Here is a 55980-nt window from a genome sequence, read left to right as displayed (position 1 = left end):
ATCGACACCAAGGCCGACCCGCGCGCCCCGCAGATCGTCAAGGTCCTGGAGCCCGAGGAGCTGGCCGAGCGCGCCGGCTACTCCCGCCCACACACCGTGCACTGCGGCCCGGAGGGCCTGTACGTCTCCGCGCTCGGCGGCGCCTCCGGCCAGGAGGGCCCCGGCGGCATCGCGCTGCTCGACCACACCTCGTTCGAGGTGCTGGGCCGCTGGGAGGTCGACCGCGGCCCGCAGTACCTCGCCTACGACTTCTGGTGGCACATCGCGCACGACGTCCTGGTGACGTCCGAGTGGGGCACTCCGTCGATGGTCGAGGACGGGGTCGTCGGAGAGCTGCTCCTGGGCCGCCAGTACGGGCACTCCCTGCACTTCTTCGACCTGCGCAAGCGCAGGCACATCCAGAGCATCGACCTGGGCGACCGGTACCAGATGGCACTGGAGCTGCGGCCCGCCCACGACCCCACGGCGCAGTACGGGTTCGTGGGCGTCGTGGTGGACGTGGAGGACCTGTCGGCCTCGGTGTGGCTCTGGTACAGGGAGGGCGGCGAGTTCGCGGTGAAGAAGGTCATCACCATCCCCGCCGAGCCCGCCGACCCGGCTTCGCTCCCGCCGGTCATCGCCCCCTTCGGCGCCGTCCCGCCGCTGGTCACCGACATCGCCCTGTCCGTGGACGACGCGTACCTGTACGTCTCGGCCTGGGGGACCGGCGAACTGAAGCGCTACGACGTCAGCGACCCCTTCAACCCGGTCGAGGCCGGTTCGGTGCGCATCGGCGGCATCGTCGGCCGCACCCCGCACCCGGCGGAGCCGGACCTGCCGCTGGCGGGCGGTCCGCAGATGATCGAGGTCAGCCGCGACGGTGAGCGCGTCTACGTCACCAACTCCCTGTACGGCTCCTGGGACGACCAGTTCTATCCGGACGGCGTGGGAGCCTGGGCGGCCAAGCTCGACTCCGGCGAGGAGTTCACCTTCGACGAGCGCTTCTTTCCGCACGGAGAGGACTTCCGGGGACTGCGCCCCCACCAGGTCCGGCTCCAGGGCGGCGACGCCTCCTCCGACTCGTACTGCTTCCCGTGACGCTGGCGTCGTTGCTGGTCCTGGGAGCCTTCCACGGACTCAATCCCGGCATGGGGTGGCTGTTCGCGGTCGCCCGGGGCCTGCAGGAACGTTCCCGCGCGCGCATGCTGGCGTCGTTGCCCGCCATCGCGGCAGGGCATGCCGCCTCGGTCGCGGCGGTGGCGGTGCTGGTCTCCCTGACCCGGTCGGTGGTCGCCACCCAGGCGATGGCGATCGCGGGAGGAGCACTGCTCGCCGGTTTCGGGCTGTGGAGGTTGTTGTCGCAGCGGCATTTCCGCTGGGTCGGGATGCGGCTGTCGTTGTGGCAGCTGGCCGTCTGGTCGTTCCTCATGTCCTCTGCGCACGGCGCAGGGCTGATGCTGTTGCCCGTGCTCACCTCGATGGAGGGCGGTGGAGGAGCGCATGACCACGGGCTGGGGGCAGGGGCGGGAGCAGGTGACGCCGTCAGCGCGGCGGTCTTCGTCACCGGGGTGCACACGCTGGCGATGTTCGCGGCGGCGGGCGCGGTGGCCCTGGTCGTCTACGAGGTGGTGGGACTGGCGGTGCTGCGGCGGGCCTGGTTCAACCTGGACCGGGTGTGGGCGGTGGCGCTGATCGGCGCGGGGGCGGCGACGCTCGTCACGGCCGCCTGACGGCGCGGCGGAAGGACGGGACGCGGGACGGCTCGGGGCGTTCCACCGACTCCAGGAGGGGCAGGACGCGGGGGGCCACGAGCTCCGACAGGGCGATGACGCTGGTCGTGCGCACCACGTCGGGGATGCGGTTGAGCGCCAGGAGGGCCTCTTGGAGCCCCTCGTGGGAGGGGGCGGCCAGCCGGCAGTGGAGGTCGTCCTGGCCGGTGGTCGCGTGCGCCTCCAGGACGGCGGGCAGGGCGCGCAGGTGCTCGGCGACCTCGGCCAGCGCGCCCTGCGAGATCTGCAGGGTCACGAACGCCATGACGGGATAGCCGGCCTTGGGCAGGTCGACCTGCGGGGCGTGGCCGCGGATGACGCCCGCCTCCTCCAGCCGTTCCAGCCGGGCCTGGACGGTCACCCGGGAGGTGCCGGTGATCCGGGACAGCTCGAGGAAGCCGGCGCGGGGATGGTCGGCCAGCGCGCGCAGGAGCCGGATGTCGAGCTGGTCGAGAGTGGTTGGCTGATCGGGCATTTTGTGACCACCTGAACCGGTTTTTGCTTTCCATTCTGCACAGCTGCCGTCAGAAAGCTTGTCATCGTGGGTAGACCAGGGTCAAGGTGGCCGCATCCGGCAGGGAGAGGAGGCAAGCCGCATGACCCAGCTGAGCCGGCCCGCCGACGAGGACGTCCTCGTCGGGGCCGTTCCCCACGACTTCTCCGAAGACCCTTTCCCGGTGAGGGGCCTGGACCACGTCAGGTTCCTCGTCGGCAACGCCTGGCAGACCGCCCACTACTACTCCACCGCGTTCGGCATGAGCTGCGTGGCCTACCGCGGCCCCGAGACGGGCTGCCGCGATTACGCGGAGTACGTCCTGACCTCGGGCAAGGCACGCTTCCGCATCACGGGAGAGGTGCGCGCGGGCACCGAGGTCGGTGCCTCGGTCGCGGCGCACGGCGACGGGGTCGGCGACCTCGCGCTGGAGGTCTCCGACGTGGACGCCGCCGTGGCGCACGCCCGCGACAGCGGCGCGCACATTCTGGAGGAGCCGTACGAGCTGTCCGACGAGTACGGCGTCGTCCGCATGGCCGCCCTGGCGACCTACGGCCAGACCCGCCACACCCTGGTCGACAGGTCCCGCTACTCGGGGCCCTTCCTTCCGGGCTTCGTCCCGTCGGGACCGCTCTTCCAGGGACTGGCCGACCGTACGAAGCACTACTTCCAGGCGATCGACCACTGCGTCGGCAACGTCGAGCTCGGCAAGATGGACGAGTGGGTGGACTTCTACCGCCGCGTCATGGGTTTCACCAACCTGAAGGAGTTCATCGGCGACGACATCGCCACCGAGTACTCGGCGCTGATGTCCAAGGTCGTGGCCAGCGGCGACCACCGGGTGAAGTTCCCCCTCAACGAGCCCGCGCCCGGCAGGCGCAAGTCGCAGATCGACGAGTACCTGGAGTTCTACGGCGGTCCCGGCGTCCAGCACATCGCCCTGGCCACCTCCGACATCGTGACGGCCGTCCGGGAGATGCGGGCGATGGGCGTGCGCTTCCTGGAGACGCCCGACGCCTACTACGACACCCTCGGCGACTGGGTCGGCACCACCCGGGTGCCCGTCTCCACCCTGCGGGAGCTGCGCATCCTGGCGGACCGGGACGAGGACGGCTACCTCCTGCAGATCTTCACCAAGCCCGTGCAGGACCGGCCGACGGTCTTCTTCGAGCTCATCGAGCGGCATGGTTCGCTCGGGTTCGGGAAGGGCAATTTCAAGGCGCTCTTCGAGGCGATCGAACGGGAGCAGGCGAGACGGGGGAACCTGTAGCCCCCGCGCGGACCCTGGAGACGAGGGAAGCGGCCCATGGCGTACTACCGGAGAGTCGGCGAGGTCCCGGACAAAAGACACACCCAGCACCGGGCTCCCGACGGGTCTCTGTACCACGAGGAGCTCATGGGGGAGGAGGGCTTCAGCTCCGACTCCGCCCTGCTCTACCACCGCGCCAGCCCCTCGGCCCTGTCAGACGCCCGCGTCTGGGAACCTCCCGCCGAGGACTACCGCCGCAACCATCCGCTGCTGCCCCGCCACCTCTGCCTCCACGCGCTCTTCCCCGACGGGAGGAGCGGCGTGGACGCGGTGACGGGGCGGCGCGTCCTGCTGGGCAACGCCGACGTGCGCATCTCCTACGTCGTGGCCGACGACCCCTCACCCCTCTACAAGGACGCGATCGGCGACCAGTGCGTCTACGTGGAGGAGGGAGAGGCGGTCGTCGAGACGGTGTTCGGCGCGCTGAGCGCCGGGCCGGGCGACTACGTGGTGCTGCCCCGGGGGACGATCCACCGCTGGGTGCCGTCCGGGCGGGTGCGGCTCTACTGCATCGAGTCGGCGAGCCACATCACCCCGCCGCACCGCTACCTGTCGCGCTACGGCCAGTTCCTCGAGCACGCCCCCTACTGCGAGCGCGACCTCCGCGCCCCCGCCGAGCCGCTGCTGCGGGAAGGGCGGGACGTCGAGGTCCATGTCAGGCACCGGGGCGGGGGGACGGTCCACGTCCAGGCCACGCACCCCTTCGACGTGGTCGGCTGGGACGGCTGCCTGTACCCGTACGCCTTCAGCGTCCACGACTTCGAGCCGATCACCGGGCGCGTCCACCAGCCGCCTCCCGTCCACCAGGTGTTCGCGGGCCGCAACTTCGTGGTCTGCAACTTCGTGCCGCGCAAGGTCGACTACCACCCGCTGGCCGTCCCAGTCCCTTATGCGCATTCCAACGTCGACAGCGACGAGGTCATGTTCTACTGCGGAGGAGATTACGAGGCCCGTCGGGGCTCGGGGATCGGGCGGGGCTCTGTCTCGCTGCACCCGGGAGGGCACACCCACGGCCCCCATCCGGGGGTGCGTGAACGTGCGCTGGGTCTCGAAGCCGTCACCGAACTCGCGGTGATGGTCGACACCTTCGCTCCGCTGGAGCTCGGCGAGGGCGCGTCGGCCTGCGAGGACCCCGACTACGCCTGGACGTGGAATGTTCGACGCTGAAACCCTGCCCTACGGGGTGTTCACCACCTTGGACCGGCCCGGGATCCGCCGTGTGGGGGTCGCGGTGGAGGACCGGATCCTCGACCTGTCGCAGGCCCGCGTGCCGCATCCCGCTCTGTTCGCCTACGGGACCCTCGACCCGTTCCTGGTGGCGGGGCCCGACGTGTGGCACGCGGTGCGGGAGTCGCTGCTGGCCGGGCCGGTCGGCCCGTACGTGCCGATGTCGGAGGCGACGCTGCACCTGCCCTTCACCGTCGCCGACTACGTGGACTTCTACGCCTCCGAGCACCACGCCACCAACGTGGGCCGCATCTTCCGTCCCGGAAGGCATCCGCTGACGCCCAACTGGATGCACATGCCGATCGCCTACCACGGGCGCGCCGGCACGGTCGTGGTCTCCGGGACGGAGATCCACCGCCCGTCGGGGCAGTTCCGGCCGGACGGCTCGGTCGCGCCGTTCTTCGGCCCGACCCGGCGGCTGGACTTCGAGGCGGAGCTCGGCTTCGTCGTGGGCGCGCCCAGCCCGATGGGCGTGCCGGTGCCCACAGGGGACTTCGCCGAGCACGTCTTCGGGGTCTGCGTGGTCAACGACTGGTCGGCCCGGGACCTGCAGTCCTGGGAGTACGTGCCGCTCGGGCCGTTCCTCGGCAAGTCGTTCGCCACTTCGGTCAGCCCTTGGGTGGTGCCGCTCGCCGCGCTGGACGGCTTCCGCGTCCCCGCCCCGTCCGGGAGGACGCCGCTGCTGCCCTACCTGCGCGAGGACGAGGACCGGGGCCTGGACCTGGTGCTGGAGGTGAGGCTGAACGGCGAGGTGGTCTCCCGCCCACCGTACGCCTCCATGCACTGGAGCCCGGCCCAGATGCTCGCCCACCTGACGGCCAACGGCGCCTGCCTGCGTCCCGGCGACCTGCTGGCCTCCGGGACGGTCAGCGGCCCCGGGCAGGGCGAGGCGGGCTCGCTCATCGAGCTGACCGGCGGGGGGGAGCAGGGCCTCGTGCTGCCCGACGGCTCGGTCCGCACCTGGCTGGAGGACGGCGACGAGGTGGAGGTGCGCGCGCTCGGTCCGGACGGGCGGTTCCTGGGCGCGGTGCGCGGGCGGATCGCCAGGTCGGCGGCGGTCACGGTCTGAGCGACTCCCGGCGCCGGCGCACCATCTGCTCCAGCGCCGCGACGCAGGCCAGGACGACGCCGACGTCGTCGATGAGGATCGGGTCGGGCAGCAGGTCCACCGGGCTGAGCGCGTAGATCCAGGCCCCGTAGTAGGCGGCCTTGGCCGTGCCGGGGGCGTCCGGCGAGCGCACGAACCCCCGCAGCCCGCGCATCCGCCTGAGCAACCGGACGACGGCGTACAGGCAGGCCAGCACCACGACGGCGGCGAGGGCCGCGATGATCCATGGCCAGTTTCCGTCCGGCACCTGCGCCTCCTCGACGTCTCCCGGGAGGTTTTACCCGTTCTTGGCGGGAATCACCCGGTACACATGCCAGCCTTCGGCGATCAGCTCGCCCTCGGTGTCGCGCACCTCGGCCTGGCAGAACACCGTGGACCTGCCGCGCTTGGTGATCCACCCCTCGGCGACGAGGTCGCGCTCGCGGGCCGCCCCCAGGTAGCGCAGCTGCATGTCGACGGTGAGCATGACGGGGACCCGGTCGTAGGGGCTGGCCACCGCCGGGACCACGACGGTGTCGATGAGCGTGGCGATGGCCCCGCCGTGCACCACCCCGGCCGGCTGGTTCAGCTCCGGCCGGTAGGGCAGGCGCATCCGGGCGTAGTCGGCCCGGACCTCCTCGATGGCCAGGCCCACGAACCCCGCGAAGAACTTCTGGTTCTGCTCGCCGTTGAAGAAGTCCTTCCAGAGCCGCTCCCGGCCGGCGGGGAGGGGCTCGTGCAGCTGAGCGCGCACCTTGTCACCTTCTCGAACGTCAAAAACCCTGAAACCTGAAAATTCGGACAGATCATCCTCGCACGTCGGCCAGCGCCAGCCGCAGGGCGGCCCCCGCGGCGTTGGGGCGGCCCAGCATCGCGGTGACCGTCGCCCCGTCCACCAGGACGAGCAGCTGGTCGGCGCGCAGGTCGGGGTCGGGCGCGCCCTCGCGGACGGCCAGCTCCCGCAGGAGGGCGTGGAGCCGGTCCTTGTGCCTGCGGACCGGCAGGGTGACCCGGCCCCCGAGTTCGCCGTAGGCGTTGAGGAAGGCGCAGCCGCGGAAGTCGTCGGTGGAGAACCACTGGACCAGCCAGGCGAAGAGCTCGATGACCCCGCCGTCGCCGACGAACGTGCGCAGCGAGGACAGCCAGCGCTCGTCGCGCCGGTCGAGGTAGGCGGCGACGAGCTCGTCCTTGGACGGGAAGCTCTGGTAGAGCCGCTTGAGCGACACCCCTGCGGCCGTGCGCAGCTCGTCCATGCCCACGGCCTGGATGCCGCGGGCGTAGAAGAGCCGCTCGGCGGCGTCCAGGATGAGTGTCTCGTGGTCGGTCTGGTGCATGTGCGGCGCCCTTGCCTAGAGAACGATCGTTCTCTAGGCTACCGGAGAACGACCGTTCTCCATAGTCGAGGGAGCATCACATGAAACCGCCGTTCACCCTGGAGTCGGCCCGGGCCAAGGTCCAGGCCGCCGAGGACGCCTGGAACACCCGCGACCCCGAGCGGGTCTCGCTCGCCTACGCCCCGGACACCGTCTGGCGCAACCGGTCGGAGTTCGTCACCGGCCGGGCCGAGGTGGTGGAGTTCCTCACCCGCAAGTGGGAGAGGGAGCTGGACTACGCCCTGCGCAAGGAGCTGTGGGCGTACGGGGAGGACCGGATCGCCGTGCGGTTCCAGTACGAGTGGCACGACGCCCAGGGCCGCTGGTGGCGCAGCTACGGCAACGAGCAGTGGGAGTTCGACGCCTCGGGGCTGATGCGGCGCAGGGAGGCCAGTATCAACGACGTGCCCATCGGCGAGGGCGACCGCCGGATCTTCGGGCCCCGCCCGGAGACCGAGCGGGGCCTGGACGTGCTGCCGGTCGGCTGAGTCAGGCCACCGAGTCGAGGTAGCGCAGGGCCTGGGCGTAGGAGGCGACCAGGCCGGTCTCGGTGTAGGGCAGGCCCAGCTTCGCGCAGTGCTCGCGGACCATGGGCTGCACCTCGCGCAGGGCCGGCCGGGGCAGGCCGGGGAAGAGGTGGTGCTCGACCTGGTAGTTGAGGCCGCCGAGGAACCAGTCGGTGAGCCGGCCGCCCCGGATGTTGCGGGAGGTGAGCACCTGGCGGCGCAGGTGGTCCCAGTCGTCGTCCGGGCCGGGCATCGGCATGCCCTTGTGGTTGGGCGCGAACGCGCAGCCCAGGTGCACGCCGAGCACCGCCTGGTGGACGGCGATGAAGACCAGCGCGACGGCCGGGGGCATCAGCAGGAAGGCGAGGGCGAGGTAGCCCACGAGGTGGGCGGCGAGCAGGCCGCCCTCGATCCAGCGGTCGCGCGGGTCGCGGTTCTTCAGGTCGCGGATGCTGGAGACCTTCAGGCTCAGGCCCTCCAGCGTCAGCATCGGGAAGAACAGCCACGCCTGGTTGCGGCTCAGCCAGTTCAGCGCCCCGTGCCGCTCGGCGGCCTGCTCGGGCGTCCACACCAGGGCGCCGGCGCCGACGTCGGGGTCGCGCTCGGCGTGGTTGGGGTGGGCGTGGTGCAGGTTGTGCTTGGCGTTCCACCAGCCGTGGCTCATGCCCAGCATGAGGTCGCCCAGCAGCAGGCCCAGCCTGCGGTTGGTCCGCGCGGAGGAGGCGATCTGCTTGTGGCCGGCGTCGTGTCCGAGGAACCCCGTCCGGGCGGCGAGCAGCGCGGCGGGGACCGCCAGCAGCACCGACCACCAGGAGCCGGTCAGCGCCACGCCGACCCAGACCGCCGCGGTGCCCAGCACGTTGCAGGCGATCGAGGCGGTGTAGTAGCCGGTTCTGCGGCGCATCAGCCCGCTCTCGCGGACCCGTCGGGCCAGCGGCGTGAAGTCGCTGCCCTTCGTGGATGCGTGGACGGGCGGAAGCTCGGTCGTCGTCATACCTCTCCTCACGGGGCGGGAGCTTCCGACGCTACGGACCGGGCGGTCGCGAGCGGACCGGTCGGGAGGACCAAACGCGGACTGGTCCTCAAGGGGGTCGACACCTCCCTCCCGGGTATCGATCGGGGGTGGTGACGGACCCTCGCTCAGCCGGTTTCGGCAGGATCGGTACCGGTTTCGACGTCGTTGACGGAGACGCGCAGCGCGTGCAGGGCGCCGATGACGGCCCGCGCGTCCTGCTGGCTGAGTTCCGGCAGGGCGAATCTGGCCCGGTGCAGCGTCTCGGTGGCCTCCTCGGCCAGGGCGCGGCCCCGGGGGGTGAGGGAGGCCAGGACGACCCTCCGGTCGTGCGGCGCGGGGGAGCGGGTGACCAGGCCGCGCGACTCGAGGCGGGTGATCACGTTGGTGACGCTGGCGGGGTGCACCAGCAGGCGCCGCCCCATCTTGCCCATGGGCAGCGAGCCGGTGCGGCTGAAGGCCAGCAGGCGCAGCGCCTCGTAGGCGGCGAAGGTCAGCCCGAGCGGTTTGAGGAGCTGCTCGATACGGCTGAGCAGCAGCTGCTGGGCGCGCATGACCGAGGTGACCGCGGCCATGTGGTCGGCCTGGTCGGGCCAGCGCGCGCTCCACTGGCGGTGCGCCTCGGCGAGGGGATCGAACGACACGGGTCCACCGTAAGGGAGGCGGCCGGTTGACGTCCCGGCCGCGTGCGAATTATTTTAGCTTCCAAATATTAGACTTCAAAGTTATTGGGGCGGGCACCCGGGAGGACGCATGGTGGAGTTTCACAGGCCGGAGCACCCGGTGCGGTTCGTGACGGCGGCCGCGCTGTTCGACGGGCACGACGCCTCGATCAACATCATGCGGCGCATCCTGCAGGCGCAGGGCGCCGAGGTGGTGCACCTCGGGCACGACCGCTCGGTGCGCGAGGTCGTGGCGGCGGCCGTGGAGGAGGACGTCCAGGGCGTGGCCGTCAGCTCCTACCAGGGCGGGCACGTGGAGTACTTCGAGTACCTGGGGCAGGCGCTGAAGGAGGCGGGGGCGGGCCACGTCAAGGTCTTCGGCGGCGGCGGCGGGGTGATCGTCCCGGCGGAGATCGAGCGGCTGGCCGCCGCGGGGGTGCGGATCTTCTCGCCCGAGGACGGGCAGCGCCTCGGCCTGCCCGGCATGATCAACGAACTCGTCCGCGAGTGCGACGTGGACCTGTCGGCGGCGCCCGCGCCCGCCGAGGCGGTGCTGGCGGGGGACCGGGCCGCGCTGGCCCGCACCCTCACCTGCCTCCAGCGGGGACGGCCGCAGGCCCCCGAGCTGGCGGCGGCGGGAGCGGCCCGCGCAGTGCCGGTCCTGGGCATCACCGGCACCGGCGGCTCGGGCAAGTCCTCGCTGACCGACGAGTTCCTGCGCCGGCTGCGCGTCGACCAGCAGGACAAGCTGCGCGTCGCGGTGCTGGCGGTGGACCCGACGCGGCGCCGCGGCGGCGGCGCGCTGCTGGGCGACCGCATCCGGATGAACTCCCTGGACCGCCCGCCTGCGGACGGGGACCGGGTCTTCTTCCGTTCGCTGGCGACCAGGGGCGGCCGGGAGCTGCCCGACCACATCGAGGAGATCATCACCGCCTGCAGGGCGACGCACGACCTGGTGATCCTGGAGACCCCGGGCATCGGCCAGGGCGACGCGGCGATCGTCCCCTACGTCGACGTCTCCCTGTACGTGATGACGCCGGAGTTCGGCGCTGCCTCCCAGCTCGAGAAGATCGACATGCTGGACTTCGCCGACGTCGTGGCGATCAACAAGTTCGAGCGCCGCGGCGCCGCCGACGCGATGCGCGACGTCGCCCGGCAGATGATCCGCAACCGCGAGGCGTTCGGCGCGCGCCCGGAGGACATGCCGGTCTTCGGCACCAGCGCCGCGACCTTCGACGACGACGGCGTCACCGCCCTCTACCAGCACCTCCTCGCCCTGCTGGCCGAAAAGGGGCTGACGGCGGAGCCGGGCGTGCTGCCCCGGGCGGAGGTCAAGGCCTCCACCCGCACCGCGCAGATCATCCCGCCCGCCCGCGTCCGCTACCTGTCGGAGATCTCCGAGACCGTCCGCGGCTACCACGCCGAGACCGAGCGGCAGGCCGAGGCCGTCCGCAAGGTCCAGCACCTGGACACCGCCCGCGCCGTGCTGGCCGACGCCGGCTCCCCGTCCGCCGGGGAACTGGAGATCCTGGCCCGGGCCGCGGAGGCCGAGGTCGCGCCCGAGGCGGCCTTCCTGCTGGCCGAGTGGCCCGCGCGCGCCGCCTCCTACACCGGCGACGAGTACGTCTTCCAGGTCCGCGGCCGCGAGGTGCGGGTGGCGCTGACCCGCGAGTCCCTGTCCGGCAACAAGATCCCCCGGGTGGCGCTGCCGCGCTTCTCCGACCACGGCGACCTCCTGCGCTTCCTGCGCTCGGAGAACCTGCCCGGCTTCTTCCCGTTCACCGCCGGGGTGTTCCCCTTCAAGCGCGACGGCGAGGACCCGGCCCGGATGTTCGCGGGCGAGGGCGACCCGTTCCGCACCAACCGGCGCTTCAAGCTCCTGTCGGCGGACTCCGAGGCCAAGCGGCTGTCGACGGCGTTCGACTCCGTCACCCTGTACGGGCGCGACCCCGACGACCGCCCCGACGTCTACGGCAAGGTCGGCACCTCCGGCGTCTCGGTGGCCACCCTGGCGGACATGAAGGCCCTCTACGACGGGTTCGACCTGGCGTCGCCCACCACGTCGGTGTCGATGACGATCAACGGACCGGCGCCGACGATCCTGGCGTTCTTCCTCAACACCGCGATCGATCAGGGCCTCGAGCGCTTCCGGGAGGAGCACGGGCGCGAACCGGACGCGCAGGAGGCCGAGGCCGTGCGCGCCCGCGTTCTCCAGACCGTCCGGGGCACCGTGCAGGCCGACATCCTCAAGGAGGACCAGGGCCAGAACACCTGCATCTTCTCCACCGAGTTCTCCCTGCGGATGATGGGCGACATCCAGGAGTGGTTCATCGCCAACGGCGTCCGCAACTTCTACTCGGTGTCCATCTCCGGCTACCACATCGCCGAAGCCGGGGCGAACCCCATCAGCCAGCTGGCCTTCACCCTGGCCAACGGGTTCACCTACGTCGAGGCCTACCTCGCCCGCGGCATGGACGTCGACGACTTCGCGCCCAACCTGTCGTTCTTCTTCTCCAACGGCATGGACCCCGAGTACAGCGTCCTGGGCCGGGTCGCCCGGCGCATCTGGGCCGTCGCCATGCGCGAGCGGTACGGCGCGGACGAGCGCTCCCAGAAGCTGAAGTACCACGTCCAGACCTCGGGCCGGAGCCTGCACGCCCAGGAGATGGACTTCAACGACATCCGCACCACCCTGCAGGCGCTGATCGCCCTGTACGACAACTGCAACAGCCTGCACACCAACGCCTACGACGAGGCCGTGACCACCCCGACCGCCGAATCGGTGCGCCGCGCCCTGGCCATCCAGCTGATCATCAACCGGGAGTGGGGCCTGGCCATGAACGAGAACCCCCTGCAGGGCTCGTTCGTCATCGACCGGCTCACCGACCTCGTCGAAGAGGCGGTCCTGACCGAGTTCGACCGCATCAGCGAGCGCGGCGGCGTGCTGGGGGCCATGGAGACCGGCTACCAGCGCGGCCGGATCCAGGACGAGTCCATGCTCTACGAGCAGCGCAAGCACGACGGAACCCTGCCCATCATCGGCGTCAACACCTTCCGCTCCCCGGACGCCCAGGCCTCGCCGCCCGTCATCGAGCTGGCGCGCGCCACCGAGGAGGAGAAGCGTTCGCAGCTCGAGCGGGTGCGCGGCTTCCAGGCGGAGAACAGGCAGGACGCCGAAGCGGCCCTCGCCCGCCTCAAGCAGGTCGTGCGCGAAGGCGGCAACGTCTTCGCCGAGCTCATGGACACCGCCCGCGTCTGCTCCCTCCAGCAGGTCACCGACGCGTTCTTCGAGGTGGGGGGCCAGTACCGGCGCAACGTCTGATCACGCGAAGTAGCGGACTGTGCGCGCTGCGCTGATTAGGCTCGGGCGGAAAGGAACCCGTCCGGGAGGTCGCCATGTCCGTCCTGCTCGCCATCGGAACCGTCAAGGGCCTGTTCCTGGCCCGGAGCGAAGACCGCCGCACCTGGGAGGTGGCGGAGCCCAGGCACCCCATGTCGGAGGCCTACAGCCTCTGCTTCTCCGGCGGCCGGCTGCTGGCCGGGCTGAGCGACCCCGTCTACGGCCCGGTCGTCTCGGCCACCGGCGACCTGGGCGCCACCTGGACGGAACTGGGCCGTCCCGTGTTCCCTGACGACACCGGCACCTCGCTGGAGCGGGTGTGGCAGCTGGCGGAGGGCCCCACCGGGCGCCTGTACGCCGGTACCCAGCCGTCCGCCCTGTTCACCTCCGACGACGGCGGCCGGACGTTCGCGCTCGTCCGGGCGCTGTGGGACCACCCGCACCGCCCGCGCTGGGAGGCGGGGTTCGGCGGGCAGGCCGTCCACACGGTCCTGCCGCACCCCCACGACCCGGACGAGGTGCTCGTGGCCATGTCCACGGGCGGGGTGTACCTCACCCGCGACGGCGGCGCGTCCTGGACGGCGTCCAACACCGGCGTGCAGGCCACGTTCCTGCCCGAGCGCCATCCGGAGTTCGGCCAGTGCGTGCACAAGGTCGCGCGCGACTGCCGCGACCCGCAGCGGCTCTACCTGCAGAACCACGAGGGCGTCTACCGCTCCGACGACGGGGGAGCGGCCTGGAAGTCCATCGCCGAGGGCCTGCCGGGGGACTTCGGGTTCGCCATGGTCGCCCACCCCCACCGCTCCGGGGTGATCTACACCTTCCCCGTCAACGGCGACGAGCGGGGCCGCTACCCGTACGACCGGCGCTGCCGGGTGTTCCGCTCCGAGGACGCGGGATCCTCCTGGGAGGCGCTCACCGAGGGCCTGCCGCGGGAGCCGTTCTACCAGGTGGTCCTGCGCGACGCGATGTGCGCCGACGACGCGGACCCGGCGGGCGTGTACTTCGGCACCAGGTCCGGCGAGGTGTTCGCCAGCGGAGACGAGGGGGGCACCTGGACGTCCGTCGCCGCGCACCTGCCCGCCGTCTGCTGCGTGCGGGCGGCGGTGGTCTGACCCGCCGCCCGCGTCCCGTCACCCCGCCGGCTCGGTGGCCGGCGGGGTGTCCGACGGCTTCGGGTCGGGCTTCTCCGGCTCGGGCCTGGGCGTCGGCTTGTCGCTGGGCGGCGCGACCAGGGTGAAGGTGACGGCGGACCCCCTGGCCACGGCGGCGCCTGCGGCGGGCGACTGGCCTCCCACGGTGCAGCCCGCGCAGTCGGCGCCGCTCGCCTGGGCGGCCAGGCCCCTGTCGCGCAGCACGGCCCGGGCGCGCTCCGCGCTCATCCCCGACAGGTCGGGCACCGTCACGGGCGCGGGCCTGGCGACGTCGACGGTCACCCGCGAGCCCGGGGAGACATGGACGCCGGCGGCTGGGTCGGTGCCCAGCACGGTGCCCTCGGCCAGATCGCTGGACACCGGGTGGCGGACCGGCTCGAGCCCGGCCGCGCTCAGCTGCCGCGCCGCCTCCTCCCAGCCCAGCCCGCGCACCGACGGCACCTGCACGCGGGGCGCCCGCGCCACGTGGACGGTCACCCTGCTGCCGGGGTCGACCGGCTGCCCGGCCGCCGGGGTGGAGGCGACGATCCTGCCCTCGGGCACGTCCGAGGTCTCGCGCGTCGCGCGCACCACCCCGAGGTCCGCCCGGCGCAGCGCGGCGGCGGCCTCCGCCGGGGTCAGCCCGGTGACGTCGGGCACCAGCACCTGGTCGGGCTCCAGGGAGACGACGAGGGACACCGTGGAGCCGGCGGTGACGGTCGAGCCCGCGCCCGGCGTGCTGGAGAGCACCAGCCCCGGCGGGTGCTCCCTGGTCTTCTGCGGGGTGCGGGAGACCTTCAGGTCCAGCTTCCGCAGGGCGGCGGCCGCCTCCTCCACCGGCCTGCCGGCGAGGTCCGGCAGCTTGACCTTGGCGGGCGGCGGCGCCTTGGCGATGGTGAGCAGCACCCGGCCGCCCTGGTCGAGCAGCTTCCCGGCCGGCGGGTCGGTGGTGAGCACCAGGCCCTGCTCCACCTTGTCGGTCTCCTTGACCGTCCAGGCCGAGACGAGCTTGAGCGTCTTGAGCGCGCTGACCGCCTCCTCGTAGGTGAGCCCCTGCAGCGGCGGGACGCCCACCTGCTCGCCGGGGGCGGCCTCGGCGACGGTGAGCGTCACCGTGGAGCCCCGCGGGACCCGCGAGCCGGAGCGGGGGGAGGCGGCGATGACGGTGCCGGGCGGCCGCCGGGAGCCGGCCCCCTCGACCCGGGCCACCAGCCCGGCCTCCCGGATGCGCTGCAGCGCGGTGATCTGGCCCAGGCCGACGACGCCGGGCACCGTGGCGGTACGGCCCGGCGCGGCGGCGGGGGCGGCCGGCGACGGCGGCTTGACCTCGTCGGTGCTGGTGTAGGTGGGGACGGGCTGGGGCCGCCGGTCGGCGGACTCCGAGCGGCTCACCGCGACCAGCGCCCCGCCCGCCAGCACCCCGCCGACCAGGATGACGCCGGCGGTCCTGCCGAGGACCGCGCGGGACGGCAGGGCGGGCAGGGGCGGCCGCCAGGGGCGGGAGGCCCTGAGCCGGGTCACCACGTGCGAGATCTGGCCGGGCCCGCCGATCTCGGGCACCGTGTGGTTCTGCTCCGGGGTGCTCAGCGCGGTGGCGACGGCGGAGGCCAGGAAGAACAGGGCGCGGCGCTCCCAGTCCTTGCCGTACGCGGCCTCGGCGACCACCTGGAGCTCCTCGACGAAGGCCACCGCGCTCTGCGGGCGCTCCACCGGGTCCTTGGCCAGCCCGCGCCGGATCAGCCAGCGCACCGGCCCGGGCGCGTCCTTGTCGGGGATGGACGCCTTCATGTGCTGCACGGCCAGCGCCTCGATGGAGGGGGCGCGGAAGGGCCGGCGGCCGGTCACGCACTCGAAGAACACGGCGGTGGCCGAGTAGATGTCCCCCGCGGGGGTGGCCGCGCCGTTCTCCCACAACTCCGGCGGCATGTACGAAGGGGTCCCGGCGGCCCGGGGCCTGCTGCCCGAGCGCACCGCGATGCCGAAGTCGACCAGCGTGGAGACGCCCGCCTTGGAGACCAGCACGTTCTCGGGCTTGTAGTCGCGGTGGACGACGCCCGCGGCGTGCGCGTCGGCCAGCCCGAGCAGCGTCCCCTTGAGGACGGCCAGCGCGGCCTCGGGGATGGTCGCTCCGCTGCGGTCCAGCAGCTGCCGCAACGACACCCCGTCGACCAGGTCCATGACGATGGCCGCCCCGTCGAGGGTCTCGACGTACTCGCGCAGCCTGACCACGTGGCGGGAGTCCAGGCCCGACAGCAGCCGGGCCTCGGCGCGGAACTCCGACCGGAACCGCTCGTCGGTCACCAGGGGCTCCGACAGGTACTTCACCGCGACCTGCTCCCGGTCCTCCCTGCGCTCGGCGAGGATCACCCGTCCGAAGGCGCCGGAGCCCAGTTCCCCGAGCTCGGTGTAACCCGGGATCTGCCAGCCCCGTGTGGTCGTCGACGACATGCCGCTTCCTCCTTTTAGCGACCTCTCAAAATAGGAGTCGGCGGCGGGCGGCGGGCCGAGCCTCGCGAAAGAGATACCGGATTCTGCGCCTTGTTTTCCGCGAGGGATGGATCAAGTAACTACGTACTCTGGCGAACTGTATGAGTCGTGATAGTTCCGCTTTGTCCGTGGTGCCTGACATGCTGGGATGTAGTGGCGGCGAGATGAAGTCCGGGAAGTACGGCGATTTTTCTGCCGCGTTCTGTGGTGTATCCAGAGAGATGTCTTATGTATAAGTCTTTGCTCTGAAAAAAGCTGAAGGGAATGGTCGTGGCGGAAACAGGATCCCCCCGGCGGCGGGACGCCCGTACCGGAGGCCGGGCGGTGATGGCACAATCTCTGACGTGGAAGGGATCGAGCACACCGAGATCACCGCGGGCCTGTGGCACCTGAGGCCGCCCCGCGAGAGCGAGGCCGCCGACCTGCTGGAGCTGTCGGCCGACCCGGGCGTGCGGCTGTACACCCCCAGGACCAACGGGGTGGACACCGAGGAGCGGGCCCGCGAGCAGCTGCGCCAATGGGCGGCCTGGGAGGAGCGGATCGTCTTCTCGATCCTGGAGCCCACCACCGAGCGGTACGCCGGCCACGTGATGGTCTTCCGCCTCGACCGGGAGAACTCCGCGGCCGAGATCGGCTACCGCGTCGCCTCCTGGGCGCGCGGCCGGGGCGCGGCCACCACCGCGGTCCGCTGCGTCACGGGCTGGGCCTTCGGCGCCCTGGGCCTGGAGCGGATCACGCTGGCGCACTCGGTGGGCAACGACGCCTCCTGCCGGGTCGCCGAGAAGAACGGCTACCTGCTGGAGGGCGTCCACCGCTCGTCGTTCCGCGGCGGCGACGGGCTGCTGCACGACACCCACCTGCACGCCCGGTTGGCCTCCGACTGAAAAGATCTATGATGCGGGGATGGACCAATCTCCGCTGGTACGGCTCGCGAGCGAGAAGTACGTGCTGGTGACGACCTACCGCAAGGACGGGCGGGCGGTGCCCACCCCCGTGTGGGTCGTCAGGGACGGCGACGCGCTGGGCGTCTGGACGGTGGCGGACTCCGGCAAGGTCAAGCGCGTCCGCAACCGCTCCGACGTCCTGGTCGCCCCCTGCGACGTGCGGGGCAACCCCACGGGCGAGGCGGTGCCGGGCACGGCCGAGCTGTGCAGCGAGGAGGACACCGCCGCCTACCGCACGCTGATCCGCAGCAAGTACGGCCTGCTGGGCACACTGACACTGTTCGGCAGCCGCCTCCGGCGCGGCGACGAGGGCACCGTGGGCATCAGGATCAGGCTCGCCTGAAACCAGGGCGGGCGGGACTTTTCGGGGGAAAGATGGATCTGCGCGGGGAGAAGGTGACACTGCGCCCGGCCACCGGGAGCGACGTCCCGGAGCTGGCCGCCATCCGGGCGAAGCCGGAGGTCAGGCGCTGGTGGGGCGGCGGCGCCGACCTCGAGTCCGAGGTGCGCGCCGGTCTGTCCGATCCGGACGTCGAGGTGTTCGCGATCCTGTACGAGGGGCGGGTCGCCGGGGCGATCCAGTGGTACCAGGAGAAGGACCCCGACTACCGCAGCGCGGGGCTCGACGTCTTCATCGACCCCGGCATCCGGGGCAGGGGCCTGGGCACCGACGCCGTGCGCACCATGGCCCGGCATCTGGTCGAGGACCACGGCCACCACCGCCTGATCATCGACCCGGCCGCCGACAACGCCGCCGCGATCGCCTCCTACGGCAAGGTCGGCTTCCGCCCGGTGGGCGTGATGCGCCAGTACGAGCGCGGCCCCGACGGCACCTGGCACGACTGCCTCCTCATGGACCTCCTGGCCGCCGAGCTCACCTGAGACCGGCCCGCGGGGAAGATCCGGCGACGGGGAATGACGGGCGGCCGTACGGGGTTCGAGCGTTCATGACCTTGAATCGCATCGGTACCTCGGATCTGCTCGTCTCCCCGCTGAACCTCGGCGGGAACGTCTTCGGCTGGACCGCCGACGAGCAGACGTCCTTCGCCGTCCTGGACGCCTACGCCGCGGCCGGCGGCAACTTCATCGACACCGCCGACTCGTACTCGGCGTGGGTGCCCGGGCACACCGGCGGCGAGTCCGAGGAGATCATCGGGCGCTGGACGGCCGCGCGGGGCAACCGGGACGACATCGTGGTGGCCACCAAGGTCGGCCAGCACCCCGAGTTCAAGGGGCTGAGCCCCGAGACGATCCGGCGCGCGGCGGACGCGTCGCTGCGCCGCCTGGGCACCGACCGCATCGACCTGTACTACACGCACGCCGACGACGAGAGCGTGCCGGTGGAGGACATCATCACCACCCTGGACGCGCTGGTGCGCTCGGGCAAGGTGCGCCACATCGCCGTCTCCAACATCTCGCCCGAGCGGCTGAAGGCGTCCCTGGAGTTCTCCGACCGGGAGGGCCTGTCCAAGTACGTGGCGATCCAGCCGCACTACAACCTGGTCTCCCGCGAGACCTACGAGGGCCCCCGCGCGGACCTGGCGGCCGAGCACGGCCTGTCGTGCATGCCCTACTTCGCTCTGGCGTCGGGCTTCCTCACCGGCAAGTACCGTCCGGGCGCCGCCGCCGACAGCGGCCGCCCGCCCGCCGTCGCCGGGCACCTGGAGACCGAGCGGGGCGTGAAGGTGCTCAAGGCGCTCGACGAGGTGGCCGCCGCGCACGGCGTGGAGCCCGCGACGGTGGCGCTGGCGTGGCTGGCCGGCCGGCCGACGGTCGCCGCCCCGCTGGCCAGCGCGCGCACCCCCGAGCAGCTGCCCCCGCTCCTGGCCTTCGCCGGCCTGGAGCTGACCGCCCGGGACCTGTCCCTGCTCGACGAGGCGTCCGCGGCCACCGGCTGATCCGCGGCGGTACGGCGGCGCGGCCCCCGCGGCAAATGTGATCATTGCGGAAGATCAATTGTAGGGATTTTCCTGGTCATTGTGCTCGATGATGGGTGCTGCCCCGGACCGACCGGTTCGGGGAAGGATCGACTTCGAGGAGCTGTGATGGTGTACAAGACCTGGGAGTGCTTGGTCTGCGGCCTCATCTACGACGAGGAGCAGGGCTGGCCGGACGAGGGCATCGCCCCGGGCACCCGCTGGGAGGACATCCCCGAGGACTGGAACTGCCCCGACTGCGGCGCGGCCAAGGAGGACTTCGACATGGTCGAGGTCACCAAGTCCTGACGTCCGGCCCCCGGCCCCCTCCGGACCGCCGCCGGATGCGCGCGCCGCGCCGGAGCGCCAGCGCGCTGGCCAGGACGCAGGCGGCCAGCAGCACCCCCAGCCGGATGCTCTGCCCCGCGCCGGGCTCCTCCGCGACGACGAGCGTGGTCGAGGCTCCGGGCTGCGGGGCGGCCGGACGTCCCGCCGGTCCGGCGCCGTCCGCCGGGAAGGCCTGCGGAGGCGTCCGGGCCGGCGTCTGGGCCGGCACCTGAGGGAGGCCGAGCAGGTCGGTGGGGGCGGGAGAGGCCGCCACGGGGGCCGCGGGCGGAGGCGGCGGTTCGGAGGCCGCGGGGGACGGCGAGGGCGTGCTCCCGGGCACCGCCGGCGCGAACGTGATCCGGGTGTGGTCCCCCGCGGGCCACATGCCGTCGGCCCAGGCGAAGGCGCCGAGGCCGAGGGTGAGCGGGGCCTCCCCCGAGGGCACCTCGACGGTGAAGGGCACCGTCGTCCCCGCGGAGTCCACCTCGCCGAGCCTGCAGTGGCCCGGCACGGCGGGCGCGCAGCCCCCGGAGACCCGGACCTCGCCGCGGGAGCCGGCCGCGAGGAACAGCACGACGTTCTCCGCGGTGGCGCCGGGGGCCGAGACCCAGGCCTGCGCCTCGACCGGCGCGCCCCGCCGCGGTTCGCCGGACAGGACCGTGACGTGCACCGCCAGCTCGGCGCCCGGGGCGCGGGGGACGGCCTGCGCCGAGGATGCGGTGCTCATCAGGACGACGCCGAGGACGAGCGTCGCGGCACCTGTGCGCATGGGGTCGCCTTCCGGGAAAGTGCCGTGATCTTACTCGATCGCCCGCCGCTCGGCAGGCGGTGCCGGCAGGGCGCAGGGGATTAATCGGATGATCTAAAGGCGGCATTTGCGGCACTATTGCGGGATGCGTCCCCACATCGATGATCTGCTCGACCCCGTCCGGCTGGCGGAGGCGGTGGCCGGGGGATACGTCAAGGAGCAGACCCACCCGGAGCTGCCGCTGCGGATTCTCAACTACACCGAGAAGACCCAGTACGAGCGCGCCTGGACCGAGGTCACCCGGCTCTGCCGCGGCCTGGTGGTGGACCGGGACGGCCGGATCGCCGCGCGTCCCTACCCCAAGTTCTTCAACTACGCCGAGTACCCCGAAGGCTCCTTCGACCTCGACGACCCCGCGGTCGTCTCCGACAAGGCGGACGGTTCGCTCGGCCTGCTCTACCCGACGCCGGACGGGCACGCGGTCGCCACGCGGGGCTCGTTCGCCAGCGACCAGGCGCTGCACGCCACGGCGGTCTGGCGGGAGCGGTACGAGGGCAGGATGAAGGTGCCCGAGGGCGTCACCTGCCTCTTCGAGATCATCTACCCCGCCAACCGCATCGTCTGCGACTACGGCGGCCTGGACGACCTGGTGCTGCTCGGCGGCGTGGAGATCGCCACCGGCCGGGTGGTCGAGGTGGACGGCTGGCCGGGCCCGGCCGTGGAGACGTTCGCCTACCGGACCCTGCGGGAGGCGCTGGCCGCCCCGCCCCGGCCCGGCGCCGAGGGGCTGATCGTGCGGCTCCCCGGCCGCGGCGACCTCATGGTCAAGCTCAAGCAGGAGGACTACCTCGCGCTGCACCGCCTGATCACCGGCCTGAACGCGCGCGTCGTGTGGGAGCGCCTGGGCGCGGGCGAGGACACCGCGGCCATCTGCGAGAAGCTGCCCGACGAGTTCCACGGCTGGGTGAACGCGCTCGCGCACGACCTCGCCGAGCGGCAACGGGAGCTGCTGGCGCGGATCGAGGCCGAGCACGCGGCGATCGTCGCGGCGCTGCCCGAAGGCTGGAGCCGCAAGGACTACGCGGCCGTGGCCTTGCGATCCCCGCTGCGCGGCTGGCTCTTCAAGGTCCTGGACGGCCAGGACCCGTCCGAGCGGATCTGGCAGACGCTCAAGCCCTCCGGCGACGACCGCCCCTTCTCCCACTCCGAGGACGTCTCCTGACATGCCCACCCTGCACATCACCCGGGGCCTGCCCGCCTCCGGAAAGACGACCTGGGCCCGCGGCTGGGCCGCCGAGGACCGGGAGCACCGCGTCCGGGTCAACCGCGACGAGCTGCGCCGGATGCTCGACGACGGCACGTACCTCAAGGGCGTGACCGAGCAGCGGGTCCTGGCCGTCCGGGACGAGGCGCTCACCCGCCTCCTCCGGAGCGGTTACGACGTCGTCTGCGACGACACGAACCTGCCGCAGTGGAACGCCCGGGCCCTGGCGAAGCTCGCACTGCGGGCCGGCGCGGAGTTCGAGGTGCACGACTTCACCCATGTACCGCTGGAGACGTGCCTGGAGCGCGACGCCGCACGCGCGGCACCCGTCGGCGAGGAGCGCATCCGCGACCTGCACCTGCGGTTCCTCGCGGGCAGGAAACTGCCGTTGCCGCTGCCCGAAGAGAGCCCTCCGGCCGGGCTGGTGCCCTACGAACCCAAATCCGGCACGCCGAAGGCCGTCCTGGTCGACATCGACGGCACCACCGCCATCATCTCCGGACGCGGCCCCTACGACCACACCCTCGTGCACCAGGACCTCCCGAACGCCCCCGTCATCACCGTCATCCGCGCCATGCACGCGGCGGGCCACCGGGTGGTGTTCCTGTCCGGACGCTCGGACGCCTGCCGCGCCGAGACCGAGACGTGGCTGAAGAAGCACGTGGCCGTCCCGTTCGACGCGCTGCACATGCGCGCGCACGGCGACAACCGCCGCGACTCCATCGTCAAGGTGGAGCTCTTCGACGCCCACGTGCGCGACGCCTACGACGTGGCCTTCGTCCTGGACGACCGCGACCAGGTCGTGGAGGCCTGGCGGGCCCTGGGCCTCACCGTCTTCCAGGTCGCCGAGGGAGACTTCTGACCCGCCGGACCGCGGTCAGGGGAAGAAGGTGAGGAAGAGGAAGGCCGCGAAGATCGCCAGGTGGAGGCCGGCCTGCAGGAGGGTGGCTCGGCCCGGCACCACGGTGAGGGTCGAGACGCCGACGCCGACGGCGAGGACGAGCAGGACCAGCTGGGTGGAGCCCAGGCCCAGGATGAGCGGGCCCTCCACCCAGATCGAGGCGATCGCGATCGCCGGGATGGTCAGCCCGATGCTGGCGGTGGCCGAGCCGAGCGCCAGGTTCAGGCTGGTCTGCAGCCGCTGCCGGCGCGCGGCGCGCACCGCCGCCAGCGTCTCGGGCAGCAGGACGAGCAGGGCGATGACGACCCCGACGACGCCGTGCGGCAGCCCGGCCTTGCGCACCGCGGTCTCGATGACCGGGGACTCGGTCTTGGCCAGGCCGACCACCGCGACCAGCGCGAGCAGCAGCAGGCCGAGGCTGATCAGCGCCTGCCTGCCCGAGGGCGGGTCGGCGTGGTCGCCCTCCCTGTCGTCCAGGATCTCGCCCTCCCGGGTGACCGGCAGGAAGTAGTCGCGGTGCCGGAGGGTCTGGGTCAGCACGAACAGGGAGTACAGCACCAGGGAGGCCACCGCCGCGAAGGCCAGCTGGGACGGGGTGAAGCGCGGCCCCGGCTGGGTGGTGGTGAAGGACGGCAGCACCAGGGTCAGCGTGACCAGGGAGGCCACGGTGGCGAGCATGCCGCCGGCGCCCTCGGCGTTGAAGACCGCGGTGCGGCCGCGGATCGTGCCGAACAGCAGGGACAGCCCCACCATGCCGGTGGTGCAGATCATGACGGCGGCGAAGGCGGTGTCCCGCGCCAGGGTCGCCGCCTCCTCCCCGCTGCTGATCATCACGCTGATGATCAGCGAGACCTCGATGACGGTCACCGCGAGCGCCAGGGTCAGCGCGCCGAACGGCTCGCCGATCCGGTGGGCGACGGTCTCTGCGTGGTGGACGGCGGCGAGCACGGCCCCGGCCAGCAGGATCGCCAGGACGAAGACGAAGACCCCCGTGGGGACGCGGCCCCATGCCAGCGCCAGCGCGCACACGGCGAGGATCGGCATGACCGTGGCCCAGCGCAAGCGGCCCCCCGTCCGGATCGCGTGTCGTCGTACGTGCGCGCACCGGGGGGTGCCCCAGGCCTTACCCACCATGATCTCCGGATGAAACACCCCATTGCGTAAGTGACTTCTGGCGTGGCAGGTTCGACGGCATGCAACCCGCATTCGAGGAGAACACAGCGGCTTTCGAACAGACCGTCCGGGCCGTCATCGGCCTGGCGGAGGGGTTCACGGACGCCGAGTGGGAACTGCCGACGGACTGCCCCGGCTGGACCGTCAAGGACATGGTGTCGCACCTGGTCAGCGCCGAGGAGCTCTTCCTGGGCGATCCGCTGCCCGCCCACGACCTGCCCGACCTGCCGCACGTGCAGAACGAGCTGGGGCGGATGGTGGAGATCGGGGTGGACGTCCGGCGCCCGCTGCCGGGCGCGCAGGTGCTGGAGCAGTTGAAGGCGGTTCTGGAGCGGCGCCTGGCGATGCTGCGGGAGGTGGACCCCGCGGCGGAGGCGCCCCAGCCGGACGGCAAGCCCGGCGACTACACCCGGCTGATGATGTTCCGTGCCTTCGACTGCTGGATCCACGAACAGGACATCCGCCGCGCGACGGGGCGCCCCGGCGGGTTGGACTCGCTCGCCGGAGCCGCCACCTGGAAGGTGCTGCTGCCCGGACTGCCCTTCGTCGTCGGAAGGAGGGCGGGGGCAGAACCGGGGGAGTCGGTGGCCTTCGAGATCACCGGCGCCCGCGAGTACTCCGTGGGGGTCGTGGTGGACGGGAACGGGCGGGGAGTTCTGGGTGACGTGCCCGCGGAGCCCACGACGCGGATAACGCTCGATTGGGAGGACTACGTGAAACTGGCGGCGGGCCGGTGCGCTCCGGGAGAGGCGAAGGCGGTCGTCGAGGGCGACCGGGAGCTGGCCGGGCGGATCCTTGCGAACATGGCGGTGACGCCATGACGCCGGAAGAACTGCGCTCACGCGTCGCGGAGTTCCGCGAGAAGCACGACCACACCCGCATGGAGCCGCTGGAGTACCTGCGGGCGCGGTTCGACGCCGGTCTGGCCTGGGTGCACTTCCCCGAGGGAGCCGGCGGCCTCGGACTGCCCCGCGAGTCGCAGCGCGAGGTGGAGAAGGCGTTCGCGGGCACGCCGAGCAACCGGCCGGAGGGCAACGCCATCGGCCTGGGCATGGCCGCCCCGACGATCCTCGCGGTGGGCACCCCCGAGCAGAGGGAGCGCTGGCTGCGCCCGCTGTGGACGGGCGAGGAGATCTGGTGCCAGCTGTTCAGCGAGCCCGGCGCGGGCTCGGACCTGGCGGGTCTGGCCACCCGCGCGGTCCGCGACGGCGACGGCTGGGTCGTCAACGGGCAGAAGGTCTGGACGTCGCTGGCGCACCGGGCCCGCTGGGCGCTGCTCGTGGCCCGCACCGACCCGTCGGTCCCCAAGCACCGGGGCCTGACCTACTTCGTCTGCGACATGACCGCGCCCGGTGTCGAGGTGCGCCCGCTGCGGCAGATCACCGGCGAGGCCGAGTTCAACGAGGTCTTCCTCACCGACGTGCGCATCCCCGACGCGCACCGGCTCGGCGCGGTCGGCGACGGCTGGAAGGTCGCCAACACCACACTGATGAGCGAGCGGGTCGCCATCGGCGGGCAGGCCGTGCCGCGCGAGGCGGGCGTGCTCGGACTGGTCTCCCAGGCGTGGCGGGAGCGTCCCGAACTGCGGGACCCCGCCTTGTACGACCGGCTGCTGCGGTTGTGGGTGGAGGCCGAGGTCGTCCGCCTCACCGGGCAGCGGCTGCGCCAGCAGCTCGCGCAGGGCGAGCCCGGCCCCGAGGGCAGCGCGATGAAGCTGTCCTTCGCCGAGCTGAACCAGCGGCTCACCGGCTTCGAACTGGAACTCCTCGGCGACGAGAGCCTGCTCTACGACGACTGGACGATGCGGCGCCCCGAGACCGTGGACTTCGCCGGGCGTTCGCCCGGCTACCGCTACCTGCGCGCCAAGGGCAACTCGATCGAGGGCGGCACCTCCGAGATCCTGCGCAACATCATCGCCGAGCGGGTGCTCGGCCTGCCCGGCGAGCACCGGGTCGACAAGGACACCCCGTGGAAGGACCTGCCCCGGTGAGCGAGCTGCTTTACGGCGAAGTCGAAGAGGAGCTGCGGGCCGGGCTCCGCGGGGTGCTGGCCGACCGGGCGGGCTGGCAGCACGTCCTGGCCTGGACCGAGCGCGACGAGACCCACGACGCCGGCCTGTGGCGGGTCCTGGGCAGGGAGCTCGGCTGCGCGGGCCTGCCCGTCCCCGAGGAACTGGGCGGCTCCGGCGCGGGCTGGCGCGAGACCGCCGTCGTCGCCGAGGAGCTGGGCCGCGCCGTGGCGCCCGTCCCGTTCCTGGGCGGCGCGGTGCTGGGCGTGGCCGCGCTGCTGGCCTCGGACGACCGCGACCTGCTCGCGTCCGTCGCGGCCGGTGAGGCCGTCGCCACCCTGGCGGTGCCCTACGGCTCTCCGGAGCGCCCCGCGCGGGACGGGAAGGTCACCGGCGTGGCCGACGCGCTCGCCGCCGACGTCCTGCTCCTGCCGCAGGAGGACGGCCTGTACGCCTACGACGCCCCGGACGTCACCCGCACCCCGCTCACCACCCTCGACCGGACCCGCCCGCTGGCGGACCTGGACTTCGGCGGGGCGCGGGGCCGCAGGATAGGCGGTACGCAGGCCGTGGGGCGCGCTCTGACGGTCGGCGCGGCGATCCTGGCCTCCGAGCAGCTCGGCGTCGCCGAGCAGTGCCTGGAGACCACCGTCGCCTACGTCAGGACCCGTTACCAGTTCGCCCGGCCCATCGGCTCCTACCAGGCGGTCAAGCACCGGCTGGCCGACCTGTGGGTCGCCGTCGCCCAGGCCAGGGCCGTCGCCCGCCACGCCGCCGACTGCGTCGCGAGCGGCGGCCCCGACACCCCCGTAGCGGTGGCGATCGCCCAGTCGCACTGCTCGGAGGTCGTGGTCCACGCCGCCGAGCAGTGCGTCCAGCTGCACGGCGGCATCGGCTTCACCTGGGAGCATCCCGCCCACCTCTACCTGAAGCGGGCCAAGAGCCTGTCCGCGGCGTTCGGGGGAGCCCACCGCCACCGGGCCGCCCTCGGCGGGCTGGTGGACCTGGCGCCCTGATCCGCCGGGGCGGGGAGGTCAGAGGTACCGGCGGCGCAGCTCGCGCTTGAGCACCTTGTGGCTGGGGCCCAGGGGCAGCTCGGCGGCGAACTCGACGCGGCGCGGGTACTTGTGCCGGCCGAGCCGCTCCCGCGCGAAGGCGATGATCTCGTCGGCGTCGGGCAGGGCGCCCGGCGCCGGGACGACGACCGCGCAGACCTCCTCGCCGGTCACCGGGTCGGGCAGCCCGATGACGGCGGTCTCGGCGATGTCCGGGTGGGCCAGCAGCGCCTCCTCCACCTCGGTGGGGTAGACGTTGAACCCGCTGCGGATGATCATGTCCTTGAGCCGGTCGACGATGGTGACGAACCCGTCGGCGTCCTTGGTGCCCAGGTCGCCGGTGCGGAACCAGCCGTCCACCAGGGCCGCGGTGGTCGCCTCGGGGTTGCCCAGGTAGCCGGTGAAGACGTTGTGGCCGCGGATGACGATCTCGCCGAGCGCTCCGGCCGGCAGCAGTTCGATCTCGTCGGGCCGGTCGGGGGCGGCGATCTCCACCTCCACACCCCAGATGGCGTGCCCGACGGTGCCCGCGCGCGTCCCGAAGAGCGGCTGGTTGACCGCGGCCGTGGGCGAGGTCTCCGACAGCCCGTACCCCTCGTACACCGGGGTGCCGAAAGCGGTCTCGAAGGACTCCAGGATCGTCCTGGGCAGCGCGGCGCCGCCGGAGACGCACAGTTCGAGCTCCGGCAGCCGGGAGGCGTTCTTGGCGGCCTCCACCAGCCCGAAGTACATCGTCGGCACCCCGTGGAAGATCGTCACGTCCTCGGCGACCATCAGCTCGACCGCCTGCGCGGGGTCGAAGCGCGGCAGCAGCACCAGCGTCCCCAGCGCGCGCCAGGTGGAGTTGAGGCTGACCGTCTGCCCGAAGATGTGGAACAGCGGCAGGGCCCCGAGCGCCACCTGGCCGGGCCGCACCGGGTGGGAGTCGAAGGCGTTGATCGTGGCGTTCATCACCAGGTTGAGGTGGCTGAGCACCGCGCCCTTGGGCCGCCCGGTCGTGCCGCTGGTGTAGAAGACGACGGCCGGGTCCTCCGGGGCGCGCCCGACGAAGGTCTGCAGCGGCTCGACGGTCCCGGCGAGGTCGGGCAGGCTGCCGTCGGTGCCGGGCAGCGGGCCCCGGCCCAGCGAGCACACCCGTGTTCCGACGGCCTCGGCGGCCTGCGCGGCGACCTCGGCGAACAGCGGGTGGCACAGCAGCACCGTCGCCTCGCTGTCGCGCAGCACGTGCTCCATCTCGGGGGCGGTGAGCAGCAGGTGGACGGGCACCACGACGCCTCCGGCGGCCAGCACCGCGTAGTAGGCCAGGGGGAACTCCGCGGTGTTGGGGCACAGCAGGGCGACCCGGTCCCCGGGCCGCACCCCCAGCCGGACCAGGGCCGCGGCCTGGGCTCGGGCGCGCTCCCACACCTCGGCGTAGGTCAGCCGCAGGTCGCCCTGGATCAGCGCGGTCTGCCTCGGGCGGCGGCGGGCGGATTCGGCCAGGACGCTGGCCAGGGAAAGCGTCGCGCTCATGTCGGCATGCTCCTCCGTCGGGGGGCGGGGAGGGAGCCCCGCGGAAAACTAGCAGTGCAAGTCACAGGTGCCGCCGATGGTAGAACAAAGAAACTAGCGCTGCAAGGTTCTCGGGTGCTGCCAGAATGAACGCTTCCGTCGTCCGCAGAGGGGGAGACCTTGGCCCGGCCACGTCAGCCGCTGCTCAGCCGTGAACGCATCGTCGAGGCGGCGCTGGCTTTGCTGGACACCGAGGGCCTGGAGGCGGTCTCCACCCGGCGGCTCGCCGCCGAGCTCGGCGTCAGCGGCCCCTCCCTGTACAACCACGTGGCCACCAAGGACGAGCTCCTCGACGCCGTCACCGACACCGTGCTCGCCGAGGTGGACCTGTCGATGTTCGAGGGGCTGCGTCCCGGCGGCGAGCCCGGCTGGCGCGCCGCCCTGTACGCCTGGGCGCACTCCTACCGCGCCGCCCTGGCCGCCCACCCCAACATCGTGCCCGTCCTGGCCCGCGGCCCCGGCCGCCACCGCCGCGTCATGCTCCGCGTCGCCGACGCCGTCTTCGGCGGCCTGGTGGACGCCGGCTGGCCGCGCCGCGAGGCCACCGGCGTGGGCGCCCTCATGCGCTTCTTCGTCATCGGTTCGGCCCTGGGCTCCTTCGCCGGCGGCTTCCCCGACGACGCCGCCGTCTACGCCGGCGAGTACCCCCACCTCGACCAGGCCCACCTCCTGGCCGACCGCCAGCAGGAGATCGACGGGTCCGCCTTCGAGACCGGCCTCCTGGCCCTCCTGGACGGCCTCGAGCTCCGCTTCGCCGGGCTGTAGCGGCCCGGTTCAGCCGTCGGTGCGCCGGCGCCTGGTGCGGCGGGGGTAGGCCTTGGCGGTCTCGGCCAGGCGGGTGGAGTGCTCGGCCTGGCGGCGCCAGTGGCCGTAGGCCTCGCCGCGCTGGGCGAGGCGGTCGAGCCTGCGCATGGTCTCCACGGGGATGAAGGCCGGGTCGGCGTCGCGCCAGGGGGTGCCGGGCAGCGGCATGAAGGTGTGGGTGTGGATGCGGGCGCCCAGGTCGACGAGGTCGTCGGCCAGGCGCAGGGAGGCGTCCTGGTCGGCGGCGTCCTCACCGGGCATGCCGAACATGAAGTCGACGTTCGGGCGGAAGCCGTGCTCGACGGCGATGCGCACGGCGTCGCGCACCGGGCCCGCGCCGTGGCCGCGGCCCGAGGCGGCCAGGATCCTGTCCGAGCCGGACTGCGCGCCGATGATGATGTTGTCGTTGGCCACGTACCTCCTGAGCATCAGCATCGCCTCGGGGGTGACGTGCTCGGGGCGCACCTCGGACGGGAAGCTGCCGAAGAAGATCCGGCCGTCCTCCGGCAGCTCGTCTTTGACGCGCGACAGCAGCTCCTCGACGGCGTCCAGGTCCGGGTCGGGGCCCGGCGAGCCGTAGGAGAGCGAGGTCGGGGTGATGAACCGGACGTCCCGCAGCCCGAACTCCTCCCGCATGCCCCGGACGTGCGCCACGACGCCCTCCACCGACCGGTGCCGGAACTGCCCGCCGAACATGAACGGCGTCTGGCAGAAGCGGCAGGTGTAGCGGCAGCCGCGGGTCAGCTCGATCGGCCCGACGTGCCGGCGCGCGCCCGAGGGGAAGGAGCGGTAGGCGTCCAGGGGCAGCTGGGGCGCGGGACGGGTGCGCAGCGCCACCCCGTCGTGGTCGCGCACGGCCAGGCCCGGCACCGTCGTCGGTTCGGCGCCCTCGCGCAGCGCGGTCACCAGCGAGACGATCGTCGACTCGCCCTCGCCGATGCCCGCGAGGTCCCAGCCGGAGTCCAGGACGTGCTGGGGTTCGGCGGTGGCGTGCACGCCACCTGCGATGTGCAGCACGTGCGGCCCGTCCGCCAGCGCGCGCACCGCCGCCAGCTCGGCCGCCATGGCCTCGGCGTCGGGCGAGTAGAACGACCACAGCACCAGCACCCGGTCGCCGCCGCTCGCGGCGATCTCCGCGGCGGTCTCCTCGGGGCTCGTGCCGTAGCGCAGCTCGCACTCGACGCCCGAGGCCTGCAGGGCCGCGAGCAGCGCGTGCACCCCGTAGGTGACGGCCTTGCGGTAGCGCACCACCACGCTGACTTCGTGACTCACGCACGGCAGCGTACCGGCGCCGGGGGTCGGTTAGGGTCGCGACGTGGATGAGTACCGCATCGAGGAGCTGGCACGGGAAGCAGGGGTGCCGGTCCGCACCCTCCGGTACTACCAGGAGCGGCGGCTGCTGCCGCCGCCGCGCAGGCAGGGCAGGGTGGGCTGGTACTCGCGGGCGCACCTGGAGCGGCTGCGGCTGATCGCCCGGCTGCTGGAGCGCGGGTACCGGCTGGACGGCATCGAGGAGCTGCTGGCCGCCGCCGACGAGGGCCGCGAGGTGACCGAGCTGATCGGCCTGGCCGCCGCGGCCGAGGAGCCGTGGGCCGAGGGGAGGCCCGCCGCGCTGACGGCCGAGGAGCTGGACGGGTTGTTCGGCCGCCAGTTCACCCCGGAGCTGCTGGCCGAGGCGGTGGAGCTGGGTTACGTCCGGGTCGAGGGCGAGCGGTACGTGCTCTCCAGCACCCGGCTGCTGGAGGCCACGGTGGAGCTGGTGCGGGCGGGCGTCCCGCTGCGGTCGGTGCTGGCGGTGAGCTGGGAGCTGGAGGCGGCCTTCGACCGCATGGCGTTCGCGGTCGTCCAGCTGGCGCGCACCCACCTGATGGACTCGGAGGACCTCGTGGCCACGGTGGGCAAGCTCAAGCCGGTGGTGCGCGCGGTCGCCGACGAGCACTTCGGGCGGGCGATGGACCGCCGGATCCGGGCTGAGTTGGACCGCTGGTCTGGCTCTGATTAGACACATCGTCTACTCTCCTGAATGTCCCAGTTGGAACTGGAAACATCAGGAGCAGTGATGACGGTAGCGGTGGTGACCGGGGCGGCCCGGGGTCTGGGCGAGCTCATGGCCAAGAAGCTGGCGAAGCGCGGGATCAAGGTGGCGCTGCTGGGCCTGGAGCCGGGAGAGCTGGCCAGGGTGGCCGGGGAGTGCGGCCCCGACGCCGCCTTCTGGACGGTGGACGTCACCGACGACGCCGCGCTGGCCGTGGTGGCGGCCGAGGTGAAGGAGCGCTTCGGGCGGATCGACATCGTGGTGGCCAACGCCGGCGTCGCCACCGGCGGCCCGGTGGAGTTCTCCGACCCTGCCACCTTCAACCGGGTGATTCAGGTGAACCTCATGGGCAGCGCGAGCACCGCGCGGGCGTTCCTGCCCGCGCTGCGCGAGTCCAGGGGCTACTTCTTCCAGGTCGCCTCGCTGGCCGCGCTGGTCTCGGTCCCGATGATGGCCGCCTACTGCGCCAGCAAGTCCGGCGTCGAGGCTTTCGCGCACTCGCTGCGCGCCGAGGTCGCCGTCCACGGCGTCGGCGTGGGCGTCGGCTACCTGAGCTGGACCGACACCGACATGGTGCGCGGCGCCGACCAGGACGTCGTGCTGCGCGACATGCGCGCGAAGATGCCCTACCCCGGGGGCAGGACCTACCCCCTGGAGCCGACCGTCGACCGGCTCGTCGCGGGCCTCCTGCGCCGCCGCCCGCAGGTGTACGGCCAGTGGTGGCTGCCGGCCCTGCGGGTCGTGCGCCCCCTGGTCCCGGGCGTCGTCACGCGCAAGTCCATCAAGATGCTGGAGGGGTTCGAGGAGCGGTGGAAGGCGGCGGGCGCCAACACCCGTCTCGTGGGCGCGGGCGGCGCCGCCAACGACGAAGAATGATCGCGCCTACTGGACTTGGAATGTAGGTAAGGCTTACCTTCGTAAGGCTTGCCTAAGTTCTTTCGGCCCGTCCATGAAGGGGCGCCCATGTCCAGTACCGCAACAGAGCACGTCCACGACCTGGTGGGAATCGGTTTCGGTCCCTCCAACCTCGCCCTGGCCATAGCGTTGCGCGAGCAGGCGGCGGAGCTCGACGCGGTCTTCCTCGAGCGGCAGAGCAGGTTCGGCTGGCACCGGGGGATGCTCATCGAGGGCACCACGATGCAGGTCTCCTTCCTCAAGGACCTGGTGACGATGCGCAACCCGTCCTCGGAGTACTCCTTCCTCCACTACCTGAAGGAGCGCGGGAGGCTGGCCGACTTCATCAACCACAAGACGATGTTCCCCTCGCGCCTGGAGTTCCACGACTACCTGGAGTGGGCGGCCGACCGCTTCACCGGCCAGGTGGAGTACGGCTCGGAGGTGGTCGCCGTCCGCCCCGTGACCGAGGACGGGACGGTCGTCGCGTGCGACGTGGTGGTCCGCCAGGGCGAGGCGGTCACCACCCGCCGCGCCCGCAACCTCGTCATCGCCACCGGGCTCGAGCCGGTCGTGCCGCAGGGCATCGAGCCCGGCGCCCGCGTCTGGCACAGCCACGAGCTGCTGCGGCGGCTGCCCGAGCTGGACTCCCCGCGCCGGCTGCTGGTGCTGGGCGCGGGCCAGAGCGGCGCCGAGGTCGTCGACCACCTGCACCAGCGCTACCCCGCCGCCGAGGTGTGCGCGGTGTTCGCCAAGTACGGCTACACCCCCGCCGACGACAGCTCCTTCGCCAACCGCATCTTCGACCCCGCCGCCGTGGACGAGTTCCACCACGCGCCCGAGGACGTGAAGCGGATGCTGCTGGACTACCACGGCTCCACCAACTACTCGGTGGTCGACCTGGAGCTCATCGACGAGCTGTACCGGCGCGTCTACCAGGAGAAGGTCCAGGGCGTCGAACGGCTGCGCATCCTCAACGCCTCCCGGCTGACCGGGCTGACCGGGCACGACGGGGGAGTGCGCGCGGTGGTGGAGCACCTGCCCACCGGCGAGCGCACCGTCCTGGAGGCCGACGCCCTGGTGTGCGCCACCGGCTACCGCAGCCGCGACGCGCTGGCCATGCTCGGCGAGCTGGCCGGGCACTGCGCGCGGCTGCCGGACGGCGGGCCCGACGTGGGCCGCGACTACCGCATCGCCACCGGGCCCGAGGTCCGCTGCGGCATCTACCTGCAGGGCGCCACGGAGCGGACGCACGGGCTCAGCTCGACCCTGCTGTCCAACACCGCGGTGCGCGCGGGCGAGATCGTGCGGTCCCTCACCCGGGCCGAGGCCCTGGTGACCGCCTGATGAGCAGGGGACGGGCGGCCGGCGCGGGTCATCCGTCCCCGTCCGCCCCGCCGTCGATGAGGCGCTGGACGCCGGGGGCGTAGAGCTCCGCGACCCGCGCCACGTCGGCGGCGGCGGCCGCGCCGTCCCGGTGGATGACGAGCACGGTGCTCAGCCCCAGGAACTGGGCGACGACGAGCTCCGCGCGCAACCGGGCGTCGCGGCCCTCCAGCAGCGCGGCCAGCCGGGCGGTCGCCTGCTCGCGGAAACGCTCGGCCAGCAGGGCGCGCTCGTCCCCGGCCGCGATCCCGAAGATGACGCGCAGCAGCGGCGGCGGCGCCCCGGTCCGCCGGGTGACCAGCGCGGTCTCCACCAGGTGGCGGCCGAGCCGCTCCCTGGGCACCGACAGCAGCAGGTCGACGTCGGGCCCGAAGTCGGCGACCGCGTCGAAGAGCTGCTCCTTGCCGCCGAAGTGCTTGACGATCAGCGCCGCGCTGACCCCGGCCTCCGCCGCGATGCCGCGCAGGGTGACCGCCGCGTAGGGCCGCAGCGCGAAGGCGCGCCGCGCCGCGCGGAGGATGGCGTCCCGGCCGGAGTCGCTCATGCCGCCGCGGGGACCGGCTCGGGCGCCCGGCGCGGCACGGCCAGCGCGGTGGCCAGGGCGGCCAGCGACACTCCCGCGGCGATCAGGAAGACCAGCAGGTAGGCCTCGAGCGTCGGCCGCCCGCCCGCGGTGTGGTGGGCCAGGACCGCCGCGGCCGCCGCGCTGGAGGCGGCCTGCCCGATCGAGCGCATCAGCACGTTCTGCCCGTTGGCGGCGGCGGTCTCGCCGACCGGCACCGCCCGCATGATCAGCACGGGCAGGGCGGAGTAGGCCAGGCCCGCGCCCATGGCGACGACGGTGGATCCCACGATGATGGTCCAGAGCTCGTGACTGGTGAAGAAGCGGACCACATAGCCTACCGCCAGCAGCCCCGATGCGAGGGCGACCGTGGTCCCCGGCCCCCACCTGACCGAGATCCGCGCCGAGACCGGGGACAGCAGCGCCAGGCACAGGCCGCCGGGTAGCAGGCACAGCCCGGTCGCCATGATCGACAGCTCGAGCCCGTAGCCGGTGCTCGCCGGCTCCCGGACGAGCTGCGCCGTCGAGAGCGTGTTGGCGTAGAAGGCGAAGCCGACGAACAGCGCCGCCAGGTGCGCCGCGAGCGCGGCGGGGCGGACGGCCGAGCGCAGGTCCACCAGCGGGTCGGGCACCCGCAGCTCGTGGCGGACCCACCCGGTCGCGGCGACCAGCCCGCAGGCGGCCAGGGCGAGGGTGGGCGGCGCGGTGAACCCCCACGTCCCGCCCTTGCTGACGACCAGCAGCAGGCAGAGGAGGAAGAGGGTGAGCCCGGCCGACCCCCTCACGTCGAACCGGCCGGGCGAGCGCACCGGCGACTCGGGAACGATCCAGCGGACGAGCGCGAGCGCCAGCAGGCCGATCACCGCGCTCACCCAGAACATCACCCGCCAGCCGGCGTACTCCATGACGAACGCGGCGACCGGGAGCCCCATCGCGGCGCCGATGCCGATGGTCGAGCTGATGAGCCCCGCCGCGGCGGGCACCCGTTCGGGGGGCAGCTCGTCGCGCAGGATGCTGATCCCCAGCGGCATCACCGCCAGGCCCATTCCCTGCAGGGCCCTTCCGGCGACCAGCGCCGGCAGGGAGGCGGTGGCCGCGCAGACCACCGACCCGGCGGCCACCGCGGCCAGCGACCACAGCAGGAACCTGCGCTTGCCGTACATGTCCCCGGCACGGCCCAGCAGGGGGGTGCAGATCGCGCCGCTCAGCAGCGTCACCGTCACCGTCCAGCTCGCGTCCTCCGGCGAGGAGCCGGTCAGCCCGGGGAGCATCGGCAGCAGGGGCAGGATGATCGTCTGCATCAGGGCCACGACGATGCCGCAGGAGGCGAGGACGGCGGTGACGAGGGAGGGTGCACGTCTGTTCACCCCGCCAGGGTAAACAATCGTTCACCGCGGGCGGGCGGCGGGGCCGGAACGCTCCACGGGACCGTGCTGGCATCATCGTCGGATGTCGCGATGGTGGCGGGATTACCGGAAAGAGTGGATACGCGGCGACCTGATGGGCGGGCTCACCGTGACCGCCTACCTGGTGCCGCAGGTCATGGCGTACGCCGCGGTCGCCGGGCTGCCCCCGGTGGCCGGCCTGTGGGCCATGCTGCCCGCCCTCGTCGCCTACGCGCTGCTCGGCTCCTCCGAACGGCTGTCGGTCGGGCCGGAGGCGACGACCGCGCTGATGACCGCCGTGGTCGTCGGCCCGCTCTCCGGCGGCGACCCCGCACGGCACGCGGGGCTCGCCGCCGCCCTGGCGGCGCTGGTCGGCCTGTTCGCGCTCCTCGCACGGCTGCTGCGCCTGGGCGCCGTCGCCGACCTGCTGTCGCACCCGATCCTCGTCGGCTACCTCGCCGGGGTGGCGGTGCTGATGATCGTGGGCCAGCTGGAGCGCACCACCGGAGTGCCGGTCGAGGGCTCCGGGGTGGTCGCCGAGTTCGGCTCCTTCCTGCGGGGGATCGGCCAGTGGCGGCCGGGCACGCTGCTCCTGGCCGCCGCCTGCCTGCTGTTCCTGCTCGCCCTGAGCCGGTGGCGGCCGAACTGGCCCGGTCCGCTGCTGGTGGTGCTGCTGGCCACCGCGGCCGTCGCGGCCTTCGGCCTCGACCGCTACGGCCTGGAGGTCGTGGGGGAGATTCCCGAGGGGCTGCCGCTGCCCATGCTGCCGGAGTTCGCCGACCTGGGGGTGCTGGTACCGGCGGCGCTGGGCATCCTCGTGGTCGGTTTCACGGACATGACGCTCACCGCCCGCGCGTTCGAGCGACCCGGAGGACCCCGTGCCGACGGCAACGCCGAGCTGCTCGCGCTGGGCGCCGCCAACCTGGGCGCCGGCCTCTTCCAGGGCTTCCCGGTGAGCAGCAGCGGCAGCCGCACCGCGCTGGCCGCCGCGGCGGGCGCGCGCACCCAGCTGTTCTCCCTGGTGACGCTCGGCTGCGTCCTGGCCGTCCTGCTCGTCCTCAACCCGCTGCTGGCGCTCTTCCCCGGCGCGGCGCTGGGGGCGCTGGTGGTCTACGCCGCCCTGCGCCTGGTGGACCTGGCGGGCTTCCGCAAGCTCCTGGCCTTCCGCCGCACCGAGTTCCTGCTGGCGCTGTCGGCGACGTTCGGGGTCCTGCTGCTGGACGTCCTGTACGGCATCCTCGTGGCGGTCGCGCTGTCGGTGCTGAACATGATGGCGCGGGTCGCCCGCCCGCACGACGCCGTCCTGGGGCATGTGCCGGGGCTGGCGGGGATGCACGACATCGACGACTACCCCGAGGCCGAGGTCGTCCCCGGGCTGGTCGTCTACCGGTACGACTCGCCGCTGTTCTTCGCCAACGCCGAGGACTTCCGCCGCCGCTGCCTGGCCGCGGCCGACGAGCACGCCGAGGGCCTGCGCTGGTTCGTGCTCAACGCCGAGGCGATCGCCGAGGCCGACAGCACCGCGCTGGCCGTGCTGGAGGAGGTGCACGCGGAGCTGGCCCGCCGCGGCGTCACGTTCGCCCTCGCGCGCGTCAAACAGGACCTGCGAGGGGATCTGCGCCGGTTCGGGCTGCTGGACGTCCTGCGCGAGGAGCTGATCTTCCCCACCCTGCCCACGGCCCTCGAGGCCTTCCACGCCTGTGGGGAGAAGGCGCCCTGACCCGTCAGCGGAGCTCGGAGGCGACGTCGGGGACCCGGTGGGCGGCGCGCCGGGGCGGGCGCACGTAGCCGGTGGACGGCGGCCGCTCGGGCAGCGTGATGCGCGGGGGCTCCACCTCGTGGTACGGGACGGTCGACAGCAGGTGGCTGATCATGTTGATCCGGGCCCGCCGCTTGTCGTCGCTGTCGACCTCGTACCAGGGCGCCTCGGGGATGTCGGTGTGGGTCATCATCTGGTCCTTGGCCCGCGAGTAGTCCTCCCAGCGGGTGAGGGAGTACAGGTCCATGGGGGAGAGCTTCCAGCGCCGCATGGGGTCGTCGAGCCTGGCCCGGAAGCGGCGCTCCTGCTCGGCGTCGCCGACGGAGAACCAGTATTTGCGCAGCAGCACGCCGTCCTCGACCAGCAGCCGCTCAAAGATCGGACACTGATGGAGGAAACGTGCATATTCCTCCGGGGTGCAGAAGCCCATCACCTGCTCGACGCCGGCCCTGTTGTACCAGCTGCGGTCGAACAGGACGATCTCCCCGGCGGCCGGGAGCTCGGCGGCGTAGCGCTGGAAATACCACTGGGTCCGCTCCCGCTCGGTGGGCTTGGGCAGCGCCGCGATCCGCGCGACGCGGGGATTGAGGTACTCGGTGACGCGTTTGATGGTGCCGCCCTTGCCCGCGGCGTCCCGCCCCTCGAACACCACGACCAGCCGCTGACCCTCGGCCCTGACCCATTCCTGCAGCTTCACCAGCTCGCCCTGCAGGTCCAGGATCGTCCGCTCGTACACCTCGCGTGACAACTTCTTCGCCATCCGATCATTATGGGCGGGCCGGCGCGCCGTCCCGCCTCGCGGGCGGCGGCCCCCTTCCCCGTCGCGGGCTCCGTATTCCGTCTTCCTTGCCACACTGCTTTCTGTAGTGAAAGGCGGCTCTCGAAATTATTTACCATTTCCCCGGTTTTAGTAATCTTTGTTCTGCTTTTACTAGGAGTCTTTGGGGGCTATTGCTAGCCTTTTAGAGAAATGAGGAGGAGAGGGTTGATGCGATTCCTGCGGTTGGCGGTGAGCCTGCTGTTCTGCACGGGTTCCCTACTGGTCCTCCTGATGAGCGTGCACGGCCTGATCGTCTTCCCGAGCGCCCTCTTCGGGCGCCCCGCCGGGGGGATCGGCCTGGAGCGGATGTCGCCGGGGGACGTGGCCGCGCTCGTCCTGCTGTACCCGCTGATGTCCCTGGTGGGCGTGGGCAACGCCGTCCTCCTCGGCTGGAGCGGCGCGCGCGGGCTGAGGGCCGTGGACGACCCGTGGCGCTGGCGGAACCGGCAGGGGACGGGTCTGGTCGGCCTGCTGACCACCGGCCTGGCGTCGCTGGCCGCGGCCGCCGCCGCGCCGCCCGACAGCCGCTCCATCGTCCGCCTCCCCCTGTCGGTGGAGGTCGTTTCGTGCCTCTACCTGCTGTACTTCAGCCTGCTGGGCCTGCTGGCGCTGTCCGTCCTGCTGCTGGACGGCAGGCGGATGCCCACCGGTGGGACGGACGTGACGGCGGTGCGGAAAAGGGTCCGGCGGCAGCAGAGGCACCTCTCCGGAAAAATGTGAGCTGTGTCATAAACGAGAGGTACTTTCCGGTGGAGCGATCCACCAAGGGAGTTGAGATCTCCTGGCAGGTAAGGTCAACTCCCAGGAGGTGGAAGCCGCTTTGGCAGAGACGAAGGACCGGATCTGGACGGTGCCGAACGCCCTGAGCCTCGCGAGGCTCCTGGGGGTGCCGCTCTTCTTCTGGCTGGTCCTCGCCGGCCACGACGGCTGGGCGATCGGCCTGCTGATGCTGGCGGGCCTGTCGGACTGGGCGGACGGCAAGCTCGCCCGGATGCTGGACCAGACCAGCCGGCTCGGCATGCTGCTCGACCCCGCGGCCGACCGCCTCTACATCCTGGCCACCCTGGTGGGGCTGACCGTCCGCGAGATCGTCCCCTGGTGGCTGACCGCCCTGCTCGTCGGCAGGGAGGTCTACATGGCGGGCCTGCTGGCCCTGCTGAAGCGATATGGCTGGAACGGCCTGCCCGTGCACTTCGTGGGCAAGGCCGCCACGATGAACCTCCTGTATGCCTTCCCGCTGCTGTTGTGGGGCTCCCACGACGGCGGCGTCGCCACCGCCGCCCGCGTCATCGGGTGGGCGTTCGCCCTGTGGGGCGCGGCCCTGTACTGGTGGGCCGCGGTCCTCTACACCGTTCAGGCACGACAACTCATCCGAGCCCTGCCCCCCGGGGGCGCCGAGAACGAGGGAGTCGCATCCGCGCCATGAAGGCCGTAGTGATGGCAGGAGGCGAGGGGACGCGACTGCGTCCCATGACCGCCAACCAGCCCAAGCCTCTGCTGCCCGTCATCAACCGCCCGATCATGGAGCACGTGCTCCGCCTGTTGAAGAGGCACGGCTTCACCGAGACCGTCGTCACCGTCCAGTTCCTCGCCTCGCTGATCCGCAACTACTTCGGCGACGGCGAGGAACTGGGCATGAGCCTGCAGTACGCCACCGAGGAGGTGCCGCTGGGCACCGCCGGAAGCGTCAAGAACGCCGAGGACGCCCTGCGGGACGACCGCTTCCTGGTGATCTCCGGCGACGCCCTGACCGACCTGGACCTCACCGACATGGTGCGCTTCCACAAGGAGAACGGCGCGCTGGTCACCATCGGGCTCAAGCGGGTGCCCAACCCGCTGGAGTTCGGCATCATCATCGTCGACGAGCAGGGCCGCATTCAGCGGTTCCTGGAGAAGCCCACCTGGGGCCAGGTGTTCTCCGACACCGTCAACACCGGCATCTACGTCATGGAGCCCGAGGTCCTGGAGCGCGTCGCCCCCGGCGAGAGCGTCGACTGGTCCTCCGACGTCTTCCCCGCCCTGCTGGCCGAGGGCGCCCCGCTGTACGGCTACGTCGCCGACTGCTACTGGGAGGACGTCGGCACCCACGAGAGCTACCTCAAGGCCCAGGCCGACATGCTCTCGGGCAAGGTCGACCTGGAGATCGACGGCTTCGAGCTGTCCCCGGGCGTGTGGGTCGCCGAGGGCGCCGAGGTCGACTCCTCCGCCGTCCTCAAGGGCCCCCTGTACGTCGGCGACTACGCCAAGGTCGAGGCGGGCGCGGAACTGCGCGAGTACACCGTCCTGGGCAGCAACGTGGTCGTCAAGGAGGGCGCCTTCCTGCACCGGGCGGTGGTCCACGACAACGTGTACGTGGGCCCCTCCACCAACCTCCGCGGCTGCGTGGTGGGCAAGAACACCGACCTCATGGCCGGGGCCAGGATCGAGGAGAACGGCATCGTCGGCGACGAGTGCGTCATCGAGGCCGAGGCCTACGTCTCCAACGGGGTGAAGGTCTACCCCTTCAAGACCATCGAGGCCGGCGCCGTGGTCAACGCCTCGGTGATCTGGGAGTCGCGCGGCCAGCGCAACCTCTTCGGGCCCCGCGGCGTCTCCGGGCTGATCAACGTGGAGATCACCCCGGAGCTGGTGGTGCGGCTGACCAGCGCCTACGCCACCACCCTGAAGAAGGGCGCCACGGTCGTCACCGCCCGCGACGCCTCCCGCGCCGCGCGCACCCTCAAACGCGCGGCCATCGCCGCGCTCACCGCCAGCGCGATCAACGTCGAGGACCTGGAGGCGTGCGCGCTGCCGCTGGCCCGGTTCGAGACCGCCCGCGAGGACTGCGCGGGCGGCATCGTGATCCGCACCACGCCCGGCGACCCGCAGGGCGTGGACATCCTCTTCCTCGACGACACCGGCGCCGACCTCTCCCAGGCGGCCCAGCGCAAGCTCGAGCGCGTCTTCGGCCGCCAGGAGTACCGCAGGGCCTTCCCGGGCGAGATCGCCGAGCTGAGCTACCCCCAGCGGACCGTGGAGTCCTACAGCCGCGACCTGCTGGCCCGGATGGACATGTCCGGGATCAGGGAGGCCGAGCTCAAGATCGTCGCGGACTGCGCCGGCGGTGTCACCTCCAACGTGCTGCCCTGGCTGCTGGGCCGGGTCGGGGTGGAGGTGCTCACCCGCAACAACCGGCTCGACGAGGCCAACCCCACCGAGACCCCGGCCGAGCGCTCCCGGGACCTGGCCCTGCTGGGCGAGCTGGTCTCCTCCTCGCGTGCCGCCTTCGGCGTCAGGTTCGACCCGGTGGGGGAGCGGATCTCGCTGGTCGACGAGAACGGCGTGCGCATCTCCGACGACCGGGCCCTGCTCGTGCTGCTCGACCTGGTCGCCGCGGAGCTGCGCGGGGGCCGGGTGGCGCTGCCGGTCACCACCACCCGGGTCGCCGAGGAGGTCTGCGGCAGGCACGGCGTGCGGGTGGAGTGGACCTCCACCTCCCAGGACGTGCTGACCAGGGCGGCGGCCGATCCCGAGGTGGTCTTCGCGGGCGACGGGCGCGGCGGTTTCGTCTTCCCCGAGTTCAGCCACACGGTGGACGGGATCGCGGCGTTCGTCCGGCTGATCGGGCTGGTGGCGCGCACCCGGATGACCCTCTCCCAGATCGACGAGCGCATCCCGCAGGCCCACCTGCTCAAGCGGTCGGTGCCGACCCCGTGGGCGGCCAAGGGCAGCGTCATGCGGCACGTGGTGGAGGCGGCCGCCGACCGGACCGTCGACACCACCGACGGGGTGCGGGTGGTGGAGAAGGACGGGCGCTGGGCGCTGGTCCTGCCGGACCCGGCCGAGGCGGTCACCCACCTGTGGGCCGAGGGCCCCGACCACGACGGCGCCACGGCGCTTCTGGAGGAGTGGGCGGCGGTCGTGGAGGCGGCCGGGTCCTGAACGATCCTCACCTCAGGGCGGCATCGGGGTGTCCGAAACACCCCGATGTCACCCCGCATCCCAGTGATTCGGGCATGATGATTCGATCTTCCGCGCACCGGTAGTGCCGCCAGCGCGGTACGGTCTTCCTGACAGGCTTTCCGGCAGGCCCGTTCCGCGCGGCGGCATAGACCGTCGGACAGGTGGCCGGTAGCGTTGTCCAGACCGGAGTCAAGCAGAGTGGGGCGTGTCCAGGGGGACACGCCGATGGTAGGAGGCCGAGCCGATCGATGCCGAGCGTTTACTGCACGCAGTGCGGTCACGCCAATCCCGATGGCGCCCGCTTCTGCTCCAATTGCGGCACTCCGCTGGTCCGCAGCGCGCAGCCGGCCCCGGAGACCCCCGGTGAGTCGACCTCGACCATCTCGATCAGCGGGCTGACCGACGGGCTGGAGATCCCGGAGGCCTCCGAGGAGGCGCCGGACCAGCTGAGCGTGGAGACCCTGCCCCCGGGCACCGCCCTGCTGGTGGTGCGGCGCGGTCCCAACGCCGGCAGCCGGTTCCTGCTCGACAAGGACCGCACCTCGGCCGGCCGCCACCCCGAGAGCGACATCTTCCTCGACGACGTCACCGTCTCGCGGCGGCACGCCGAGTTCGCCAGGCACGGGGCGGGCTTCACCGTCCGGGACGTGGGCAGCCTGAACGGCACCTACGTCAACCGGGAGCGGATCGACCACGCGGCGCTGAACGGCGGCGACGAGGTGCAGATCGGCAAGTTCCGGGTCGTGTTCCTCACCAACCCCCAGCACGGGTGAGCGCGAACGCCGCCCGGGCGTACATGACCATCGGGGACGTCCTGGCCAGCCTGCAGGGTGAGTTCCCGGACATCACCCACTCCAAGATCCGCTTCCTGGAGGCCGAGGGGCTCATCGAGCCCGAGCGCACCCCCTCGGGCTACCGCAAGTTCACCTCCGTGGACGTGGAGCGGCTGCGCTACATCCTGGCCGCCCAGCGCGACAGGTACCTGCCGCTGCGGGTGATCAAGGAGCAGCTCGACAGCCGGCCGCCGCGCACCCTGGTGGCCGCCGACGCCGGCTCCCCGCCCGCCGCCGAGGTGGCGCTGACCCGGCGGCAGCTGCTGGACGGGGCGGGCATCAGCGAGGAGCGGCTGGAGGAGCTGGAGGCCTACGGGCTGGTGCGCCGCGCCGGCGCGCACTACGACTCCGACGCGCTGACCGTGGCCAGGACCGCGGCCAGGCTGGCCGGATACGGCTTCGAGGCGCGGCACCTGAGGACGATCAAGGCCGCCGCCGAGCGGGAGCTGGCGCTGATCGAGCAGACCATCGCGCCTCTGCTCAAGCGCCGCGCCCCGGGGGCGCACGAGGCGGCGGGCAGGACCGCACGCGAGCTGAGCGGGCTCACCCTGGCGCTGCACACCGCGCTGGTCTCGGCGGGTCTCAAGGACAGCTTGGGCGGTTAGCCGACCCAAGGTGTAGTTTGGGCTGCAGGACCATCGTGAGGCGAGGAGCCGCTGTGAAGCAGATGGAGGTCGTCGGCGTCAGGGTCGAGATGCCCTCCAACCAGCCGATCGTGCTGCTGAAGGAACTCGAGGGCGATCGTTACCTGCCCATCTGGATCGGCGCGGTGGAGGCGACGGCCATCGCGTACGCGCAGCAGGGCATGCTGCCGGCGCGGCCGCTCACCCATGACCTGTTCAAGGAGGTCATCGAGGCGCTGGGTGCCACTTTGCACACGGTGAACATCACCGCGCTGCGCGAGGGGATCTTCTTCGCCGACCTGGTGTTCTCCAACGGTGCCGAGGTCAGCGCGCGGCCTTCGGATTCGATCGCGCTGGCACTGCGCACCGGTTCGAGTATTTTCGTCAGCGAGGAAGTCCTGGACGAGGCCGGGGTGTCCATCCCGGACGAACAGGAAGACGAAGTGGAGAAATTCCGCGAGTTCCTCGACACGGTGTCCCCTGAGGACTTCGAAAGTGGCGCCTGACCTGCGGGTCCGGCCGATCCCACGGGGTCCCGTCCGTTTCCGCCCCCGCCGAGCGGGGGTAGGGGTGGAGGGGGAGATGGCAAGCTGAGCCGTTTGCGCATGTGAAGCCGGATACATCCGCTCTGCGACGCGCCGACGGTGAACGTTGACCCTGCCCTGACCGGCACCTACCGTGCTGGTGGAGCACTCGTGGGGAAATTCCGGCAAACCCCCTTGCCGGAGACCTGGGAGCTGACAGAAGCCGGAGGTCCGCGTGGCGGTGAGCAGCGGCGAGGACAAGGTGGACCGTGAGCGCCGGCTCGCCTCTCGGCAGGCCGGCGAGCAAGGCCTGCTTTTCGACAGCGCAGTGGCCATGCCGAACGCGAGCGCCGGCTACCGCGGCCCCACGGCGTGCGCGGCGGCCGGCATCACCTACCGTCAGCTCGACTACTGGGCCCGCACCGGCCTGGTCGAGCCGAGCATCCGCCCGGCGCACGGCTCGGGCAGCCAGCGCCTGTACGGGTTCCGCGACATCCTGGTGCTGAAGGTCGTCAAGCGGCTGCTGGACGCCGGGGTCTCGCTCCAGCAGATCCGCACCGCGGTCACCCACCTGCAGGACAGGGGAGTGGAGCACCTGGCCACCATCACCCTGATGAGCGACGGCGTCAGCGTCTACGAGTGCACCAGCGCCGACGAGGTCGTCGACCTGCTGCAGGGCGGTCAGGGCGTCTTCGGCATCGCCCTGGGCCGGGTCTGGCAGGAGGTCGAGGGCAGCCTGGCGAGCCTGCCCGCCGAGAACGCCGAGCCCTACCTGGAGACGAGGCCGAGCCGGGACGAGCTGTCGGCCCGCCGCCGCGCCCGCAAGACGGGCTGAACGGAACCTGGGCAGCTCCGGGCTCCGTCGGTCCCGCAGAAGCCTTACTGCGTAAAGGCGGACGGCCTCCGGCGCACGCCGCCCGCGGTACGGCGCACGCCGCCCGCGGGCACACGCGTCCGGCCTTAGAAGGCCGTCAGAGGGAGTCGTTCCGCTGCAGGTAGGTGAACGCCGCCCAGCCCGGCAGCACCGGCAGCCAGAACGTCAGCAGCCGGAACAGCAGCACCGCGGAGGCCGCCGTCTCCGCCGACAGCCCCGCCACCGTCAGGCCCAGCGTCAGCGCCCCCTCGACCGCGACGACGCCGCCCGGGGTGGGCGCGGCCGAGCCCACCGCGTTGCCGGTGAGGAACACCACGGCCACCGCCGTCCAGCCCAGTGAGGTGCCGAACGCCCGGATGGAGAAGTCCAGGCACAACACGAACGAGACGGTCAGCAGCAGGGTGCCGCCGAGCCCGGTGGCGACCTTGCGGGGGTCCTGGATCACGTCCAGCAGCCGGGGGACCACCCCGGAGAACAACTGCCGCACCCGGCCGACCACCAGCCGCCGCACCGGCCCGATCGCCGCGGCCACCACCGCCACGGTGGCGACCGCCAGCAGCCCCAGCACCACGGTGCGCGACGGGGTGAAGTCGGCGCCGACCCCGCCCGAGCCGGTGAGGAAGCCCAGGATGATCAGCAGCAGGATGTGCACGCCCAGGCCGACCAGCTGGGAGGCGCCCACGCTGGCCACGGCCAGGCCGGGGCGGATGCCCATCCGCTGGAGGTAGCGGGTGTTGATCGCCACGCCGGTGACCGCCGCGGGCGCGACGAGCTTGACGAACGAGGCGGCGAGCTGGGCCAGGATCGTGCGGCCCAGCGGGATGCGCTCGGGCACGAACCCGATGACCATCATCGCCGCGGCCACGAACGACATGCCGGACGCCAGCACCGCCAGCGCCGCCCAGCGCCAGTCGGACTGCTCCGCCAGCCGTTCCAGGTCGACGTTGCTGAGCTGGGACAGCAGGAAGTAGGCGCCCGCCGCCGCGGCGACGATGCTGATGACGGTGCGCGGCCGGAAGCGCTCCAGCCGGACCGCCGCCACCTCGGTCTCCGGGGTGAACTTGAGGATCTCCTCGCGCAGGGCGCTCAGCAGCTGCTTGTCGCGGCGCAGCGCCGCGCGGGTGTCACGGGAGAGCGCGACCTTCTGCAGCAGCGGGACGATCGCGCCCAGCGCCCCGGGCCCGATGACCGAGGAGGCCAGGTTCACCGCGCGCGCCGCGCCCACCCGCAACGCCAGCGTGGTGAGCAGCTGGGCGTGGTCCAGCCGCAGCAGCAGGTCGCTCGCGGCGGTCTCGCCCCGCCCGAACCCCACCAGCCAGGGTTCGCCGCCGGAGACCGTGATCGCGGTCTCGTCCAGGCTGCGGTGGGCGATCCGGTGGTGGTGCAGCACCTCCAGCTGCCGCCACAGGCTCATGATCAGCTCGTCGGTGAGCTCCCCGTCGGGCAGGCCGGTCAGCGGCACCCCCTCCAGGTGCTCGTAGGCCAGCAGCGCCGCCTCGGTGCCGACCTCGGCGGTGGCCAGCAGGCGGGGGGTGCGGGCGCCCGCGGTGGACGCCGCGTAGGACGCCAGCGACTCCTGCTCCAGGGAGCGGCGCAGCGAGCGCACCGCGCGGCGCGGCTGGTTGGCCCGCAGCCGCAGCCCGCGCCAGATCCGGTAGAACAGGCCGGCCGCCTGCTGGTCGCGGTCCAGGACGGTGACGTCCAGCCGCCGGTCGGGCAGCTCCACCAGGTAGCTGCGGTGGTCGAGGGTGCCGTCGTCGGTGCGCACCACCCTGGTGGGCGGCATCCCGAACCGGCGCAGCACCCCGGCCACCGCGCTGCCCGGCGGCCGCGGGTTGGGGGTGCCCAGGCCGTAGAGCGTCAGGTAGCCCACGAGGCGGCCGATGAGGTAGGTGGCGACCAGGCCGAGGGCGGTGGAGCGGCCCGCCACCAGGGAGGCCAGCGCGGCCAGCGCGATGGTGCCCCACATGACCGCCTGCCAGCGGGGCCGGCCGCCCAGGCGCACCGCGGTGACGTAGGCGATCACCGGGGTGAGGTCGGACTGCAGTGAGACGGTGTCGGCGCCGGCCGGGCCCAGCACGCCGGTGAGCTCGTTGGGTCCGGTGGCGGTGACCCAGGCCTCCACCGCGTAGTCCACGCCGAGGCCGGCGATCGCGGCGAACAGGCCGAACATCACCCGCATGCCGTCCCGGCGCACGATGCGGTCCACGGCGAACACGACGGGCACGGCCAGCACGCCGAAGCTGGCGGTGAGCCCGGCCAGGCTCAGCAGGAAGTGCGGCGCCTGCTCGGTGCCGCGGCTGATGTCGGTCTCCAGGCCGGTGGTCGTCTGGGTGGCCAGGGTGGACAGCAGCAGGAGCAGCCCGAGACCGCCCAGGCAGGCCAGCGCCCGGACCAGGGTGGTGGGGTTGCGGATGCGGCCGGGGAGGGAGGGCTCCTCCACCACCACCGCCCCGGAGAAGGACGGCATCGGCTCCAGGGCCGCGCCGCCCTGAGTGCTCGTCACGCTTACACCGTCCTCCCGGTTCCGGTCGTCCCCAAAGATTAGCCCCACCATGACACCGTGTGATCATGCGTCCGGCGGGTGTTCCGTACGTTTCGGGAACACCTGGATCCTTCCCTGTCCGGCCCGTCCGCGGGAGGTGGATAACCCACCGGATAGACTGATCGTGCTGTCGACCCCGTGCGGGAGAGACTCCGCGCAAGCCGGTGCGGAGCGCCGAAGGAGCAACATCCCCGGAACCTCTCAGGCAAAAGGACCGTGTGGGCGAGGCGCCTCTGGAAAGCGGGCCGCACGGTCCCACCGAAGGTGCAAGCCCGGCCGGGTGAAGCTCTCAGGTCCCATGACAGAGGGGGAGCGGGGTCTCGCGACCCCTCCGCACCCCTTCCGCGTTCCAGGAGGCTCGTCCATGACCGCGCAGTTCGACTTCTCCGACCGGCATATCGGGCCGTCCGCCGACGAGCAGGCCCGCATGCTCGCCGCCGTCGGTTTCGCCGATCTCGACGCCCTGAGCGAGGCCGCGGTGCCCGCCGCGATCCGCACCGGCCGCCCGCTCGACCTGCCTCCGGCGCTGAGCGAGAGCGCCGCGCTGGCCCGGCTGCGCGAACTGGCCTCGCGCAACACCGTGCTGACCTCGCTGATCGGCCTGGGCTACCACGGCACGATCACCCCGGGGGTGATCCTGCGCAACGTGCTGGAGAACCCGGGCTGGTACACCGCCTACACGCCCTACCAGCCGGAGATCTCCCAGGGCCGGCTCGAGGCGCTGCTGAACTTCCAGACGGTGGTCTCCGACCTGACCGGGGTGCCGGTGGCCAACGCGTCCATGCTGGACGAGGGCACGGCCGCGGCGGAGGCGATGGCGCTGGCGCTGCGGGCCACCCGCCGCAAGGAGCCCGGCGTGTTCGTGGTGGACGCCGACGCGCTGCCGCAGACGGTCGAGGTCGTGCGGGCGCGGGCCCTGCCGCTGGGCATCCCGGTGGTCCTGGCCGACCTGGACGCCGGCCTCCCCGAGGGGGACGTCTTCGGCGTCCTGGCCCAGTATCCCGGCGCGTCCGGCAGGGTCCGCGACCTGCGCCCGGTGGCCGAGGAGGCGCACGCCCGCGGCGCGCAGCTGGTCGTGGCCGCGGACCTGCTGGCGCTGACCCTGCTGACCCCGCCCGGCGAGCTCGGCGCCGACATCGTCGTGGGCTCGGCCCAGCGGTTCGGGGTGCCCTACGGGTTCGGCGGCCCGCACGCCGGCTACATGGCCGTCCGCGAGGGGCTGGAGCGGCAGCTTCCCGGACGCCTGGTGGGGGTGTCGGTCGACGCCGACGGCGACCGGGCGTACCGGCTGGCGCTGCAGACCCGCGAGCAGCACATCCGGCGGGAGAAGGCGACCTCCAACATCTGCACGGCGCAGGTGCTGCTGGCCGTCATGGCGTCCATGTACGCCGTCTACCACGGCCCGGAGGGGCTGACGGAGATCGCGCGGCGCGTCCACCGGATGGCCGCGACGTTCGCCGCGTCCGTCGAGGCCCAGGAGGTCGAGGGCTTCGAGGTGGTGCACGAGCACTACTTCGACACCCTCACCATCTGCATTCCCGGCCACGCCCCCGTGGCGGTGGAGGCCGCGCGTCGTGCCGGTTTCAACATCCGCCTGGTGGACGACCGGACGATCGCGGTGGCGTTCGACGAGACCACCACCGAGGAGCACCTGCAGTCGCTGCTGGAGGCGATCGAGCAGCGCGGGTTCCGCCGCGCGGTCGCGCTGGCCGATCCGGCCGCCCAGGCCGGGGCGCTGCCGGAGTCCCTGCGCCGCACCAGCACGTTCCTGTCCCACCCGGTCTTCCACTCCCACCGGTCCGAGACGGCGATGCTGCGCTACCTGCGCCGCCTCCAGGACAAGGACATCGCGCTCGACCGGTCGATGATCCCGCTGGGCTCCTGCACGATGAAGCTCAACGCCACCACCGAGATGGAGCCGATCACCTGGCCGGAGTTCGCGAACATCCACCCGTTCGCGCCGGTCGAGCAGGCCGCCGGCTACGTCGAGCTGATCGGCGAGCTGGAGGCCTGGCTGGCGGAGATCACCGGTTACGCGAAGGTGTCGGTGCAGCCGAACGCCGGGTCGCAGGGCGAGCTGGCCGGGCTGCTGGCGGTGCGCGCCTACCACGAGTCCCGCGGCGAGGGGCACCGGAACGTCTGCCTCATCCCGTCGTCGGCGCACGGCACCAACGCGGCCAGCGCCGTCATGGCCGGGATGCGGGTCGTCGTCGTCAAGTGCGACGACGACGGGAACATCGCGATGGACGACCTGCACGCCAAGATCGAGAAGCACGCCGCCGACCTGTCGGTGATCATGGTGACGTACCCGTCGACGCACGGCGTGTACGAGGAGACGATCACCGAGGTCTGCGCCGCGGTGCACGCCGCGGGCGGCCAGGTGTACGTGGACGGCGCCAACCTCAACGCGCTGGTCGGGCTGGCCAGGCCCGGCGAGTTCGGCGCCGACGTCTCCCACCTGAACCTGCACAAGACGTTCTGCATCCCGCACGGCGGCGGCGGTCCGGGCGTCGGTCCGGTCGCGGTCGGCGCGCACCTGGCGCCGTTCCTGCCCAACCACCCGCTGCGGCCCGAGGCGGGACCGGACACCGGCGTCGGCCCGATCTCGGCGGCCCCGTGGGGTTCGGCGGGCATCCTGCCCATCCCGTGGACCTACATCGCGCTCATGGGCCACGACGGGCTGCTGCGCGCCACCCAGGTGGCGGTCCTGGCCGCCAACTACGTGGCCCGCAGGCTCGCCCCGCACTACCCGGTCCTGTACACCGGGCGCAACGGCCTGGTGGCGCACGAGTGCATCGCCGACCTGCGCAAGATCACCAAGGAGACCGGGGTCACCGCCGAGGACGTCGCCAAGCGCCTCATCGACTACGGCTTCCACGCCCCGACCCTGTCCTTCCCGGTGGCCGGCACGCTGATGATCGAGCCGACCGAGAGCGAGGGCCTGGCCGAGCTCGACCGGTTCTGCGACGCGATGATCGCGATCCGCGCGGAGATCGACCGGGTCGGCTCCGGCGAGTGGGACGCCCAGGACAACCCGCTGCGCAACGCCCCGCACACCGCCGAGACGCTGACCACCGAGGACTGGAAGCACGGCTACGCCCGCCAGGAGGCCGCCTACCCGGTCGCCTCCCTGCGGGAGAACAAGTACTGGCCGCCGGTCCGCCGTATCGACCAGGCCTTCGGCGACCGCAACCTCGTCTGCTCCTGCCCGCCGCCGGAGGCCTTCGAGGACTGACCCTTCCGGGGTGCTCGAGGGGGATTTGGACTTCGTCCTGAAAGGGCCGTGTCGTCGGGGTCGGCGCCGCGGCCCTTTCGGTTAGGGTCTAGATCACTTCTCGAAGGGGGACGCTCCGCCATGACCCTGGCTCAGGCCCGCCTGCTGGCGGAGTCCGGCGACCTGCCCGCCGCCGCGGAACTGTTCGCACGGGCGCTGGAGGACCCCGAACCGTCCGCGCGCGCCCAGGCGGCGCTGGGCCTGGCGGTGGTGCTGGAGGGGCTCGGCGAGCACGAGGCGGCCCGCGACGCGGGCTGGACGGCCATCGAGACCGGCGATCCCGAGTTCGGGCCGCGCGCCGCCTACCACCTGGCCCTGTCGTGCGAGCGGGCCGGGGACCGGGCGGCCGCCGAGCACGCCTGGCACCTGGTCGTCTCCTCCGCGCACCCGGCCTACCTGCCCGCCGCCTGCCTGGCCCTGGCCCAGCTCGCCGACGACGACGGCGACACCGAGACCGCGGCGGGCTGGTGGGAGAAGGTCATCGCCACCGGCGACGGCCAGTACGCCCCCGTCGCCGCCCACGACCTGGCCCAGCGCCTGCTGGAGCTGGGCCAGACGGCCCGCGCCCAGCAGGTCCTGGCCGCCGCCCTGCGCGCCGCGGCGCCCGAGGGCTACGCCTACGCCCGGCTGGCCGTGGCCATGGGCCTGACCCACCTGGAGCAGGCGATCGGCGCGTTCCGCGCCGCGGTGGACGCCACGGACGCCCCGGACGTCGCCCCGCTCGCCGTCGAGCTGCTGGCCCGCACCCTGCCGCTGCGCGGCCGGGACGAGGAGGCCGCCGAGGCGTGGCGGCGCGGTCTGGCCGACCCGCTGCTGGCCGAGCAGGTCGCCGCCCGCCTGCACCGCGAGCCGCCCGCCCCGTAAGGAGTCCGGGAGCCGGCCTGGAGGTAGGGCCGGCACTACCCGGAGATGGGCCTCCGCCCTCTCGTGGGAGAAGGGCGCGCGGGAGTGGAATCTTCCGCATGACACTTTCGTCCTCCAACGATTCCTTCTCCCGGGCAGGGGGCACGACCGGCCGAGGCGTGGCGGTCTTCCTCGCGATCGCCTTCGTGCCCGCCTGGGCGTGGCTGCTGATCGGCCATTTCCTCTTCGGCCTCTCCGCCCTCGATCCGCTGCTCCAGCTGCCCTTCGCGTTCGCCCCGGCCGTGGCGGCGTTCATCGTCAGGCGCTGGGTGACCGGGGAGGGGTTCGCGGACGCGGGGCTCGCGCTGCGTCTGCGCGCATCCCGGCCGCAGTATCTGATCGCCTGGACGGGACCGTTCGTTCTGGTGGCCGCGACCGTGCTGGTCGCCGTGGCCCTGGGGGTCGAGGCGCCTGCCCTCTCGGAGCTCGACGGCCTGGCGTCCGGCGTCCCGGGCTGGATCACGCTGCCGGTCCTGGCGGTGGCGCTGCTCATTCTGACGCCCCTGTACGGGGGAGAGGAGTTCGGCTGGACGGGTTACCTGCGGCCGCGCCTGTTCCCCGGCGACCCGCACCTGTCGATCCTGACGACCGGGCTGATCTGGGCGGTCTGGCACTTCCCCCTGGCCTTCGTCGGATACATCGAGTTCGGCAACGTGGCCTTCGGGCTCGCGTCCTGGACGGTCTCCTTCATCCTGCAGGAGTACATCCTGGCCTGGCTGTGGCTGCGCAGCGGGAACATCTGGGTCGTCAGCCTCGCCCACGCCGGGAACAACATGGTGCTGGCCCTGCTGACGTCCCACCTGCTGGAGTCGCGGACCAGCACCGTCGAGCTCATGTGGATCTCCATCGTCCCGCTCGCCGCGGTGGTGGGATGGCTGGTGGCCACCGGCCGCCTGGAAGAGGGCGCGGCCGCTCAGCGTGCGGCGGGCGGCAGCGGGCGTCCGGCGCGCAGGTAGGCCAGGACGGCCTGGACACGGCGGTGGACGTCGTCGGCCTCGGGCAGCCCGAGCTTGGTGAAGATGTTGCCGATGTGCTTGCCGACGGTCGCCTCGGAGATGAACAGGCGGGCGCTCACGGCACCGTTGGAGCAGCCCTCCGCGATCAGGGCGAGGACCTCCTGCTCCCGCGGCGACAGGACCGACAGCGGGTCGTCCCGGCGCCGCAGCAGCTGGCGGACGACCTTGGGGTCGATCACGGTGCCGCCGGCCACCACCTGGCGCAGCGTGGCCGCGAACTCCTCGACGTCCACGATCCTGTCCTTGAGCAGGTAGCCGACGCGGCGCCCGTCGGCGGAGTCCAGGAGGTCGCCGGCGTAGCTCAGCTCCACGTACTGGCTGAGCGCGACCACCGCCAGGTCCGGGCGCTCCCGGCGCAGCGCCGCGGCGGCCCGCAGGCCCTCGTCGGTGTGGGACGGGGGCATGCGGATGTCGGTGACGACGAGGTCGGGCCCGTGCGCCGCGACGGCGGCCATGAGCTCCTCGGCGTCGCCGACCGCCGCGGCGACCTCGAACCCGAAGCGGCCGAGGAGGCCGGCCAGCCCTTCGCGCAGCAGGACGCCGTCCTCGGCGAGGACTACTCGGACAGGGGGTGCTCCAGTGTGCAAGGAAACTCCACGCGTAGGGTCGTCGGCCCGCCGGAAGGGCTGGCGAGCAGCATTCTGCCGTCGATCACGGCCACCCGGTCGGCCAGGCCGGTCAGCCCCGTCCCCGCCGTGGGGTCGGCCCCGCCGTGCCCGTCGTCCTCGACCTCCACGGTCAGCAGGCCGTCCCGCCACCATGCCCGCACGGCGGCCTGGGTGCCGCCGCCGTGCTTGGCCGCGTTGGTCAGCGCCTCGGCGGCCACGAAGTAGGCGGTCGCCTCCACGGAGGCCGGCGGGCGCCCGGGGAGCGCGGCGTCGACCTCCACGCGTAGCGGGGACCTGTCGGCGAGTTCGCCGAGCGCGCCGGGCAGCCCCCGGTCGGTGAGGACGCGGGGGTGGATGCCCTCGACGAGCTCCCGAAGCTCCGCCATCAGCTCCTTGGCCTGCCGGTGGGCGGCCGCGACGCGTTCGGCGGCGGGCGAGTCCGGCGGGAGGTCGAGGCGGGCCAGCCCGAGCTGGAGGGTGAGGCCGAGGAGGCTCTGCTGCGCCCCGTCGTGCAGGTCGCGTTCGATGCGCCGCCGCTCGGCCTCGAAGGCGTCCACCAGCCGGGCCCGCGACCGTGCCACCTCCACGAGTTCGTCCCGCAGCCTCCCGTCGGGGCCCTCGCCGAGGAGGACCCGCGCGACGCGCACGTGGAGGCCCGCCAGGAAGGACACCAGGTAAGGCAGGGCGGACAGCGCCGCCACGGCCCCGAGCGCGTGGGCGAAGGACTCCGGGAGCGTCTCGACGTCGATCGCGAGCAGAGTCACCGGGGCCTCGCCCGACAGCACCATCACCGGCCCGACGAGTGCCGCGAGAGCCCAGAGCAGGACGAGCAGGGGTACGGCGACTCCCACCGGAGCGGCCACGGCCAGCAGCCCCAGGTACCCCAGCTCGCGCCAGGTCGCGGCCTCGCCGTAGCGGGTGCGCATCCGGCGCCACAGGCCCGCGTTGCGCGGCACTCGATGCCCGGAGCGGATCGGCCGGAGATCCACCAGCCGCAGCCGTCGGCGTTCCCACCGCGCCAGCGGTACCGCGAGCAGCGGCCCGGCCGCGGCGAACAGGACGACCGCCGCGAGGAGCGGGACGCCTCGTCCGTGCACCGCCTCCACCCCCGCGAACAGCGCCGAGGCCGTGAAAGGGGCTGCCAGAAGCGCGCTGGAGAGCAGGTGGGCGGCCGACCGCCAGGGCCACGACCCGAGCAGGAGACCCGGCCGGGAGCACGCCTCCCAGGGAGTCTGCGGTAGGGATGCGGACATTCAAGGCAGATTAACGCTCGCAGATGCCCGTGACGGTAGGGCTGTCCCTGCCTCTGGTGGTCCGAGCGGCCCCGGGAGTCAGGCGGGCTCGCCGGGACGGACCTCTTCGAGCAGCCGGAGGAAGGTGGGCTCGTCGATGACGGGGACCCCGGCCGCCTGCGCCTTCGCCGCCTTGCCCGTCCCGGGGGAGGGCTCGCCCGCGACCAGGACGCTGGTGTGGCGGCTGACGTTGTTCATGACGTTCAGGCCCGCGGCGGAGGCGCGGGTGGCCAGTTCCAGCCGGGGGAGCTCGGTGTCGCCGGTGAAGGCGACCTTCATGCCCTGGACGAGCCCCGACGTCAGCTTGCCGGGGTTGCGGTAGGGGCAGCGTGCCTTGGGGACGCTCACCGGGTAGCGGGAGGTGTCCCGCGGCGGGCACGTCGTGAACGGCAGCTCCACGCCGAGGCGGGACGCCGTCTCCAGCGATCGGCGCAGCACTCCGGAGAGCATCAGCGTGTCGCCGAGCGCGTCGTGCGCCTGGTAGCGGGTCACGCCGTAGTAGTCGACGAGGGTGGTGAGCTGGAGGTCGGGGGTCGGCGGGACGAGCCTGCGGTTGAGGGCGAGTGTGCACAGCCGCCGCCGCACCGGCATGACGACCGCGGCTCGGGCGAACTCCCCGGCCAGGAAGTCGTAGTCGAACGGGGCGTTGTGCGCGACCATGATCCGCCCGTGCAGCATCTCGGCGACCCGCGAGGCCACCTTGTCGAAGGTCGGGGCCCCGCGCAGCCGCTCGGCCGTCAGCCCGTGGATGTGCACGGGCCCCGGGTCGACGCCCGGGTCCAGCAGCGTGGTGTAGCGCCTGATCTCCCGCCAGTTGCGGTCGACCGTCATCACCGCGAGCGAGAGCACCCTGTCGCGCCCGGGCCGCAACCCCGACGTCTCCACGTCGACCAGCGCCCAGTCCTGCGCGTACTCCCCGGAAAGGGACAGCAGCCGATCATCCACGTGTCCGATGGTAACCATCCGCTCCGCTTTTTCACCCCCCGGCGACCGGGTCGTGATCGCCGCACCGCTCGCCGGTCTCGTTCCGGCGCCGTGCAGGGGGAGCGCGGGGGCGGCGGACCTGGCACCGCCGGGCCCGTGCGGACGGTGCTCCGCGAGTGGTAGAACGGCCTCCCGCGCCGCCTCCCGCGCGGGCCGCCGAGATCCAGAGGAGCACGCGCCCCATGACTCAGGTGAACACCGTCCTCGGCCCCGTCGACGCCGCGGAGCTGGGACGCACGTACGTCCACGAGCACATCTTCGTCCTCACCGGCGAGATGCAGGGCAACTACCCCGACGAGTGGGGGAGCGAGGACGAGCGGGTCGCCGACGCGGTGGGGCGGCTTCGGGAACTGGCCGCGCACGGGGTGCGCACCATCATCGACCCGACCGTGGTGGGCCTGGGCCGCTACATCCCGCGCATCCAGCGGATCGCCGAGCAGGTGCCCGAGCTGAACATCGTCGTCGCCACCGGCCTGTACACCTACAACGACGTCCCCTTCTTCTTCCGCTACCGGGGGCACGGCCTGAACGAGGCGCTGGGCACCGACCTGCCCGACCCGATGGCCGACCTGTTCGTCCGCGACCTGACCGAGGGCATCGCCGGCACGGGCGTCAAGGCCGCCATGCTCAAGTGCGCCATCGACCGCGAGGGC

The 55980-nt window shown here is 72.5% G+C and carries 52 protein-coding genes and 2 riboswitches (2 of these 54 cut by a window edge); of the genes, 34 read left to right on the top strand and 18 right to left on the bottom strand.

What is annotated here, in order from left to right:
- Both C2865_RS28055 and C2865_RS28050 read left to right on the top strand, forming a co-directional pair.
- Nucleotides 1–1077: the 3' portion of a selenium-binding protein SBP56-related protein gene (locus C2865_RS28055; RefSeq protein WP_106401594.1), read on the top strand. 321 nt of this gene lie to the left of the window's left edge; the window shows 1077 of its 1398 coding nt (coding positions 322–1398); its start codon lies beyond the left edge, outside the window; its stop codon occupies nucleotides 1075–1077.
- Entirely contained in the window at nucleotides 1065–1709 is a 645-nt protein-coding gene (locus C2865_RS28050; protein ID WP_106401593.1) for a hypothetical protein, read from the top strand. Before C2865_RS28055 ends, C2865_RS28050 begins: the two co-directional genes overlap by 13 nt.
- Here C2865_RS28050 and C2865_RS28045 read toward each other — a convergent pair.
- Nucleotides 1696–2223 (bottom strand): Lrp/AsnC family transcriptional regulator, encoded by a 528-nt coding sequence (locus C2865_RS28045; protein ID WP_106401592.1) that lies wholly within the window; start codon nucleotides 2221–2223, stop codon nucleotides 1696–1698. The genes C2865_RS28050 and C2865_RS28045 overlap by 14 nt on opposite strands.
- Before the next feature lie 121 nt (nucleotides 2224–2344).
- Between C2865_RS28045 and hppD the strand changes: the two genes are divergently transcribed.
- Genes hppD through fahA form a run of 3 tightly spaced genes read left to right on the top strand, consistent with a single transcriptional unit; the run spans nucleotide 2345 to nucleotide 5846 of the window.
- A complete protein-coding gene (gene hppD / locus C2865_RS28040) occupies nucleotides 2345–3511 on the top strand; it encodes a 4-hydroxyphenylpyruvate dioxygenase (protein ID WP_106401591.1) in 1167 nt (388 codons plus the stop codon).
- Between the two features lie 36 nt (nucleotides 3512–3547).
- Entirely contained in the window at nucleotides 3548–4717 is a 1170-nt protein-coding gene (locus C2865_RS28035) for a homogentisate 1,2-dioxygenase (RefSeq protein WP_106401590.1), read from the top strand.
- Nucleotides 4704–5846 (top strand): fumarylacetoacetase, encoded by a 1143-nt coding sequence (fahA, locus tag C2865_RS28030; protein WP_106401589.1) that lies wholly within the window; start codon nucleotides 4704–4706, stop codon nucleotides 5844–5846. Before C2865_RS28035 ends, fahA begins: the two co-directional genes overlap by 14 nt.
- Here fahA and C2865_RS28025 read toward each other — a convergent pair.
- The 3 genes from C2865_RS28025 to C2865_RS41570 are packed head-to-tail and all read right to left on the bottom strand — an operon-like array spanning nucleotide 5836 to nucleotide 7198.
- The gene (locus tag C2865_RS28025) at nucleotides 5836–6132 is read right to left on the bottom strand and encodes a YkvA family protein (RefSeq protein WP_106401588.1); all 297 of its coding nucleotides are present in this window, start codon (nucleotides 6130–6132) and stop codon (nucleotides 5836–5838) included. The genes fahA and C2865_RS28025 overlap by 11 nt on opposite strands.
- Before the next feature lie 30 nt (nucleotides 6133–6162).
- Complete coding sequence (locus tag C2865_RS28020; RefSeq protein WP_157963933.1) at nucleotides 6163–6618, bottom strand: PaaI family thioesterase; 456 nt, start codon at nucleotides 6616–6618, stop codon at nucleotides 6163–6165.
- 52 nt (nucleotides 6619–6670) lie between these two features.
- Nucleotides 6671–7198, bottom strand: a complete 528-nt coding sequence (locus C2865_RS41570) for a TetR/AcrR family transcriptional regulator (protein WP_106401586.1) — start codon at nucleotides 7196–7198, stop codon at nucleotides 6671–6673.
- Between the two features lie 80 nt (nucleotides 7199–7278).
- On the opposite strand from C2865_RS41570, the gene C2865_RS28010 reads away from it, so the two are divergent.
- Entirely contained in the window at nucleotides 7279–7725 is a 447-nt protein-coding gene (locus C2865_RS28010; protein WP_106401585.1) for a nuclear transport factor 2 family protein, read from the top strand.
- A 1-nt stretch (nucleotide 7726) separates the two neighbouring features.
- Here C2865_RS28010 and C2865_RS28005 read toward each other — a convergent pair whose 3' ends face one another.
- On the bottom strand, nucleotides 7727–8737 hold the full coding sequence (locus C2865_RS28005; protein WP_106401584.1) for a fatty acid desaturase family protein: 1011 nt from the start codon (nucleotides 8735–8737) through the stop codon (nucleotides 7727–7729).
- Nucleotides 8738–8883: 146 nt separating this feature from the next.
- Entirely contained in the window at nucleotides 8884–9399 is a 516-nt protein-coding gene (locus C2865_RS28000; protein WP_232835842.1) for a MarR family winged helix-turn-helix transcriptional regulator, read from the bottom strand.
- 109 nt (nucleotides 9400–9508) lie between these two features.
- On the opposite strand from C2865_RS28000, the gene icmF reads away from it, so the two are divergent.
- Together icmF and C2865_RS27990 are read left to right on the top strand one after the other, a co-directional pair.
- Nucleotides 9509–12739 carry a fused isobutyryl-CoA mutase/GTPase IcmF gene (icmF, locus tag C2865_RS27995; protein ID WP_106401583.1) on the top strand — a complete coding sequence of 1077 codons (3231 nt, stop codon included), beginning with the start codon at nucleotides 9509–9511 and terminating at the stop codon, nucleotides 12737–12739.
- A 74-nt stretch (nucleotides 12740–12813) separates the two neighbouring features.
- On the top strand, nucleotides 12814–13872 hold the full coding sequence (locus C2865_RS27990) for a WD40/YVTN/BNR-like repeat-containing protein (protein ID WP_106401582.1): 1059 nt from the start codon (nucleotides 12814–12816) through the stop codon (nucleotides 13870–13872).
- Nucleotides 13873–13890: 18 nt separating this feature from the next.
- Here C2865_RS27990 and C2865_RS27985 read toward each other — a convergent pair whose 3' ends face one another.
- The gene (locus tag C2865_RS27985; RefSeq protein ID WP_106401581.1) at nucleotides 13891–16338 is read right to left on the bottom strand and encodes a PASTA domain-containing protein; all 2448 of its coding nucleotides are present in this window, start codon (nucleotides 16336–16338) and stop codon (nucleotides 13891–13893) included.
- Between the two features lie 383 nt (nucleotides 16339–16721).
- Here C2865_RS27985 and C2865_RS27980 point away from each other — a divergent pair, with 383 nt between their 5' ends.
- The 5 genes from C2865_RS27980 to C2865_RS27960 all read left to right on the top strand — a co-directional run bounded on the left by C2865_RS27980 (nucleotide 16722) and on the right by C2865_RS27960 (nucleotide 19546).
- The gene (locus C2865_RS27980; protein ID WP_157963932.1) at nucleotides 16722–17261 is read left to right on the top strand and encodes a GNAT family N-acetyltransferase; all 540 of its coding nucleotides are present in this window, start codon (nucleotides 16722–16724) and stop codon (nucleotides 17259–17261) included.
- Between the two features lie 19 nt (nucleotides 17262–17280).
- Nucleotides 17281–17664 (top strand): PPOX class F420-dependent oxidoreductase, encoded by a 384-nt coding sequence (locus C2865_RS27975; RefSeq protein WP_106401579.1) that lies wholly within the window; start codon nucleotides 17281–17283, stop codon nucleotides 17662–17664.
- Nucleotides 17665–17696: 32 nt separating this feature from the next.
- A complete protein-coding gene (locus tag C2865_RS27970) occupies nucleotides 17697–18203 on the top strand; it encodes a GNAT family N-acetyltransferase (RefSeq protein ID WP_106401578.1) in 507 nt (168 codons plus the stop codon).
- Between the two features lie 65 nt (nucleotides 18204–18268).
- The gene (locus C2865_RS27965) at nucleotides 18269–19219 is read left to right on the top strand and encodes an aldo/keto reductase (protein ID WP_106401577.1); all 951 of its coding nucleotides are present in this window, start codon (nucleotides 18269–18271) and stop codon (nucleotides 19217–19219) included.
- A gap of 147 nt (nucleotides 19220–19366) precedes the next feature.
- Complete coding sequence (locus C2865_RS27960; protein ID WP_106401576.1) at nucleotides 19367–19546, top strand: rubredoxin; 180 nt, start codon at nucleotides 19367–19369, stop codon at nucleotides 19544–19546.
- On the opposite strand, the gene C2865_RS27955 is transcribed toward C2865_RS27960, so the two are convergent.
- A complete protein-coding gene (locus C2865_RS27955; RefSeq protein WP_106401575.1) occupies nucleotides 19533–20333 on the bottom strand; it encodes a hypothetical protein in 801 nt (266 codons plus the stop codon). The two genes, C2865_RS27960 and C2865_RS27955, sit on opposite strands and share 14 nt — an antisense overlap.
- A 124-nt stretch (nucleotides 20334–20457) precedes the next feature.
- Between C2865_RS27955 and C2865_RS27950 the strand changes: the two genes are divergently transcribed.
- Nucleotides 20458–21534, top strand: a complete 1077-nt coding sequence (locus C2865_RS27950; RefSeq protein ID WP_106401574.1) for a T4 RnlA family RNA ligase — start codon at nucleotides 20458–20460, stop codon at nucleotides 21532–21534.
- A 1-nt stretch (nucleotide 21535) separates the two neighbouring features.
- A complete protein-coding gene (locus tag C2865_RS27945; protein ID WP_106401573.1) occupies nucleotides 21536–22438 on the top strand; it encodes a phosphatase domain-containing protein in 903 nt (300 codons plus the stop codon).
- Nucleotides 22439–22453: 15 nt separating this feature from the next.
- Here the strand turns inward: C2865_RS27945 and C2865_RS27940 are convergent, their stop codons facing one another.
- Nucleotides 22454–23539 (bottom strand): calcium:cation antiporter, encoded by a 1086-nt coding sequence (locus C2865_RS27940; protein WP_198653659.1) that lies wholly within the window; start codon nucleotides 23537–23539, stop codon nucleotides 22454–22456.
- Nucleotides 23540–23670: 131 nt separating this feature from the next.
- Between C2865_RS27940 and C2865_RS27935 the strand changes: the two genes are divergently transcribed.
- The 3 genes from C2865_RS27935 to C2865_RS27925 are packed head-to-tail and all read left to right on the top strand — an operon-like array spanning nucleotide 23671 to nucleotide 26674.
- Nucleotides 23671–24471 carry a maleylpyruvate isomerase family mycothiol-dependent enzyme gene (locus C2865_RS27935; protein WP_106401572.1) on the top strand — a complete coding sequence of 267 codons (801 nt, stop codon included), beginning with the start codon at nucleotides 23671–23673 and terminating at the stop codon, nucleotides 24469–24471.
- Nucleotides 24468–25640, top strand: coding sequence for an acyl-CoA dehydrogenase family protein (locus C2865_RS27930; RefSeq protein ID WP_106401571.1), 1173 nt, complete (start codon nucleotides 24468–24470; stop codon nucleotides 25638–25640). Before C2865_RS27935 ends, C2865_RS27930 begins: the two co-directional genes overlap by 4 nt.
- A complete protein-coding gene (locus tag C2865_RS27925; RefSeq protein ID WP_106401570.1) occupies nucleotides 25637–26674 on the top strand; it encodes an acyl-CoA dehydrogenase family protein in 1038 nt (345 codons plus the stop codon). The genes C2865_RS27930 and C2865_RS27925 overlap by 4 nt, the downstream gene beginning before the upstream one ends.
- A gap of 18 nt (nucleotides 26675–26692) precedes the next feature.
- Here the strand turns inward: C2865_RS27925 and C2865_RS27920 are convergent, their stop codons facing one another.
- A complete protein-coding gene (locus C2865_RS27920; protein ID WP_106401569.1) occupies nucleotides 26693–28225 on the bottom strand; it encodes a long-chain-fatty-acid--CoA ligase in 1533 nt (510 codons plus the stop codon).
- 159 nt (nucleotides 28226–28384) lie between these two features.
- Here C2865_RS27920 and C2865_RS27915 point away from each other — a divergent pair, with 159 nt between their 5' ends.
- Nucleotides 28385–29029, top strand: coding sequence for a TetR/AcrR family transcriptional regulator (locus C2865_RS27915; protein ID WP_106401568.1), 645 nt, complete (start codon nucleotides 28385–28387; stop codon nucleotides 29027–29029).
- 9 nt (nucleotides 29030–29038) lie between these two features.
- On the opposite strand, the gene C2865_RS27910 is transcribed toward C2865_RS27915, so the two are convergent.
- On the bottom strand, nucleotides 29039–30340 hold the full coding sequence (locus C2865_RS27910; protein WP_232835841.1) for a TIGR04013 family B12-binding domain/radical SAM domain-containing protein: 1302 nt from the start codon (nucleotides 30338–30340) through the stop codon (nucleotides 29039–29041).
- A gap of 43 nt (nucleotides 30341–30383) precedes the next feature.
- Here C2865_RS27910 and C2865_RS27905 point away from each other — a divergent pair, with 43 nt between their 5' ends.
- From C2865_RS27905 to C2865_RS27895, 3 genes are all read left to right on the top strand, one after another.
- Nucleotides 30384–31070, top strand: a complete 687-nt coding sequence (locus tag C2865_RS27905; RefSeq protein WP_106401566.1) for a MerR family transcriptional regulator — start codon at nucleotides 30384–30386, stop codon at nucleotides 31068–31070.
- Between the two features lie 57 nt (nucleotides 31071–31127).
- Nucleotides 31128–31979: an SDR family oxidoreductase gene (locus tag C2865_RS27900; protein WP_198653658.1), complete on the top strand. Its 852-nt coding sequence runs from the start codon at nucleotides 31128–31130 to the stop codon at nucleotides 31977–31979.
- Between the two features lie 87 nt (nucleotides 31980–32066).
- Complete coding sequence (locus C2865_RS27895) at nucleotides 32067–33344, top strand: lysine N(6)-hydroxylase/L-ornithine N(5)-oxygenase family protein (RefSeq protein WP_106401564.1); 1278 nt, start codon at nucleotides 32067–32069, stop codon at nucleotides 33342–33344.
- Nucleotides 33345–33372: 28 nt separating this feature from the next.
- On the opposite strand, the gene C2865_RS27890 is transcribed toward C2865_RS27895, so the two are convergent.
- Together C2865_RS27890 and C2865_RS27885 are read right to left on the bottom strand one after the other, a co-directional pair.
- Nucleotides 33373–33927, bottom strand: coding sequence for a TetR/AcrR family transcriptional regulator (locus tag C2865_RS27890; RefSeq protein ID WP_106401563.1), 555 nt, complete (start codon nucleotides 33925–33927; stop codon nucleotides 33373–33375).
- The gene (locus C2865_RS27885; protein WP_232835840.1) at nucleotides 33924–35312 is read right to left on the bottom strand and encodes an MFS transporter; all 1389 of its coding nucleotides are present in this window, start codon (nucleotides 35310–35312) and stop codon (nucleotides 33924–33926) included. The genes C2865_RS27890 and C2865_RS27885 overlap by 4 nt, the downstream gene beginning before the upstream one ends.
- 82 nt (nucleotides 35313–35394) lie before the next feature.
- Here C2865_RS27885 and C2865_RS27880 point away from each other — a divergent pair, with 82 nt between their 5' ends.
- Entirely contained in the window at nucleotides 35395–37050 is a 1656-nt protein-coding gene (locus C2865_RS27880) for a SulP family inorganic anion transporter (RefSeq protein WP_106401562.1), read from the top strand.
- Nucleotides 37051–37054: 4 nt separating this feature from the next.
- Here C2865_RS27880 and ppk2 read toward each other — a convergent pair whose 3' ends face one another.
- Entirely contained in the window at nucleotides 37055–37849 is a 795-nt protein-coding gene (gene ppk2 / locus C2865_RS27875) for a polyphosphate kinase 2 (RefSeq protein ID WP_106401561.1), read from the bottom strand.
- A gap of 228 nt (nucleotides 37850–38077) precedes the next feature.
- On the opposite strand from ppk2, the gene C2865_RS27870 reads away from it, so the two are divergent.
- The 7 genes from C2865_RS27870 (at nucleotide 38078) to C2865_RS27840 (ending at nucleotide 44666) form a co-directional block, all read left to right on the top strand.
- Nucleotides 38078–38629 carry a hypothetical protein gene (locus tag C2865_RS27870; RefSeq protein WP_106401560.1) on the top strand — a complete coding sequence of 184 codons (552 nt, stop codon included), beginning with the start codon at nucleotides 38078–38080 and terminating at the stop codon, nucleotides 38627–38629.
- 100 nt (nucleotides 38630–38729) lie between these two features.
- Nucleotides 38730–39335, top strand: a complete 606-nt coding sequence (locus C2865_RS27865; protein ID WP_106401559.1) for a cardiolipin synthase ClsA — start codon at nucleotides 38730–38732, stop codon at nucleotides 39333–39335.
- Entirely contained in the window at nucleotides 39332–41830 is a 2499-nt protein-coding gene (locus C2865_RS27860; protein ID WP_106401558.1) for a mannose-1-phosphate guanyltransferase, read from the top strand. Before C2865_RS27865 ends, C2865_RS27860 begins: the two co-directional genes overlap by 4 nt.
- A 269-nt stretch (nucleotides 41831–42099) precedes the next feature.
- Complete coding sequence (locus C2865_RS27855; RefSeq protein ID WP_106401557.1) at nucleotides 42100–42624, top strand: FHA domain-containing protein; 525 nt, start codon at nucleotides 42100–42102, stop codon at nucleotides 42622–42624.
- Nucleotides 42621–43289 (top strand): transcriptional regulator FtsR, encoded by a 669-nt coding sequence (gene ftsR, locus C2865_RS27850; RefSeq protein ID WP_232835839.1) that lies wholly within the window; start codon nucleotides 42621–42623, stop codon nucleotides 43287–43289. Before C2865_RS27855 ends, ftsR begins: the two co-directional genes overlap by 4 nt.
- Before the next feature lie 53 nt (nucleotides 43290–43342).
- The gene (locus C2865_RS27845) at nucleotides 43343–43813 is read left to right on the top strand and encodes a bifunctional nuclease family protein (RefSeq protein ID WP_106401555.1); all 471 of its coding nucleotides are present in this window, start codon (nucleotides 43343–43345) and stop codon (nucleotides 43811–43813) included.
- A 253-nt stretch (nucleotides 43814–44066) separates the two neighbouring features.
- Entirely contained in the window at nucleotides 44067–44666 is a 600-nt protein-coding gene (locus C2865_RS27840; RefSeq protein ID WP_198653657.1) for a MerR family transcriptional regulator, read from the top strand.
- A gap of 136 nt (nucleotides 44667–44802) precedes the next feature.
- Here the strand turns inward: C2865_RS27840 and C2865_RS27835 are convergent, their stop codons facing one another.
- Nucleotides 44803–47211: a lysylphosphatidylglycerol synthase domain-containing protein gene (locus C2865_RS27835; protein WP_232835838.1), complete on the bottom strand. Its 2409-nt coding sequence runs from the start codon at nucleotides 47209–47211 to the stop codon at nucleotides 44803–44805.
- A 170-nt stretch (nucleotides 47212–47381) separates the two neighbouring features.
- Nucleotides 47382–47477: riboswitch (glycine riboswitch) on the top strand.
- Nucleotides 47478–47565, top strand: a riboswitch (glycine riboswitch).
- 49 nt (nucleotides 47566–47614) lie between these two features.
- Between C2865_RS27835 and gcvP the strand changes: the two genes are divergently transcribed.
- From gcvP to C2865_RS27820, 3 genes are all read left to right on the top strand, one after another.
- Entirely contained in the window at nucleotides 47615–50485 is a 2871-nt protein-coding gene (gene gcvP / locus C2865_RS27830) for an aminomethyl-transferring glycine dehydrogenase (RefSeq protein WP_106401553.1), read from the top strand.
- A 120-nt stretch (nucleotides 50486–50605) separates the two neighbouring features.
- The gene (locus C2865_RS27825) at nucleotides 50606–51388 is read left to right on the top strand and encodes a tetratricopeptide repeat protein (RefSeq protein WP_106401552.1); all 783 of its coding nucleotides are present in this window, start codon (nucleotides 50606–50608) and stop codon (nucleotides 51386–51388) included.
- Between the two features lie 98 nt (nucleotides 51389–51486).
- Nucleotides 51487–52383, top strand: coding sequence for a CPBP family intramembrane glutamic endopeptidase (locus tag C2865_RS27820; RefSeq protein ID WP_106401551.1), 897 nt, complete (start codon nucleotides 51487–51489; stop codon nucleotides 52381–52383).
- Here the strand turns inward: C2865_RS27820 and C2865_RS27815 are convergent.
- The 3 genes from C2865_RS27815 to C2865_RS27805 all read right to left on the bottom strand — a co-directional run bounded on the left by C2865_RS27815 (nucleotide 52341) and on the right by C2865_RS27805 (nucleotide 55288).
- Nucleotides 52341–53030 carry a response regulator transcription factor gene (locus tag C2865_RS27815; protein ID WP_198653706.1) on the bottom strand — a complete coding sequence of 230 codons (690 nt, stop codon included), beginning with the start codon at nucleotides 53028–53030 and terminating at the stop codon, nucleotides 52341–52343. The genes C2865_RS27820 and C2865_RS27815 overlap by 43 nt on opposite strands.
- Nucleotides 53000–54304 carry a sensor histidine kinase gene (locus C2865_RS27810; RefSeq protein ID WP_106401549.1) on the bottom strand — a complete coding sequence of 435 codons (1305 nt, stop codon included), beginning with the start codon at nucleotides 54302–54304 and terminating at the stop codon, nucleotides 53000–53002. Before C2865_RS27810 ends, C2865_RS27815 begins: the two co-directional genes overlap by 31 nt.
- Nucleotides 54305–54382: 78 nt before the next feature.
- A complete protein-coding gene (locus C2865_RS27805; protein WP_198653656.1) occupies nucleotides 54383–55288 on the bottom strand; it encodes an exonuclease domain-containing protein in 906 nt (301 codons plus the stop codon).
- Between the two features lie 221 nt (nucleotides 55289–55509).
- On the opposite strand from C2865_RS27805, the gene C2865_RS27800 reads away from it, so the two are divergent.
- On the top strand, nucleotides 55510–55980 hold the 5' portion of the coding sequence (locus C2865_RS27800; RefSeq protein ID WP_106401547.1) for a phosphotriesterase family protein. It continues 513 nt past the right edge of the window; the window shows 471 of its 984 coding nt (coding positions 1–471); the start codon lies at nucleotides 55510–55512; its stop codon lies off the right edge, out of view.

It is taken from the genome of Actinocorallia populi (assembly GCF_002995495.1).
GTDB classification, from domain to species: Bacteria; Actinomycetota; Actinomycetes; order Streptosporangiales; family Streptosporangiaceae; genus Actinocorallia; species Actinocorallia populi.
Note: the sequence above shows the minus strand (reverse complement) of the source record. Positions and strands in the feature narration are given on the sequence as shown.

What these genes read in the sequence shown, in the direction of transcription:
- C2865_RS27900 (WP_198653658.1), top strand. Translation starts at nt 31,128, where the DNA reads ATGACGGTAGCGGTGGTGACCGGGGCGGCCCGGGGTCTGGGCGAGCTC.
- gcvP (WP_106401553.1), top strand. Translation starts at nt 47,615, where the DNA reads ATGACCGCGCAGTTCGACTTCTCCGACCGGCATATCGGGCCGTCCGCC.
- C2865_RS27945 (WP_106401573.1), top strand. Translation starts at nt 21,536, where the DNA reads ATGCCCACCCTGCACATCACCCGGGGCCTGCCCGCCTCCGGAAAGACG.
- C2865_RS27920 (WP_106401569.1), bottom strand. Translation starts at nt 28,225, where the DNA reads ATGAGCGCGACGCTTTCCCTGGCCAGCGTCCTGGCCGAATCCGCCCGC.
- C2865_RS27860 (WP_106401558.1), top strand. Translation starts at nt 39,332, where the DNA reads ATGAAGGCCGTAGTGATGGCAGGAGGCGAGGGGACGCGACTGCGTCCC.
- C2865_RS27935 (WP_106401572.1), top strand. Translation starts at nt 23,671, where the DNA reads ATGCAACCCGCATTCGAGGAGAACACAGCGGCTTTCGAACAGACCGTC.
- ppk2 (WP_106401561.1), bottom strand. Translation starts at nt 37,849, where the DNA reads ATGGCGAAGAAGTTGTCACGCGAGGTGTACGAGCGGACGATCCTGGAC.
- C2865_RS27970 (WP_106401578.1), top strand. Translation starts at nt 17,697, where the DNA reads ATGGATCTGCGCGGGGAGAAGGTGACACTGCGCCCGGCCACCGGGAGC.
- C2865_RS27990 (WP_106401582.1), top strand. Translation starts at nt 12,814, where the DNA reads ATGTCCGTCCTGCTCGCCATCGGAACCGTCAAGGGCCTGTTCCTGGCC.
- C2865_RS27955 (WP_106401575.1), bottom strand. Translation starts at nt 20,333, where the DNA reads ATGCGCACAGGTGCCGCGACGCTCGTCCTCGGCGTCGTCCTGATGAGC.
- C2865_RS28010 (WP_106401585.1), top strand. Translation starts at nt 7,279, where the DNA reads ATGAAACCGCCGTTCACCCTGGAGTCGGCCCGGGCCAAGGTCCAGGCC.
- C2865_RS28045 (WP_106401592.1), bottom strand. Translation starts at nt 2,223, where the DNA reads ATGCCCGATCAGCCAACCACTCTCGACCAGCTCGACATCCGGCTCCTG.
- C2865_RS27870 (WP_106401560.1), top strand. Translation starts at nt 38,078, where the DNA reads ATGCGATTCCTGCGGTTGGCGGTGAGCCTGCTGTTCTGCACGGGTTCC.
- C2865_RS27890 (WP_106401563.1), bottom strand. Translation starts at nt 33,927, where the DNA reads ATGAGCGACTCCGGCCGGGACGCCATCCTCCGCGCGGCGCGGCGCGCC.
- C2865_RS27965 (WP_106401577.1), top strand. Translation starts at nt 18,269, where the DNA reads ATGACCTTGAATCGCATCGGTACCTCGGATCTGCTCGTCTCCCCGCTG.
- C2865_RS27810 (WP_106401549.1), bottom strand. Translation starts at nt 54,304, where the DNA reads ATGTCCGCATCCCTACCGCAGACTCCCTGGGAGGCGTGCTCCCGGCCG.
- hppD (WP_106401591.1), top strand. Translation starts at nt 2,345, where the DNA reads ATGACCCAGCTGAGCCGGCCCGCCGACGAGGACGTCCTCGTCGGGGCC.
- icmF (WP_106401583.1), top strand. Translation starts at nt 9,509, where the DNA reads ATGGTGGAGTTTCACAGGCCGGAGCACCCGGTGCGGTTCGTGACGGCG.
- C2865_RS27855 (WP_106401557.1), top strand. Translation starts at nt 42,100, where the DNA reads ATGCCGAGCGTTTACTGCACGCAGTGCGGTCACGCCAATCCCGATGGC.
- C2865_RS27975 (WP_106401579.1), top strand. Translation starts at nt 17,281, where the DNA reads ATGGACCAATCTCCGCTGGTACGGCTCGCGAGCGAGAAGTACGTGCTG.
- C2865_RS27820 (WP_106401551.1), top strand. Translation starts at nt 51,487, where the DNA reads ATGACACTTTCGTCCTCCAACGATTCCTTCTCCCGGGCAGGGGGCACG.
- C2865_RS28005 (WP_106401584.1), bottom strand. Translation starts at nt 8,737, where the DNA reads ATGACGACGACCGAGCTTCCGCCCGTCCACGCATCCACGAAGGGCAGC.
- C2865_RS27895 (WP_106401564.1), top strand. Translation starts at nt 32,067, where the DNA reads ATGTCCAGTACCGCAACAGAGCACGTCCACGACCTGGTGGGAATCGGT.
- C2865_RS41570 (WP_106401586.1), bottom strand. Translation starts at nt 7,198, where the DNA reads ATGCACCAGACCGACCACGAGACACTCATCCTGGACGCCGCCGAGCGG.
- C2865_RS27960 (WP_106401576.1), top strand. Translation starts at nt 19,367, where the DNA reads ATGGTGTACAAGACCTGGGAGTGCTTGGTCTGCGGCCTCATCTACGAC.
- C2865_RS27825 (WP_106401552.1), top strand. Translation starts at nt 50,606, where the DNA reads ATGACCCTGGCTCAGGCCCGCCTGCTGGCGGAGTCCGGCGACCTGCCC.
- C2865_RS27880 (WP_106401562.1), top strand. Translation starts at nt 35,395, where the DNA reads ATGTCGCGATGGTGGCGGGATTACCGGAAAGAGTGGATACGCGGCGAC.
- C2865_RS27985 (WP_106401581.1), bottom strand. Translation starts at nt 16,338, where the DNA reads ATGTCGTCGACGACCACACGGGGCTGGCAGATCCCGGGTTACACCGAG.
- C2865_RS27950 (WP_106401574.1), top strand. Translation starts at nt 20,458, where the DNA reads ATGCGTCCCCACATCGATGATCTGCTCGACCCCGTCCGGCTGGCGGAG.
- C2865_RS27930 (WP_106401571.1), top strand. Translation starts at nt 24,468, where the DNA reads ATGACGCCGGAAGAACTGCGCTCACGCGTCGCGGAGTTCCGCGAGAAG.
- fahA (WP_106401589.1), top strand. Translation starts at nt 4,704, where the DNA reads ATGTTCGACGCTGAAACCCTGCCCTACGGGGTGTTCACCACCTTGGAC.
- C2865_RS28035 (WP_106401590.1), top strand. Translation starts at nt 3,548, where the DNA reads ATGGCGTACTACCGGAGAGTCGGCGAGGTCCCGGACAAAAGACACACC.